This is a genomic window from Streptomyces sp. NPDC048258 (genome assembly GCF_043201995.1).
GTDB lineage: Bacteria > Actinomycetota > Actinomycetes > Streptomycetales > Streptomycetaceae > Streptomyces.
The window spans coordinates 337,219-392,377 of sequence record NZ_JBICZH010000004.1 but is presented as its reverse complement, the minus strand read 5'-3'; the positions used below and the strand labels follow the sequence as shown (position 1 = coordinate 392,377).

General features: G+C 73.4%; 50 protein-coding genes and 2 pseudogenes (2 of these 52 running past the window's edge). 17 read left to right on the top strand and 35 right to left on the bottom strand.

Going from position 1 to position 55,159, the window contains the following annotated elements:
• Both ACGFYQ_RS12440 and ACGFYQ_RS12435 read right to left on the bottom strand, forming a co-directional pair.
• Window positions 1-254, bottom strand: the 5' portion of a protein-coding gene (locus ACGFYQ_RS12440; protein WP_393742812.1) for an agmatine deiminase family protein. Its footprint begins 913 nt before the window's first position; 254 of the gene's 1,167 nt are visible here — the first part of the coding sequence; it begins with the start codon at window positions 252-254; its stop codon lies beyond the left edge, outside the window.
• A gap of 55 nt (window positions 255-309) precedes the next feature.
• Entirely contained in the window at window positions 310-1,851 is a 1,542-nt protein-coding gene (locus ACGFYQ_RS12435; protein WP_393742810.1) for an APC family permease, read from the bottom strand.
• Window positions 1,852-2,018: 167 nt separating this feature from the next.
• Here ACGFYQ_RS12435 and ACGFYQ_RS12430 point away from each other — a divergent pair, with 167 nt between their 5' ends.
• Both ACGFYQ_RS12430 and ACGFYQ_RS12425 read left to right on the top strand, forming a co-directional pair.
• The gene (locus ACGFYQ_RS12430; RefSeq protein ID WP_393742808.1) at window positions 2,019-2,675 is read left to right on the top strand and encodes a TetR/AcrR family transcriptional regulator; all 657 of its coding nucleotides are present in this window, start codon (window positions 2,019-2,021) and stop codon (window positions 2,673-2,675) included.
• 9 nt (window positions 2,676-2,684) lie between these two features.
• Entirely contained in the window at window positions 2,685-3,527 is an 843-nt protein-coding gene (locus ACGFYQ_RS12425; protein WP_393742806.1) for a DUF1206 domain-containing protein, read from the top strand.
• A 19-nt stretch (window positions 3,528-3,546) separates the two neighbouring features.
• Here ACGFYQ_RS12425 and ACGFYQ_RS12420 read toward each other — a convergent pair whose 3' ends face one another.
• Window positions 3,547-4,938 (bottom strand): M64 family metallopeptidase, encoded by a 1,392-nt coding sequence (locus tag ACGFYQ_RS12420; protein WP_393742804.1) that lies wholly within the window; start codon window positions 4,936-4,938, stop codon window positions 3,547-3,549.
• A gap of 139 nt (window positions 4,939-5,077) precedes the next feature.
• Here ACGFYQ_RS12420 and ACGFYQ_RS12415 point away from each other — a divergent pair, with 139 nt between their 5' ends.
• On the top strand, window positions 5,078-6,457 hold the full coding sequence (locus tag ACGFYQ_RS12415) for a tetratricopeptide repeat protein (RefSeq protein ID WP_393742802.1): 1,380 nt from the start codon (window positions 5,078-5,080) through the stop codon (window positions 6,455-6,457).
• Here ACGFYQ_RS12415 and ACGFYQ_RS12410 read toward each other — a convergent pair.
• Entirely contained in the window at window positions 6,420-7,943 is a 1,524-nt protein-coding gene (locus ACGFYQ_RS12410) for an MFS transporter (protein ID WP_393742800.1), read from the bottom strand. The two genes, ACGFYQ_RS12415 and ACGFYQ_RS12410, sit on opposite strands and share 38 nt — an antisense overlap.
• A gap of 10 nt (window positions 7,944-7,953) precedes the next feature.
• Window positions 7,954-8,526: a TetR/AcrR family transcriptional regulator gene (locus ACGFYQ_RS12405; protein WP_393742798.1), complete on the bottom strand. Its 573-nt coding sequence runs from the start codon at window positions 8,524-8,526 to the stop codon at window positions 7,954-7,956.
• Window positions 8,527-8,690: 164 nt separating this feature from the next.
• Between ACGFYQ_RS12405 and ACGFYQ_RS12400 the strand changes: the two genes are divergently transcribed.
• On the top strand, window positions 8,691-9,191 hold the full coding sequence (locus ACGFYQ_RS12400) for a DUF6328 family protein (RefSeq protein WP_393742796.1): 501 nt from the start codon (window positions 8,691-8,693) through the stop codon (window positions 9,189-9,191).
• A 26-nt stretch (window positions 9,192-9,217) separates the two neighbouring features.
• Here ACGFYQ_RS12400 and ACGFYQ_RS12395 read toward each other — a convergent pair whose 3' ends face one another.
• The 17 genes and pseudogenes from ACGFYQ_RS12395 to ACGFYQ_RS12315 all read right to left on the bottom strand — a co-directional run bounded on the left by ACGFYQ_RS12395 (window position 9,218) and on the right by ACGFYQ_RS12315 (window position 25,576).
• The gene (locus ACGFYQ_RS12395; RefSeq protein ID WP_393742794.1) at window positions 9,218-9,460 is read right to left on the bottom strand and encodes a DUF6158 family protein; all 243 of its coding nucleotides are present in this window, start codon (window positions 9,458-9,460) and stop codon (window positions 9,218-9,220) included.
• A gap of 129 nt (window positions 9,461-9,589) precedes the next feature.
• Complete coding sequence (gene hypE, locus ACGFYQ_RS12390; protein WP_393743275.1) at window positions 9,590-10,681, bottom strand: hydrogenase expression/formation protein HypE; 1,092 nt, start codon at window positions 10,679-10,681, stop codon at window positions 9,590-9,592.
• Window positions 10,682-10,733: 52 nt separating this feature from the next.
• Window positions 10,734-11,870 (bottom strand): hydrogenase formation protein HypD, encoded by a 1,137-nt coding sequence (gene hypD, locus ACGFYQ_RS12385; protein ID WP_393742792.1) that lies wholly within the window; start codon window positions 11,868-11,870, stop codon window positions 10,734-10,736.
• 143 nt (window positions 11,871-12,013) lie between these two features.
• Window positions 12,014-12,289 (bottom strand): annotated as a pseudogene (locus ACGFYQ_RS12380) (HypC/HybG/HupF family hydrogenase formation chaperone); the annotation flags it as partial.
• Window positions 12,290-12,303: 14 nt separating this feature from the next.
• Window positions 12,304-14,682 carry a carbamoyltransferase HypF gene (hypF, locus tag ACGFYQ_RS12375; protein ID WP_393742790.1) on the bottom strand — a complete coding sequence of 793 codons (2,379 nt, stop codon included), beginning with the start codon at window positions 14,680-14,682 and terminating at the stop codon, window positions 12,304-12,306.
• Entirely contained in the window at window positions 14,682-15,509 is an 828-nt protein-coding gene (gene hypB / locus ACGFYQ_RS12370) for a hydrogenase nickel incorporation protein HypB (protein ID WP_393742788.1), read from the bottom strand. The genes hypF and hypB overlap by 1 nt, the downstream gene beginning before the upstream one ends.
• Before the next feature lie 3 nt (window positions 15,510-15,512).
• Window positions 15,513-15,917: a hydrogenase maturation nickel metallochaperone HypA gene (locus ACGFYQ_RS12365; RefSeq protein ID WP_393742786.1), complete on the bottom strand. Its 405-nt coding sequence runs from the start codon at window positions 15,915-15,917 to the stop codon at window positions 15,513-15,515.
• 113 nt (window positions 15,918-16,030) lie between these two features.
• A complete protein-coding gene (locus ACGFYQ_RS12360) occupies window positions 16,031-16,135 on the bottom strand; it encodes a DUF6893 family small protein (protein ID WP_393742784.1) in 105 nt (34 codons plus the stop codon).
• Window positions 16,132-16,734 carry a hydrogenase maturation protease gene (locus tag ACGFYQ_RS12355; protein ID WP_393742782.1) on the bottom strand — a complete coding sequence of 201 codons (603 nt, stop codon included), beginning with the start codon at window positions 16,732-16,734 and terminating at the stop codon, window positions 16,132-16,134. The genes ACGFYQ_RS12360 and ACGFYQ_RS12355 overlap by 4 nt, the downstream gene beginning before the upstream one ends.
• Window positions 16,731-18,161: a hypothetical protein gene (locus tag ACGFYQ_RS12350; RefSeq protein WP_393742780.1), complete on the bottom strand. Its 1,431-nt coding sequence runs from the start codon at window positions 18,159-18,161 to the stop codon at window positions 16,731-16,733. The genes ACGFYQ_RS12355 and ACGFYQ_RS12350 overlap by 4 nt, the downstream gene beginning before the upstream one ends.
• A complete protein-coding gene (locus tag ACGFYQ_RS12345) occupies window positions 18,158-18,856 on the bottom strand; it encodes a DUF6084 family protein (protein ID WP_393742778.1) in 699 nt (232 codons plus the stop codon). Before ACGFYQ_RS12345 ends, ACGFYQ_RS12350 begins: the two co-directional genes overlap by 4 nt.
• A complete protein-coding gene (locus ACGFYQ_RS12340; RefSeq protein WP_393742776.1) occupies window positions 18,853-19,503 on the bottom strand; it encodes a DUF5947 family protein in 651 nt (216 codons plus the stop codon). Before ACGFYQ_RS12340 ends, ACGFYQ_RS12345 begins: the two co-directional genes overlap by 4 nt.
• Entirely contained in the window at window positions 19,500-20,027 is a 528-nt protein-coding gene (locus ACGFYQ_RS12335; protein WP_393742774.1) for a hypothetical protein, read from the bottom strand. Before ACGFYQ_RS12335 ends, ACGFYQ_RS12340 begins: the two co-directional genes overlap by 4 nt.
• Window positions 20,024-21,808 (bottom strand): nickel-dependent hydrogenase large subunit, encoded by a 1,785-nt coding sequence (locus ACGFYQ_RS12330; RefSeq protein WP_393742772.1) that lies wholly within the window; start codon window positions 21,806-21,808, stop codon window positions 20,024-20,026. The genes ACGFYQ_RS12335 and ACGFYQ_RS12330 overlap by 4 nt, the downstream gene beginning before the upstream one ends.
• A gap of 61 nt (window positions 21,809-21,869) precedes the next feature.
• Window positions 21,870-22,925, bottom strand: a complete 1,056-nt coding sequence (locus ACGFYQ_RS12325; RefSeq protein ID WP_393742770.1) for a hydrogenase expression protein HypE — start codon at window positions 22,923-22,925, stop codon at window positions 21,870-21,872.
• A gap of 73 nt (window positions 22,926-22,998) precedes the next feature.
• Window positions 22,999-24,768, bottom strand: a complete 1,770-nt coding sequence (locus tag ACGFYQ_RS12320) for an enoyl-CoA hydratase-related protein (RefSeq protein ID WP_393742769.1) — start codon at window positions 24,766-24,768, stop codon at window positions 22,999-23,001.
• 202 nt (window positions 24,769-24,970) lie between these two features.
• The gene (locus ACGFYQ_RS12315; protein ID WP_393742767.1) at window positions 24,971-25,576 is read right to left on the bottom strand and encodes a TetR/AcrR family transcriptional regulator; all 606 of its coding nucleotides are present in this window, start codon (window positions 25,574-25,576) and stop codon (window positions 24,971-24,973) included.
• Between the two features lie 109 nt (window positions 25,577-25,685).
• On the opposite strand from ACGFYQ_RS12315, the gene ACGFYQ_RS12310 reads away from it, so the two are divergent.
• The 3 genes and pseudogenes from ACGFYQ_RS12310 to ACGFYQ_RS12300 all read left to right on the top strand — a co-directional run.
• On the top strand, window positions 25,686-26,630 hold the full coding sequence (locus ACGFYQ_RS12310; RefSeq protein WP_393742765.1) for an alpha/beta fold hydrolase: 945 nt from the start codon (window positions 25,686-25,688) through the stop codon (window positions 26,628-26,630).
• 32 nt (window positions 26,631-26,662) lie between these two features.
• Window positions 26,663-27,292 (top strand): TetR/AcrR family transcriptional regulator, encoded by a 630-nt coding sequence (locus tag ACGFYQ_RS12305; RefSeq protein WP_393742763.1) that lies wholly within the window; start codon window positions 26,663-26,665, stop codon window positions 27,290-27,292.
• A pseudogene (locus ACGFYQ_RS12300) lies at window positions 27,289-28,593 on the top strand (MFS transporter); the annotation flags it as partial. The gene ACGFYQ_RS12305 and the pseudogene ACGFYQ_RS12300, both read left to right, overlap by 4 nt.
• On the opposite strand, the gene ACGFYQ_RS12295 reads toward ACGFYQ_RS12300, so the two are convergent.
• Window positions 28,561-29,472 (bottom strand): LysR substrate-binding domain-containing protein, encoded by a 912-nt coding sequence (locus ACGFYQ_RS12295; RefSeq protein ID WP_393742761.1) that lies wholly within the window; start codon window positions 29,470-29,472, stop codon window positions 28,561-28,563. The pseudogene ACGFYQ_RS12300 and the gene ACGFYQ_RS12295 sit on opposite strands and share 33 nt — an antisense overlap.
• A 184-nt stretch (window positions 29,473-29,656) precedes the next feature.
• Between ACGFYQ_RS12295 and ACGFYQ_RS12290 the strand changes: the two genes are divergently transcribed.
• Window positions 29,657-30,187 carry a DUF6817 domain-containing protein gene (locus ACGFYQ_RS12290; protein WP_393742759.1) on the top strand — a complete coding sequence of 177 codons (531 nt, stop codon included), beginning with the start codon at window positions 29,657-29,659 and terminating at the stop codon, window positions 30,185-30,187.
• A 6-nt stretch (window positions 30,188-30,193) separates the two neighbouring features.
• Here ACGFYQ_RS12290 and ACGFYQ_RS12285 read toward each other — a convergent pair whose 3' ends face one another.
• The gene (locus ACGFYQ_RS12285) at window positions 30,194-33,415 is read right to left on the bottom strand and encodes a TIM-barrel domain-containing protein (RefSeq protein WP_393742757.1); all 3,222 of its coding nucleotides are present in this window, start codon (window positions 33,413-33,415) and stop codon (window positions 30,194-30,196) included.
• A 246-nt stretch (window positions 33,416-33,661) separates the two neighbouring features.
• Here ACGFYQ_RS12285 and ligA point away from each other — a divergent pair, with 246 nt between their 5' ends.
• A complete protein-coding gene (gene ligA / locus ACGFYQ_RS12280) occupies window positions 33,662-35,722 on the top strand; it encodes an NAD-dependent DNA ligase LigA (RefSeq protein WP_393742755.1) in 2,061 nt (686 codons plus the stop codon).
• Here the strand turns inward: ligA and ACGFYQ_RS12275 are convergent.
• From ACGFYQ_RS12275 to ACGFYQ_RS12260, 4 genes are all read right to left on the bottom strand, one after another.
• The gene (locus ACGFYQ_RS12275) at window positions 35,712-35,918 is read right to left on the bottom strand and encodes a hypothetical protein (protein ID WP_393742753.1); all 207 of its coding nucleotides are present in this window, start codon (window positions 35,916-35,918) and stop codon (window positions 35,712-35,714) included. The genes ligA and ACGFYQ_RS12275 overlap by 11 nt on opposite strands.
• 159 nt (window positions 35,919-36,077) lie before the next feature.
• Window positions 36,078-37,871, bottom strand: a complete 1,794-nt coding sequence (locus tag ACGFYQ_RS12270; RefSeq protein ID WP_393742751.1) for an ABC transporter permease/substrate binding protein — start codon at window positions 37,869-37,871, stop codon at window positions 36,078-36,080.
• Window positions 37,871-38,923, bottom strand: coding sequence for a glycine betaine/L-proline ABC transporter ATP-binding protein (locus ACGFYQ_RS12265; protein WP_393742749.1), 1,053 nt, complete (start codon window positions 38,921-38,923; stop codon window positions 37,871-37,873). Before ACGFYQ_RS12265 ends, ACGFYQ_RS12270 begins: the two co-directional genes overlap by 1 nt.
• Before the next feature lie 180 nt (window positions 38,924-39,103).
• Window positions 39,104-40,045, bottom strand: a complete 942-nt coding sequence (locus tag ACGFYQ_RS12260) for a SigB/SigF/SigG family RNA polymerase sigma factor (RefSeq protein WP_393742747.1) — start codon at window positions 40,043-40,045, stop codon at window positions 39,104-39,106.
• A gap of 145 nt (window positions 40,046-40,190) precedes the next feature.
• Between ACGFYQ_RS12260 and ACGFYQ_RS12255 the strand changes: the two genes are divergently transcribed.
• Both ACGFYQ_RS12255 and ACGFYQ_RS12250 read left to right on the top strand, forming a co-directional pair.
• On the top strand, window positions 40,191-40,589 hold the full coding sequence (locus ACGFYQ_RS12255; RefSeq protein WP_393742745.1) for a MarR family transcriptional regulator: 399 nt from the start codon (window positions 40,191-40,193) through the stop codon (window positions 40,587-40,589).
• Between the two features lie 77 nt (window positions 40,590-40,666).
• Complete coding sequence (locus ACGFYQ_RS12250; RefSeq protein ID WP_393742743.1) at window positions 40,667-42,229, top strand: S8 family serine peptidase; 1,563 nt, start codon at window positions 40,667-40,669, stop codon at window positions 42,227-42,229.
• A gap of 33 nt (window positions 42,230-42,262) precedes the next feature.
• Here the strand turns inward: ACGFYQ_RS12250 and ACGFYQ_RS12245 are convergent, their stop codons facing one another.
• Window positions 42,263-43,027 (bottom strand): GntR family transcriptional regulator, encoded by a 765-nt coding sequence (locus tag ACGFYQ_RS12245; protein ID WP_393742741.1) that lies wholly within the window; start codon window positions 43,025-43,027, stop codon window positions 42,263-42,265.
• A 124-nt stretch (window positions 43,028-43,151) separates the two neighbouring features.
• Window positions 43,152-44,711: an IucA/IucC family protein gene (locus ACGFYQ_RS12240; protein ID WP_393742739.1), complete on the bottom strand. Its 1,560-nt coding sequence runs from the start codon at window positions 44,709-44,711 to the stop codon at window positions 43,152-43,154.
• Between the two features lie 106 nt (window positions 44,712-44,817).
• Here ACGFYQ_RS12240 and ACGFYQ_RS12235 point away from each other — a divergent pair, with 106 nt between their 5' ends.
• Both ACGFYQ_RS12235 and ACGFYQ_RS12230 read left to right on the top strand, forming a co-directional pair.
• Window positions 44,818-46,332, top strand: a complete 1,515-nt coding sequence (locus ACGFYQ_RS12235; protein ID WP_393742737.1) for an IucA/IucC family protein — start codon at window positions 44,818-44,820, stop codon at window positions 46,330-46,332.
• Between the two features lie 33 nt (window positions 46,333-46,365).
• Window positions 46,366-47,022, top strand: a complete 657-nt coding sequence (locus ACGFYQ_RS12230) for a class I SAM-dependent methyltransferase (protein WP_393742735.1) — start codon at window positions 46,366-46,368, stop codon at window positions 47,020-47,022.
• A gap of 7 nt (window positions 47,023-47,029) precedes the next feature.
• Here the strand turns inward: ACGFYQ_RS12230 and ACGFYQ_RS12225 are convergent, their stop codons facing one another.
• Window positions 47,030-48,223 carry a cytochrome P450 gene (locus ACGFYQ_RS12225; protein ID WP_393742733.1) on the bottom strand — a complete coding sequence of 398 codons (1,194 nt, stop codon included), beginning with the start codon at window positions 48,221-48,223 and terminating at the stop codon, window positions 47,030-47,032.
• A gap of 147 nt (window positions 48,224-48,370) precedes the next feature.
• Here ACGFYQ_RS12225 and ACGFYQ_RS12220 point away from each other — a divergent pair, with 147 nt between their 5' ends.
• The gene (locus ACGFYQ_RS12220; RefSeq protein ID WP_393742731.1) at window positions 48,371-49,882 is read left to right on the top strand and encodes an FAD-binding oxidoreductase; all 1,512 of its coding nucleotides are present in this window, start codon (window positions 48,371-48,373) and stop codon (window positions 49,880-49,882) included.
• Here the strand turns inward: ACGFYQ_RS12220 and ACGFYQ_RS12215 are convergent.
• Window positions 49,879-50,241, bottom strand: coding sequence for a hypothetical protein (locus ACGFYQ_RS12215; RefSeq protein ID WP_393742729.1), 363 nt, complete (start codon window positions 50,239-50,241; stop codon window positions 49,879-49,881). The two genes, ACGFYQ_RS12220 and ACGFYQ_RS12215, sit on opposite strands and share 4 nt — an antisense overlap.
• A gap of 115 nt (window positions 50,242-50,356) precedes the next feature.
• On the opposite strand from ACGFYQ_RS12215, the gene ACGFYQ_RS12210 reads away from it, so the two are divergent.
• Window positions 50,357-51,115, top strand: coding sequence for a trypsin-like peptidase domain-containing protein (locus ACGFYQ_RS12210; RefSeq protein ID WP_393742727.1), 759 nt, complete (start codon window positions 50,357-50,359; stop codon window positions 51,113-51,115).
• On the opposite strand, the gene ACGFYQ_RS12205 is transcribed toward ACGFYQ_RS12210, so the two are convergent.
• From ACGFYQ_RS12205 to ACGFYQ_RS12195, 3 genes are all read right to left on the bottom strand, one after another.
• Window positions 51,069-51,461 (bottom strand): hypothetical protein, encoded by a 393-nt coding sequence (locus tag ACGFYQ_RS12205; protein ID WP_393742725.1) that lies wholly within the window; start codon window positions 51,459-51,461, stop codon window positions 51,069-51,071. The genes ACGFYQ_RS12210 and ACGFYQ_RS12205 overlap by 47 nt on opposite strands.
• A gap of 216 nt (window positions 51,462-51,677) precedes the next feature.
• On the bottom strand, window positions 51,678-52,217 hold the full coding sequence (locus tag ACGFYQ_RS12200; RefSeq protein ID WP_393742723.1) for an HXXEE domain-containing protein: 540 nt from the start codon (window positions 52,215-52,217) through the stop codon (window positions 51,678-51,680).
• On the bottom strand, window positions 52,214-53,161 hold the full coding sequence (locus tag ACGFYQ_RS12195; protein WP_393742721.1) for an AEC family transporter: 948 nt from the start codon (window positions 53,159-53,161) through the stop codon (window positions 52,214-52,216). Before ACGFYQ_RS12195 ends, ACGFYQ_RS12200 begins: the two co-directional genes overlap by 4 nt.
• Window positions 53,162-53,383: 222 nt before the next feature.
• Here ACGFYQ_RS12195 and ACGFYQ_RS12190 point away from each other — a divergent pair, with 222 nt between their 5' ends.
• Together ACGFYQ_RS12190 and ACGFYQ_RS12185 are read left to right on the top strand one after the other, a co-directional pair.
• Complete coding sequence (locus ACGFYQ_RS12190) at window positions 53,384-54,643, top strand: sensor histidine kinase (protein WP_393743273.1); 1,260 nt, start codon at window positions 53,384-53,386, stop codon at window positions 54,641-54,643.
• Window positions 54,640-55,159: the 5' portion of a response regulator gene (locus tag ACGFYQ_RS12185; RefSeq protein ID WP_388553414.1), read on the top strand. 161 nt of this gene lie beyond the right edge of the window; 520 of the gene's 681 nt are visible here — the first part of the coding sequence; the start codon lies at window positions 54,640-54,642; its stop codon lies beyond the right edge, outside the window. The genes ACGFYQ_RS12190 and ACGFYQ_RS12185 overlap by 4 nt, the downstream gene beginning before the upstream one ends.

Here is a 55,159-nt window from a genome sequence, read left to right as displayed (position 1 = left end):
GCCAGCAGTCCGCCCCACCCTGCGGTTCTGTCCCAGGGCCAGGCCATCACACAGCCGGAGTGCGGCTCCCATTCGGCCGGCGCGTGGAGCGGGTCGTCGCCCGCGGCGCGGGTGGCCGAGGGGAGGTTCCGGGCGGCGGAGGCCGGGCCGCCGAGGAGGGGGACGGCGGCGGCCGCGAGGGCGGCGGCGCCGAAGCCGCGCCGCGTCATGTGGGGGAGGGGTATGCGCGGGCGGGGAATGCGTGGCAGGTGCATGTCATTACTCCTTCTGTTGGGTACGGCTGACGACGGGGCCGGACGACCCCTGGGATCAGAGGCGTTCGGCGGCGAGCGCGTCCACGCGCCCCTCGCCGTCCTCCTGGCTCTCGTGCTCCTCCGCCCGCGCGGCGCGCAGCGTGTTCTGCGGCTTCCTGACCATCAGGTAGACCAGCCCCGCGGTGATCACCGCTCCGGTGCCGAGCAGGCCCGCCCAGATCTGGTACCAGGGGGCTCCCGGCGGGGCGAGGACGGCCCGCGGCCAGCACACGTTGGCGACTTCGAACGCGGTCCACAGCACGGCCAGCACGTTCAGGAAGGTGCCCTTGCGGCCCTGCCGGATGTGGCCGGAGGGGGTCCAGCTCCCCCGCAGCCGGGCGATCAGCGCGGCCAGGGTGACCAGGAAGAACGGCAGGAAGGTGGCCGCGGTGCCGAATGCGATCAGGCTGCCGATCGCCGTGGCGTTCAGGCCGAGCAGCAGGCCCGTACAGCTGACGAGGGTCGAGGCGACGAGACCGCCGATGGGGGCCTGCCTCCGGTTGACCCGGCGCACCTGGCGGGAGAAGGGGAACACCCCGTCGCGCGCCAGCGAGTACACCCCGCGGGCGGCCCCACCCTGGGAGGCCATCGCGCAGGCGAGGAACCCGACCAGGACCACGGCCACGAAGGGCTTGTCGGACCACGAGCCGAACGCGGTGGTGACGGCGGTGGTCACCGGGTCCAGGTCCTCCCCCGCGACGACGGCCTGCGGCGAGGGATGGGCGAGGGCGACCGCCATCGCGTTGAGGATGACGACCAGGCCGACACTGAGCAGCGCCCACCACATGGCGCGCGGGACCTGGCGGCCGGCGTCCTTGGTCTCCTCCGCGGTCGAGACGCAGGCGTCGAATCCGATGAAGCCCCAGCCCGCGACGGCCAGGACGGCGAGGAAGGCCGCCGCGGTCGACCCACCGGACAGCTCTTCGGCACCGAGGGTCTCGGTGAACAGCGCGAAGCCGTGCTCGCGGAAGAACAGCAGCAGCGCGAAGCCGACCAGCACGGAGGCGATGGCCTCGGCGGCGATGCCCAGGGAGACGAACCAGCTCAGGATCCTGATCCCGTAGGCGTTGACGAGCATGCACGCCAGCAGGATCCCGGCGGCCACCGCGACCATGGCGCCCGGTGTGGGCGTGGCGCCGACGAGGGCGAAGACCCAGGGGGCCGCGAGGTAGGCGACGGTGGTGTTGCCGAACATCACGGCGAACTGCCACACCCAGCCGCTCATCCAGCCGAAGGAGGGGCCCAGCAGCCGCCGGCCCCACTGGTAGGGGCCGCCGGCCAGCGGCCACTGCGAGGCCAGCTCGGAGTAGACGTTCACCACCAGGCACTGGCCCAGCAGCACGATCGGCAGCGCCCAGACCCAGGCGGGCCCGGCGATCATCGTGCCGACCATCGAGACGGCGTAGAGGGCGACGACGGGCGAGACGACGGCGAAGCCCATCGCGATGTTGCCGAGGACGCCGAGGCTGCGGTCCAGCTCCTGGGTGTAGCCCAGGTCGGTCAGGCGGGCGGCATCGGCGTCGCCCGTTTCAGGGTGTGCGGAGGGAAGGTCTGGCATGCGCACCTCTCACGGAGGGATGACGCGCCGGGGGTGCCGACGCGTCCCGGACATTAAATCTAACGTTGTTAGGTATCGGGAATGCGGGGACCTTAACCCGGCCCGGACCCCTTGGGAAGACCCTGCGTGCGGGTAACCTGACGGCCGAGAACGAGGGGGATCACACCGTGGGCCGACCGAACCAACCGCTGCTCAGCCGCGGGATCATCGCGCGCGCGGCCCTCGAACTCCTCGACGGGGAGGGCCCGCAGGCCCTGAAGATGCGTACGCTCGCCGACCGCCTCGGCGTCCGGGGAGCGTCCCTGTACCACCACGTGGCGTCCAAGGACGACGTGCTCGACGCGGTCTCGGAACTGATCAACGAAGAGATCGATCTGAGCCCGCTCGAGGCACCCGACTGGCGCGAGGGGATCGCGGCGTACGCGCGCGGCTACCGCCGGGTGTACCTGCGCCACCCGAACGCGATCGCCCCCGCCGCCCGCCGCCGGGTCGAGGCGGACCGGGCCCTGCGCGGATACGACGCGCTGCTCGGCGCCCTGATCCGGGCCGGCTGCACTCCGGCGCGCGCGGCCGAGGCCGCCGCCGCCATCGACTACCTGGTCCTCGGCTCGGCGCTGGAGACCTTCACGGCCGGTTTCACCCGCGCCGCGGGCGACTACCGTCCCGCCTATCCGGCCCTGGCCGACTCCCTCACCGGTGCCGCGACGACCGGCGCCGGCCTGGCCGAGCTGGACGACCGCGGATTCGAGCTGGGCCTCGGCCTGCTCCTGGACGGCCTCGCGGTGCGCTCGTCCCGCGGGCATGGAGCGGTCGAGCCCGGGTAGCCGCGTGTCATGACACGCGGCGAGGAGACACGCGAGGCTGTACGGCGCGAGGGTGCGGAAACCGCGTCCCAGGGCGGCATGGGCCGGGAGGTCGTGGCCCGGTGCGGGCTGGTGGCGCGCGGCGTGCTGTACGTGCTCGTCGGCGTGCTCGCCGTCCGCGTGGCGTTCGGCGACGGCGGTCAGGAGGCGGACCGCAAGGGCGCGCTGCAGGAGCTCACGGAGCAGCCCTTCGGCGGCGTCCTCGTGTGGGCCGTCGGAATCGGCCTGGTGTGCATGATGCTGTGGCGGCTGTCGGAGGCGGTGTTCGGGGCCGCGGGCCCCGACGGCGGCAAAGCCGGGAAGCGGCTGGCGTCGGCGGCCCGGACGGTGTTCTACGGGGTGGTCGCGTTCTCGGTGCTGTCCTTCGCGGCCGGGTCCGGCGGGCAACGGTCCAGCGACGAGCAGTCGCGCGACGTGACGGCCAAGGTGATGGAGCTGCCGGGCGGCCCGTGGTGGGTCGGCGCGGCCGGTGCGGCGATCGCCGTCGGGGGCGTCGTGATCGCCGTACGGGCGGCTCTGCGCAAGTTCCGCAAGCACCTGGCGACGGACCGGATGTCCGACGGGGTCCGCAAGGCGGTCGAGTTCCTCGGGGTCACCGGCGGCGTGGCCCGCGGCGCCGTCTTCGCTGCGGCCGGCGCCTTCCTCGCGTACGCCGCGGTGCGTTACGACCCGGCGGAGGCGAAGGGTGTCGACGACACCCTCCGCGCCTTCACCCAGACCCCGGCGGGACCGTGGCTCCTCGTGGTGGTCGCCGCCGGGCTCATGCTGTTCGGGCTGTTCTCCTGGGCGATGGCCATCTGGCGCCGGGTCTGACGGCGCCCGACGGCACGGGCTAGAGCCGGACCTTCCACTCCGCCGTGGAGCGCAGGCTGCGGGCGATCTTCGGGTCGCGCACCGAGGGCGTGCGGTCCTCCGCGGTGACCGACAGCCGGTGCGTGCGGAAGTCGAACAGCCACAGGTCGGACACCGCCACCTGCGTCCGGCCCTCGAACCTCTTCAGCTCCCTGCCGTCCAGGTACCACCGGACCACGAGCTGACGCCCGTCCGCACCCGCCAGCTTCGGCACGGCCGCCTTCGCCGTGTGGCGCGCCCGCAGGGTGCGGTCGGTCGGGGTGAGGGGCGTGACGGTCCTGGCGTGCTGGTAGAACCCGCCGATCATCGCCTCGACACCGGGGAGGTTGAAGGGCTTGCCGAGGACCCGCATGATCGAGTTGTCCGTGGGCCGGTACAGGCCGGAGACGAAGTAGCCGCCGCCCTCGTACGTGCCGACCGTGCCGCCGTCCGGGGACGGCTCGCCGAGCCACCGGTACCACTTGGCCCGCTGCCCGGCCATCGGATCGGCGGCCAGGGTGGAGCTGTTGGAGTCGCCGGGCTCGGGGCCGGTGTACTTCTCGTAGCCCGGGACACCCGTGTAGAAGTACTCGTCGGCGAGCTTGCCGAGCGAGTGGCCGGTCTCGTGGATGGCGACCTGGCCGGACTTCGCGTGGCCCGCCGAGGCGGTCGAGATCCCCTCGTAGCCGAGGGTGGCGCTGCGTTCGTTGTAGCCCGCTCCGCCGTACTTGGCGCTGTTGGCCAGCACGATGACCAGGTCGGCGGCCGGCGCCTTGGCCACGTACGCGTCGACCTTGGGCTGGTCGATGCAGAGCAGCCGCTCGATGTCGTCGCACCAGAAGTACGAGCCGAGGGCGGTGTCGCGGACGGTGGCCGCGTCCGGGTCGCCGGAGACGCCGGACTCGCGGGAAACGGCGTCGACGGTCCACACGTTGAAGAGGTTCCGGTAGGTGGTGTACGGCTCGACGGCCGTCACCTCGTCCCATTTCTGCCGGGCGTCGGCGTGGAAGCGCTCCAGTTCGGCGGCGGTGTAGCCGTCGCCGATGACGACGACGTCGAGGCGGTCGGCGGTGGAACCGTTGTCGATCATCTTGGCGACCTCGCCGTCGGCCGCCCGCTCGGCCGGGGAGAGCCCGCCCGCGGTCTTCGCCGGGGCGCCGGCGGCCGGGACGCGGGTGTGGCCGGACCCGGCGTCGCCGCCGTGCTCCGGCCCCGGTATCTCGACCTCCACTCCCGCCCCCACCCCGGCCTTCGCCGGAGCGTCGGCCCCGCGCGCGGGGCCGGCGGCCACGAGCACGGCGGTCGCGCAGGCCGCCGCGACGGCTCCGCGCAGAGCCGCGCGGACGGCTGGACGTCTGGCTGAACGCCCGGCTGGACGCATCACTGGACGCATGAAGTCCTCCCCCTGGAAAGGAAGTTAAGCATCGGAATAAGACAGTTGAATCGGTTGCTTAAATTAGGTGGCGCGCGGGGCGTGCGCAATGGCCTGTTCCCCCTGAATACTGGGGAGTTCGAGCAACCAGGGGGATTCCATGGACGAACCGGCCCGTATCGGCCTCAGGGTTCAGCGCATGCGCGGCGAACTGGGCCTGACCCAGAGACAGTTGGCGGAACCCAACTACACCCCCGCCTACATCTCCACGCTGGAGTCGGGCAAGGTCCGCCCCTCCGAGACCGCGCTGCGCTACCTCGCCGGACGCCTGGGCACCACGTACGAGGAGCTGGCCACCGGTCGCCCCGCCCACCTGGCCACCGAGGTGCGGCTGGGGCTCGCCGAGGCCCAGCAGACGCTCGCGACCGGCGCCGCCGACGAGGCCGCCGTCCGCTACCGCCGGCTGCTCGCCGAAGCGGAAGAGCTCGCCCTGGTCCCCGAGCAGGCGGAGGCGCTGACCGGACTGGGCGACTGCGCCCTGGAATCCGGCGAACTCCCCGATGCGATCCGCCACTTCGAGGCGGCCGAGCGGCTGCTCGCCGATGAGCCGCTGCCCCGCCGCGCCCGCCCCATCCGCGGCCGCGCCGTCGCCCACCTGCTCGCCGGAGAGCTGCGCTACGCCTGCTACCTGCTGGAATCCACCATCGACGAGCTGAGCACGAGCGGGCTGGCCGATCCCGAGGCGCTGGTCCTGCTCTACGCCGCGGTGATCGGGCCGTACATCGACATGGGCGCCCACGCCCGCGCCGCCCACGCGGCCGAGCTCGCCCTCGCGCTGGCTCCGCAGGTCAGCGATCCGGCCCTGGTGGCGGGGATGCACCGGCAGGTGGCGCGGACCTTCCTCGCCGAGGGGCGGGTGGCCGACGCCGACGCCTCCCTCGCCAAGGCCCAGGCGATCTACGGGCAGTTGCGACTGCGGACCGACCTGGCGCACTGCCACTGGATGCGCGGCTACGTACAGGCGCAGAACGGCGAACTCGACTCGGCCGAGCGGGAGTTGCGTACGGCCCGGGAGATGCTCTCCGCCCGGCGCGCGGCCCTGTACACGGCCCAGGTGGAGGTGGAGCTGGCCGACGTACTGCGCCGGCTCGGCCGGTACGAGGAAGCCGCGGAACTGCTGTCGGCGCTGCTGGAGCTGGGGGACAGCCATGGCGCCGTGCACGCGGGCGGCGCGCACCGGCTCCTCGGCCTGATGGCCGAGGAGCGCGGCGAGCCCGAATCCGCCGAGGAGCACTACGTGCAGGCGCTGGCCCTGCTGGAGCGCAGCGGGGCCACCGGAGATCTCGCCGATCTGTGCCGGATGCTGGGCGACCTGCTGCGCCGGACCGGCCGGACCGAGGCGGCCCTCGACGCGTACCGCACGGGCCTCGGCCACCGGGCGGCGCCGGGCACCACCACGTTGGGCCCGGCGCCCGTCGCACCCGCGTTCCGGTCGGCCCGGGTCAGTGGTTCTCGGTCGGCTGGAGATCGCGCGGAATGAGCGCCCAGGTCGTCGCCGCAGCGGCGACCGCGAGCCCGCCGGCCATGAGGAACGCCGGGGTGATCGCGAGGGTGTAGGCGTGCGAGGCGGTGTCGATCAGCGCCTGGCCGACGGCGCCGCCCAGCCGTTCGGCGGTGTGCGCGGCCTCGCCGACGGAGTCCCGCACCGCGGCGGCGCTCGGACCGTCCAGGTCGAGGACGGGCAGGTTGCCCCGGTAGAGCGCGGCCGCGGTGGAGCCGAGGATGGCGACGCCCATGGCCGAGCCGAGTTCGTAGCAGGTCTCCTCGATGGCGGCGGCGCTGGACACCTCGTCCGCGGGCGCCGCGGAGATCAGCGTGACCGAGGCGACCGTGGTCGCCATGCCGGCGCCGAGGCCCATGACGGTCAGGGCCGCCGCGAAGGCGGGGTAGCCGAGTTCGGTGAACTGCTGGAGGGTCCAGGGCAGGGCCATGCCCGCGGCCAGGACGACCAGACCGGCGCCGAGCACGTGCCGGATCGCGAAGCGCTGCATCAGGGCGGGGGCCACCATCGAGGCGCAGATCAGGGCGAGCGGTGCGGGCAGCAGCCGCAGGCCGGCCTCCAGCGGGGTGTAGCCCTGGCCGTACTGGAACCACTGGGTGACCAGGAACAGGATCGCGCCCATGCCCACCATGGGCAGGAAGATCGCGGTGGCCGCGACGCTGAAGGCGGGCCTGGCGAAGAGCCGCACCTGGAGCAGCGGATTGTCCACGCGCAGCTGGCGGCGCACGAAGACGGTCAGCGCGACGGCGCCGAGCAGGAGCAGCGCCCAGGGAAGCGGGTCGCCGACGCCGCTCTTGCCGAGCTGCTTGATGCCTCCGGCGAGGGCGAGCATGCCGACGACGGACTGGCCGACGCCCCACCAGTCCCACGCGCCGTTGCTGCGCGGGGCGCGCGATTCGGGGAGGTAGCGCAGCCCGGCCGCGATGATCAGGGCGGCGACGGGGAGGTTGAGGAGGAAGGCGGAGTGCCAGCCGTAGTCCTGGACCAGCAGTCCGCCGACGACCGGGCCGAAGGCCATGCCGCCGCCGAAGACGGCCGCCCAGACCGCGAGGGCGAAGGCGCGTTCCTTGGCATCGGTGAAGACGCTGCGCAGGATCGACAGGGTGGCGGGCATGATGGCCGCGCCGCCGACGCCGAGGAGGGCGCGGGCCGCGATGACGTGCCGGGCCTCGGTGGAGAAGACGGCTATGAGCGAGGCGAGCGCGAAGATGCCGAAGCCCGCCATGAGCAGCCGCTTGCGGCCCCAGCGGTCACCGAGCGCGCCGGCGGTGACCAGCAGGCCGGACAGGGCCAGCGCGTAGACGTCGATGATCCACAGCTGCTGCACGGCGGACGGCTGGAGGTCGCCGACGAGCGAGGGGAAGGCCACGTTGAGGATCGTGGTGTCCATGGAGATGAGCAGGAGGCTGCCGGAGAGGATCGCCAGGACGATCCACCGGCGGGGGTCCTGCGAGGGGGTGTGCATGGGGTTCCGATCAGGGTTGCGCGGGGTGCGGGGGCGCGGTGAACCGCGTCCCGCTCAGGAAGGACGTCAGGACCAGGTGGCCGATCTGCCGGGGGGCGAGGTGCCCGTCGCGGACGCCCTCGGCGGCCGCGTCGAGCAGACCCCAGAGCGAGTACCAGATCCAGTACGGCGGCAGGTCGGTGCGCAGCCGTCCGAGCCGCTGGCCGAGCGCGAGGAAGGCCAGTGCCCGCCGGTCCTGCCGGTCGACACCGGCCCGGAACTCGGGGTCGGCGAGCACGGTGGCGTCCCGCGAGGTGAAGCCGTACAGGTGCGCGGCCGGCATCAGGGCGAGGACCAGTTCCTCCAGCGCGGCGTCGAAGGCGGCCCCGTCGGCGGTCTCCGGCAGGTCGACCGGGGTCAGACACTCGTCGACCACCTGGATCGCCCGTACCGCGACGGCTTTCAGCAGGGTCTCGCGGGTCGCGTAGCGGCGGCTGAGCGTGGCGCGGCTGGTCCCGATCCCGGCGGCGATCTGCACCATGGAGGCGCTGTGGTCTCCGGCGAGGACGCGCGCAGCGCTGTCCAGCAGTTCGTTCTCGTGCACGATGATGAGCCTCCTTCGCCTCGAACGATACAAAATTGTCTCACCCGAGGCAAACTTGACCCACCCATGGCCCGGTAGCAATCGCGGAGCGGGCCGGACCCGCACGGCATGTGTGCGCCCCACCCGGGTAGGCACCCAGGCGGGCACACCCATCGGGAGACCGCATGCGCGACGACGGCAAGGGCGCCGAACGGGGCGACGGCAGGAACGAGACCGAAGAGGAACGCGCGGACCGGCGGTGGCAGGAGCTGGTGCAGGAGATCCGGGTCGCCCAGACCGGTGTGCAGATCCTCTTCGGCTTCCTCCTGACGGTGGTCTTCACCCCGCACTTCCAGGGCCTGGCCCAGAGCGACAAGACGGTCTACATCGTCACCGTCGTCCTCGGGTCCCTGGCGACCGGCGCGCTCATCGGGCCGGTCGCCTTCCACCGCATCGTCTCGGGCCGCCGCATGAAGCCCCAGGCCGTCGTCTGGGCCTCACGCCTCACCTTCACGGGCATCGTCCTGCTGCTGGCCACCCTGACCGCCGCGCTCTATCTGGTCCTGACGGTGGCCACGGACAACACCGTCGTTCCGTGGCTGGTGGCCGGTGTGCTGGCCTGGTACCTGCTGTGCTGGTTCGTCCTGCCGTTGTGGGCACGCAGCCGCTACACCAGCAAGGACTGACGCCCGGCCCGCGTTTCCGCCCGGCCCTACTCGCCGGCGGTGCGGGCCCGGGCGCCCGAGCGGGTGCGGCCGGCGGTCTGGGCCCGCTGCGGGTGGCGGCGTACGTACTCGCGCTCCAGCTCGTTCATCCGCTGCGTGTGGGTGACCAGGGCATCGTCCGACCCGTGCAGCAGGGTCTCGTGACGCGTGCGGTGGATGGCCTCCAGCTCCTTGAGCAGCCGGCCTTCCTCCAGATTCCGCGCCGACGGACCGCCGTCGTGCTCCGTCATGGCACGCACACCTCCTCCGCGCTCGGGTCGGCCCTCGCCGAAGCGGCTCTCGGCTTCCATCATCTCCCGCGGCGCGCCCCGCGTCCCGGCCGACCGGTTTCCGGTATTTCCCGCTTGTGCCGGACCGCCTCAGCAGATGCGCGGCAGTTGCTCCCCGATCGGCAGGTCCACCACCCGGGTGCCGCCGAGGCCCGTGCGGGCCACGACCATGCCGGGGTGGGCGCCGACCACCTCGCCGATCACCGCCGCGCGCCGGCCCAGCGGGTGCGCGCGCATGGCGTCGAGGACCGCGTCGGCGTGTTCGCGCGGGACGAAGGCCACCAGCTTGCCCTCGTTGGCCACGTAGAGCGGGTCGAGGCCGAGGATCGCGCAGGCGTTGCCCACGGCGGCGGGGACCGGGACGCGGCCCTCGTGGATGACGACGCCGGTGCCGGACGCGGCCGCGATCTCGTTGAGGGAGGCCGCCAGACCGCCGCGGGTGGGGTCGCGCAGGACGTGCAGGTCCGGGGTGACGGCGAGCATGGTCCGTACGAGACCACCCAGGGCCGCGCAGTCGCTCTCGATGTCGACGCCGAACTCCAGGCCCTCCCGGACGCTCATGATCGCCACCCCGTGGAGGCCGATCTCGCCGCTGACGATCACGACGTCGCCGGGGACGACGCGCTGCGGCCGCAGGTCCACGCCCTCGGGGATCAGCCCGATGCCCGCCGTGTTGATGTACACCCCGTCGCCGTGGCCCGCCTCGACGACCTTGGTGTCGCCGGTCGCCACCTCCACCCCGGCGGCGCGCGCGGCGGCGCCGAGGGCTTCGGCCACCCGCGCGACGACGGAGACCTCGACGCCCTCTTCGAGGATGAACCCGCAGGACAGGTAGGCGGCTTGGGCCCCGCTCATGGCCAGGTCGTTGACCGTGCCGTTGACCGCCAGATCGCCGATGCTGCCGCCGGGGAAGAACAGCGGCCGCACGACGTAGGAGTCGGTGGAGAAGGCCAGCCGGACTCCGCCCAGCGAGAGGGCGGCGGAGTCCCCGAGCTGGGCCAGTACCTCGCCGCCGAAGGCGGGGGCGAAGAGGTGCTCGACGAGTTCGGCCGAGAGCGCGCCGCCGCCGCCGTGGCCCATCACCACGCGGGGCCGGTCGCGCAGGGGGGCCGGGCAGGTCCAGCCGGTGATGTCGAGTGCGGTCCCGGCCTGTGTGGTCGCAGGCTGTGTGGTCTCAGGCAGCACGGTTCCAGGCAGCACGGTCTCAGGCAGCACGGTCTCAGGCAGCACGGTTTCAGGCAACGGGGCTCGCCTCCGGCGATACGGCGGTCGGGGCGGGAGTGAGCTCCAGCCGGCGGTACAGGTAGTACGCGGCGCACGCGCCCTCGCTGGAGACCATCGTGGCGCCGAGCGGGCTGCGCGGGGTGCACACCGTGCCGAAGGCCTCGCACTCGTGCGGCTTGAGCAGCCCCTGGAGCACTTCGCCGCTGCGGCACTCGGCCGGCTCCAGGGTGTTGATCCCGGTCACCGAGAAGCGGTGCTCGGCGTCGTACTCCCGGTAGCGGGCCGACAGCCGCCACCCGCTGTCCGGGATGACGCCGATGCCGCGCCAGGCACGGTCGGTGACCTCGAAGACGTCCTCCAGCATGGCGAGGGCGGCGGGGTTCCCCTCCGGACGCACGGCGCGCGCGTAGGCGTTGTCGACGGTGTGCTCGCCGCGCTCCAGCTGCCGTACGGCCCGGCGTACGCCTTCGAGGATGTCCAGCGGCTCGAAGCCGGTCACGACGATCGGGACGCGGTGGCGGGCCGCCAGCTCGGGGTACTCCCCCATGCCCATCACGCTGCACACGTGGCCGGCCGCGAGGAAGCCCTGGACCCGGCAGCTCGGCGACCGCATGATCGCCTCGATGGCCGGGGGGACGCGAACGTGCGAGACCAGCAGGCTGAAGTTGCGGATGCCCAGCTTCTTCGCCTGGTGAACCGTCATGGCGTTGGGCGGCGCGGTGGTCTCGAAGCCGATGCCGAAGAACACCACCTCGCGCCCCGGATTGTCCCGCGCGATCTTGAGCGCGTCGAGCGGGGAGTAGACGACCCGTACGTCGCCTCCCTCGCTCCGCACCTGGAAGAGGTCGCGGCCGGTGCCGGGGACGCGCAGCATGTCGCCGAAGGAGCAGAAGATCACGTCCGGCCGGGAGGCGATCTCCAGGGCCTTGTCGATGACCTCCAGCGGCGTGACGCACACCGGGCAGCCCGGGCCGTGGATCAACTCCACCTGATCCGGGAGCAGCTGGTCGATGCCGTGCCGGATGATGGTGTGCGTCTGGCCGCCGCAGACCTCCATCAGGGCCCAGGGGCGGGTCACGGTGGCGTGGATGTCGTCGAGCAGCCGGCGGGCGAGCTCGGGGTCCTGGAACTCGTCGATGTACTTCACTTCCGGATCTCCTCCTGCCGGACTTCCTCGTGCGGTGCCGCTCCGACCGCTCCGTCCGCTCCGTCCGCTCCGGCCGGACCGTCCGGGTCGTCCGGGTCGTCCGGGTCGTCCGGGTCGTCCGGGTCGTCGGCGAAGGGCCAGGGCGCGCCTCCGGCCGCTGCGGCCGCCTCCCAGGGGTCTCCGAACTCCTCCTGGAGCATGCCGAGTTGGGCGAAGAGTTCGAGGGTCTGCTTGGCCGACTCCTCGTCGAGGCGCTGGAGGGCGAACCCCACGTGGACGATGGCGTACTCGCCGACCTGGAGGTCCGGCAGGTACTCCAGGCAGACCTCCTTCTGCACGCCGCCGAAATCGACGGTCGCCATGCGGGTGCCGTCCCTCTCCCCGATGTCGAGCACTCTGCCGGGTACCGCCAGGCACATGGGCTTCTCCTTCGCTAGGGGTGGTGTTCCGTGGCGTGGACCGCTGCCGCCACCATGAGCTGGCCGAGGGACAGTCCGCCGTCGTTCGGCGGGACGCGGGTGTGCCGCAGGACGGTGAAACCCCGCTCGCGCAGGGTGCGGGCGCACGCCGAGGAGAGCAGGGTGTTGGCGAAGACGCCGCCGCTGAGGGCGACGGTGTCCAGGCCGTGCCGTTCGCGGGCGAGTCCGCAGAGCGCGCCGACCAGGGCGGCCACGGAGGCGTGGAAGCGGTGGGCGATGAGCGCGGCGGGCGCGCCCGCCCGTACGTCGGCCACGACCGCGGCGAGCACGGGGGCCGGGTCGGCGGTGACCGGGTGCGCGGCGCCGTCCGCGGGCTCGCGCAGGCCGAAGGCGTACGCGGATCCGGCTGGGGCGACGTGGGCGGCGGAGGCGGTGAGCGCCGCGGACTCCAGCTCGATCGCGGCCTGCGCCTCGTAGCCGGAGCGGTGGCACACACCCGCCAGGGAGGAGACGGCGTCGAAGAGGCGGCCCATGCTGGAGGTGGGCGCGCAGTTCAGGTCGCGCTCCAACTGGGCGCGCAGGACGTTCAGTTCGTCGGGCGGGCAGGCGGCGACGCAGGGCAGGCCCGGTGTCCAGTCGATGCCCGCGGCGCGCAGATGGGACAGGGCCATGCGGTACGGGCGGTGCACGGCGGCGTCGCCGCCCGGCAGGGGGACGTAGGCGAGGTGGGCGAAACGCGTGTACCCGGCGTAGTCGGCCAGCAGGAACTCGCCGCCCCAGACCGCGCCGTCGTCGCCGTAGCCGGTGCCGTCGAAGGCCACGCCGATGACCTTCCGGCCGCCGTCCAGGCCGTGTTCGGCCATCGCGGAGGCGATGTGCGCGTGGTGGTGCTGGACGCGGACGAGCGGCCGCCCGGCGGCGGCGTGCCGGGCCCACCGGCCGGAGCGGTAGCCGGGGTGCCGGTCGGCGGCGAGCAGGGCGGGCGTGACGCCGGTGATGGACTCCAGCTGCCGCTCGGCCCGTTCGAAGGCGTACTGGGTGGCGAGGTCGTCCATGTCGCCGATGTGCGCGGACAGCCAGGCCCGGCGTCCTTCGCCGAGGCAGAAGGTGTTCTTCAGGTCTCCCCCGGCGGCGAGGACGGCCGGGACCGGCAGCGGGAGCGGCACGGGCAGCGGGGCGTGGCCACGGGAGCGTCGTACGGTCAGGGGCTCGCCGTCACAGACGCGCACGACCGAGTCGTCGCACGGCACATGGATCGGGCGGTCGTGCGTGAGCCAGGCGTCGGCCAGCCGGGCGAGCCGGTCCAGGGCCTCGTCGTCGTCGGTGACGATGGGCTCTCCGGAGAGGTTTCCGCTGGTCATGACGAGCAGGCGGGGGCCCGGCGGATCGCCGGGCAGGCCGAGCAGCAGGTGGTGCACGGGGGTGTACGGGAGCATCGCGCCGAGGTCGGGGCAGCGCGGGGCCACCCCGTCGGCCACCCCGTCGGCCGGCACGTCCGGCGAGCGCAGGCCGGCGGCTTCGGCGCGCCGGCGCAGCAGCACGATCGGCCGGACCGCGCCGGTGAGCAGGGCCCGTTCCTCGGGACCGATGTGGACGAGCGGCTCGATGTCGGCGAGCTCCCGGGCCATGAGCGCGAACGGCTTGTCCCCGCGGTCCTTGCGGCGGCGCAGTTCCGCCACGGCGCGGGGGTGGGTGGCGTCGCAAGCCAGGTGGTAGCCGCCGAGTCCCTTCACCGCGAGGATCGCCCCGTCGGCCAGCAGCCGGCGGGCCCCGGCGACCGGGTCGGCCCCGGTCACCTCGCGGGGCGGGTGTCCGGCCAGGAGTCGCAGCCGGGGCCCGCAGGCCGGGCAGGCGACCGGCTGGGCGTGGAAGCGGCGGTCGGCGGGGTCGGCGTACTCGCGGGCGCAGTCGGGGCACATCGGGAAGCCGGCCATGGTGGTGTGGGCGCGGTCGTAGGGCAGCCCGGTGACGATGGTGAAGCGCGGCCCGCAGTGCGTGCAGGTGATGAAGGGGTGGCGGTGGCGGCGGTCGGCCGGATCGGCGAGCTCGGCGAGGCAGTCCGCGCAGGTGGCCACGTCCGGGGAGACCAGCGTGCGGGCGGGGCCGCCGCTCCGGGAGGCGACGATGGTGAACCCGGCGCCGCCGGCGACGGGCACCTCGCAGTGCTCGACGGCGTCCACCACGGCCAGCGGGGGCGCGTCCGCCGCGAGCCGCTCGCAGAACGCCGAGACCGCCGCCGTCGCGCCCTCGACCTCCGCGACGACGCCGTCCGGGGTGTTGGTGACGTGCCCGGCGAGGCCGAGTCCGGTGGCGCGGGTGTACACGTACGGGCGGAAGCCGACGCCCTGGACCACGCCCCGCACGGTGACCCGGCGGCGCTGGACGGCTTCCATCAGCGGGTCTGCACCACGGGCTGTGGTGTCCCGTGCTGGTGCGCGTGACCGTCGCCGTGATCGTGACCGTCGCCGTGATCGTGATCGTGACCGTGTCCGTGCCCGTGCCCGTGCCCGTGCTCGTGCGGGTGTACGTGCCGAGCGCGCGCCATGACCGGCGTGTGCGCCGCGGCTCCCGCGCCGACCGCCAGCGCCCGGTCGAGCAGCACGCCCAAGCCCTCGCCCGCGCGGGCGGACGTCAGCGCCACCTCCACACCGGGGTTGACGCGCTGGACGTTCGCGCGGAAGGCCGCCTCGTCGAACTCGACGGCCTCCGCGATGTCGGTCTTGGTCACCACCACCAGCTGGGCCAGCCCGAAGGCGGTCGGATACTTCAGCGGCTTGTCCTCGCCCTCGGTGACCGAGGCGAGGACCACGCGCAGGGACTCGCCGAGGTCGTAGGAGGCCGGGCAGACGAGGTTGCCCACGTTCTCCACGAAGAGGATCCGGGTGTCCTCGGGCAGCCACCCGTCCAGGTGCCGGCCGAGCATCCCCGCCTCCAGGTGGCACAGCCCGTCGGTCAGCACCTGCTTGACCGGTACGCCGGAACGGGCCAGCCGCACCGCGTCGTTCTCGGTGGCGAGGTCGGCGGTCAGTGCGGCGACCGGCACACCCCGCTCCCGGGCGAGCAGCAGTTCGCGCTCCAGCAGCGCGGTCTTCCCGCTGCCCGGGCTGGAGAGCAGGTTGACGACCGCGGTTCCGCGTGCGGTGAGTCCGACGCGCAGGGTGTGGGCCGCCTCGTCGTTCTTGGCGAGCACCGCCTGCCGTAGATCGACCACTCGGCACATGGGTCAGGCCTCCTCGGAGATCGGTTCGCGGGTACGGGCGCGGGCGGGGCCGGGCGGGCCGTCCTCCCAGTCCACGCTCACGATCTGCAGCTCACGGCCGGAGAGCAGTTCCACGTCCGTGGCCCGCGCGCAGCCGGGGCAGCACAGTTCGGGCGGCATGCCGGTCGGCCATTCGTGTGCGCACGCGCCGCAGCGGGCGCGGGCCGCGACGGTCTCGGTGACGAGTCCGGCGCCTTCGAGTACCGTTCCGGCGCAGGCCAGTTCGAAGCAGAAGGCCAGCGCGTCGGGAACCACTCCGGCCAACTCACCGACCTGGAGCCGGACCGTGGTGACGGCGCTCGCGCCACCGGCCCGGGCCGCCTCTTCCACCTGGCCGATGACGGCCGCGGCGATCGACATCTCGTGCATAGGACTCCGTCCTGCCGGGGCTCATTACACCGGCAGGACGGGGACGGTGCGGTCGGGCACGCCGACGCGCGCCACGCCCCGTACGCCATTCGGGCGCCGGGGCGGGCGTGACCTCACATCCGGACCATGCGCAGGTAGCGCCTGATGTCGGGGAGGATCTGCGTCAGTACGACGACCAGGACGGCGGCGGTCGCCCCGCCGATGACGGCCTTCTTCACGGGGTTCTCCTCAGTTCTCGGGAAGGCATGGCGGCTTCGGATCCGTTCGGGGCTCCGGTCGGGGCCACGGTCTCGGTCCGGGTCTCGGTCCCGCTCCGGATCTCGGTCCCGGCCCCGGCCCCGGCCCCGAACAGCTCCAGGACCATCCGGACGGCCCGCGGCACCGCGGCGGCCACGGGTGGGCTCAGGCCGATGCCCTCCTCGATCGAGGCGGGTTCGCAGCCGATGACGAGCGTCCGCCGGGGCGGGGTGCTTCCGGTGCCGGCGCACAGGGTGTCCAGCAGCGCGAGGACCGCGTCCGGGGTCATGTGGTGGCCGTCGAGGACGGCGCCGCCCGGCGGGGCCGGGCCCTCGGCGTCGGCCTCGATGAGGTAGAGCGTGCCGGGATCGCCGCCGCGGGCGGTGGCGTCGACCAGGACGAGCGTGTCGTAGCCGTCGAGGAGCTGGTAGGCGAGATGGACCCCGCGTACGCCGAAGTCGACCACCTCGACGTGGTCCGGGAGCGGATGCGCGGACAGGCCGCGCACGGCCTCGACGCCGAAGCCGTCGTCGCCGAGGAAGACGTTGCCGATGCCGGCGACCAGCGTCCTGCCGCTCACGCGTCCTCCAGGGGGGTCAGCTCGTCGGGCTGGAAGTAGAGGAACCTGCCCTGCTCCCGGCGGATGTCCGCGCCCGGGTCGTCCTCGACGGTGACGGCGAGGTGCACTCCCCCGTCGACGTCGTGCAGGACCGCCTCGACCCGTGCGGCCATGCCCTGGAGGAACAGGTCCTGGGCGTCGGTGCGGCGCAGGCCCGGGCGGAGCAGGACACGGCTGCCCACACCCACCGAGGTGCCGTCGATCGCGATCCGGTCGCGGGCCGGGTCGGCGGTGTCGTCCCGGGCCGGATCCCACCAGGGCGTGTCGGGTCTGAACACCGCGTCATCGTCCGGGAGTTCCGTGATGAGTTCGGGGACGTCGGGGGGCGCCGCGCCCGGGTCGGTGATCTCCCGCAGGGCCCGGACCGCCCCGTGCAGCCGCTCCAGCACCTCGGGCGGCATGGAGTCGGCCAGGTCGATCACGGCGGCGGCGCGGGCGTCCGTACCGCGCGCCTCGCGCTTCTCCTCGTCGGTCAGGGCGGCCGTGCGCAGGGCGAGGATCTCGTCGATCTCGGTGGCGTCGTACATCGCGCCGGCGCTCTCCGGGGCGATGGCCGGGTGGTCCTCCAGGATGATCGGGGAGGACAGGACCACGTCGGCGCGGCCCGGTTCGCCGGCCAGTACGGGCCAGGTGTGGCGGTTGACGCAAGAGGCGACCGCCCCCTTGGCCCACTCGGGCGGATCGGTCATGGACAGGAAGGACCCGGAGTCGAGGCCGAGCAGCAGGTGGGCGGCGACCAGGGAGCGGGGCAGGGCCGCGTCGCGGTCGTCCGACCCGGGTTCGGGCGTCCAGGGGCTGGCGTTCTCCACGACCGCGGTGAGCTTGAACACCCGGTAGGGGCCGGGCACTTCGGCGGCCCGCAGCCGCACGACGCCGACGATCTCCTCGGTGCGCCGCACCAGGCGGCCGACGGCGCGGCCCCGGTCGTCGAGGACGGTCTCGGTGTCCTCGCGGGCGGGGCGGCGGAAGGGGAGGGTGAGGCCCTCGCCCGCCAGTTCGGCCGTGGCCGCGGAGAGTTCGACGCGCTCCTCGGTGCCCTCGTCCCAGGGGACGAGGACCCGGTCGTCCAGGTGGAGTTCGGCGACCTCCGTGAAGGTGCCGTCGTCCCGGGCCTGCTGGACGGTGCGCCGCCGGGCGTGCAGGAAGCGCAGCTCGACGGCGAGGTTGGCCTCGCCCCTGGGTTCCATCAGGATCTCGGTCTGCTGGTGCGCGTGCTCGTCGTGGGCCGGTCCCCACGCGGGCGGCACCAGTACGCCGAACTGCCAGCGCAGCCGGTTCTTGGCGGCCGAGGCCCGGTACGGGTAGAGCACGTACCCCTCGAAGAGGACGGCGTCGGCCACCTGCCGGGCGGTGGCGAAGCGGGAGTCCGCCGCGGCCGTCGTGGTCATGTCGCGGTCCTCTCGGTGACGCGGGGCGGTACGGACCCGATCCGGACGGGCGGCGGCGCGGGCCGCGCGGGGGCAGCGGCGTCGAGCAGGGCCCGTACGGTCGACTCCCAGGAGGCGAGGGCGTGCCGCGAGCGGAAGGCCAGCAGTTCGGCCATGGTGTCGCGGGGCAGCCGCAGCCAGCCGCAGCCCGGAAAGTGCTGCTCGACCATGTCGCGCCAGACGGTCACGGGCATCCGGTACGAGGCTTCGCGGTCCCAGGGCACGGGTTCGACGCGGAAGCCGCCGGCGCCGGTGAAGGCGGTGCCCGAGAACAGCATCAGCAGCGGCGCCTCCCCGTCCTCCAGGGCGTTGAAGTACCGGGTCGCCGCGATGTCCATGTCGTAGGTGCAGGGCACGACCAGGTCCGTCTCGGTCTCCCCGGTGAAGCCGGGCACCATGAGGGCGACCTGCGCGAACTGCACGGGCTGGAGGGTGGTGCCCCACCGGCCGCGCTCGCCGAACAGGTCGGCGAGGCCTTCGGCCTCCTCGGGGCCGTAGCTCCGGCGGGCCGGTTCGATGCGGATCTGGCAGCGCAGCGCGAGGGCGTGCACCCGGGTGTCACCGGCGGCGGTGATCCGCAGCCGGAAGACGAGGGTGGGAGCGGCCGCGTAGGCGTCGGCGCGCACGCCGGTGCAGGTGAAGGTGAAGTCCGTCATCGGACCCCTTCCTCCGCCACGACCCGGGCCCGCCGCTCCACCTGCTCGAAGAAGGTGTCCAGCGCCGCCCGGGCCTCGGCGCCGCCGTCGAAGCCCTGCCACAGCAGCCGCATCCGCCCCACCAGTTCGTAGCAGATGTCGATCGGCACCAGATGGCACGTGGTGCGTCCCGCCGAGCGGCGCAGCAGCAACGCCTCCACGTCGGGTTCGAGCAGCGCGGACAGCCTGCTCGCGCCCAGTACGGATTCCCAGGTCGCGGGGTCGAGTTCGCTCTCGGTGGCTCCGGCCGGGCTCGGGTAGAGGGCGACCAGCCGGTCGAGGGCGGCGTTGCGGAAGAAGAACGCCACGGAGACCGGGATCTGGAGCCGTTCCCAGGCGCCCTCGTCGAGCCGGTGGCCGGGGTCGGCGAGGTAGCGGTCCGGGACGGCCCGGTACCGCCCGGTGGCCGCGCCCGGCCGGTCGAACAGCAGGGCGCAGGCCGTGCACGCGCAGACCAGCGTGCGCTGCTCGGTCTCCACCAGGTGGCGGTGGCCGTCCTCGGGCACCGCCACCGCGCACAGTCCGCAGCGCTCCTGCCGGGGCGGACGGGGGCCGGTGAACCGGTGCAGGCCGCGCCGCAGGTCCGTCGCGGCGCCGGGCCCCGTCACGGCACCCGGACCGGGGTGTGCGGCCGGACGCCGATCTGGAGCAGGGGCGGCCCGGGGGCCGCGGCGGGCTCCATCTCCACCTCGGTCACCTCCGGGGCGAAGCAGACGAGGGCGTCCTCCAGCGTCCGCCGGACGGTGTCCGGGCCGCTGCCGCCGCAGCCGCAGCCGGTGGCGGCGGCCCGGGGACGCAGCTTCAGCACGCCGGAGGTCTCGTCGAAGCCGAGCAGTTCCACGGGGTCGTCCGCGGCGTCCAGGGCGCGGGCGATCCGCGTGTGGACGTCTTCGGGGTGCAGATCGTGCAGCGAGAGCAGGCTCGCCACCAGCTCGTCGTCCAGCACCTCGGTGAGCGGGCCGCCGCCGAGCCGCTCGACGATCCGGGCGAGGCCGGCGCCGTAGAAGTCCATGAGTACGCGGACCAGTTCCTCGGCGGCCGCGCGGGCCGCCGGGTCGCCGGTGGCGTCCAGCCGGTCGAGCACCTCCTCGACCCGCTGCCCGGCCCGGCGGGCATCGACGGCCGCGCTCATCCGCCCAGTCCGCTCAGGCCGGTGGGCACGTGCATCGACTTCACCGTCTTGCCGCCGCCCACGTACATGTGGACTCCGCACGGCAGGCAGGGGTCGAAGCTGCGCACGGCGCGCATGATGTCGATCCCCTTGAAGTTCTCCGGGGTGTTCTCCTCGAAGATCGGGGTGTTCTGGACGGCGTCCTCGTACGGCCCGGGCGTGCCGAAGGTGTCGCGGGTGCTGGCGTTCCACGGGGTCGGCGGGTAGGGGTGGTAGTTGGCGATCTTGCCGTCGCGGATCACCATGTGGTGCGAGAGCACGCCCCGTACGGCCTCCGTGAAGCCGACGCCGATGGACTCGTCGGGCACCTCGAACTTCTCCCAGGTCTGGGTGCGTCCGGCGCGGACCTCGGCCAGCCCCTTCTCGGCGCAGTGCAGGGCGATGGCGGCGGCGTAGGCCTGGAAGTACGTGCGGGCGCGGTTGCGCTCCAGCGCGTTGCTCCACTTAGGGATCTTCCACTCGAAGCGCGTCTCGGGCTTGGTCATCGTCTTCGGCAGGTTGATGACGACGCTGTGCCCGGTGGCCTGGACGTAGCCGACGTCGACGAGCCCGGACAGGGCCGTGGACCACAGGCGGGCGATGGGGCCGCCGCCGGTGTCGAGGGCGAGGTGGTCCTTGCCGTCGAACCAGCGGGGCGACATCACCCAGCTGTACTTGTCGTCGAAGTTCCGCTTCTGCGGGGCGGGAATGGTGTGCTGGTTCCACGGGTGGCGGGGGTCCACCGGGTTCCCGAGCGGGTCGTGCGTGACGAACTGTTCCTGGCCCGCCCAGTCGTCGTAGTACGAGCTGCCGAGCAGGATGCGGATGCCGAGGTTGATCTCGGTGAGGTCGTTGGTGACCAGCTTGCCGTCGACGATCACACCCGGGGTGACGAACATCTTCCGGCCCCAGTCGGACATGTTGGCGTACGTGAAGTCGCAGTACTCGGGGTCGTTGAGCGCGCCCCAGCAGCCGAGCAGCACGCGACGCCGGCCGACCTCCTCGTACCCGGGCAGGGCCTCGTAGAAGAAGTCGAAGAGGTCGTCGTGGAGCGGGACGACCCGCTTCATGAACTCCACGTACCGCATGAGGCGGCTCATGTAGTCGGTGAAGAGCTGAACGGAGGCGATGGTGCCGACGCCGCCCGGGTAGAGGGTGGAGGGGTGCACGTGGCGGCCCTCCATCAGGCAGAACATCTCCCGGGTGTAGCGGCTGACCTGGAGGGCCTCGCGGTAGAACTCGCCCTCGATGGGGTTGAGGGAGCGCATGATGTCGGCGATGGTCTTGTAGCCGTGGTCGCCGGCGTGCGGGGCCTCGGTGCGCTCGGCCAGCTCCAGGACTCCGGGGTTGGTCTCGCGGACCATCTTCTCGCAGTAGTCGACCCCGACCAGGTTCTCCTGGAAGATGTTGTGGTCGAACATGTACTCCGCCGACTCGCCGAGGTTGATGATCCACTCGGCGAGGTGCGGCGGCTTCACCCCGTAGGCCATGTTCTGCGTGTACACGGAGCAGGTGGCGTGGTTGTCGCCGCAGATCCCGCAGATGCGGCTGGTGATGAAGTGCGCGTCGCGGGGGTCCTTGCCGCGCATGAAGACGCTGTAGCCGCGGAAGACGGACGAGGTGCTGTAGCACTCCGCGACCCGCTTCTGCTTGAAGTCGATCTTCGTGTGGATGCCTAGGCTGCCCACGATCCGGGTGATCGGATCCCAGGCCATCTCCACCAGGCCGCTGCCGTCACCGGCCGCCTTCGTCTTCGGTGCCATCGTGTCTGCCGTGACCCTTCTTCTGTGCGGAGTTCGTCAGCGGGGGGGAGGACCTGGGCGGTCACCAGGGCGGGCGGTAGCCCGTCGTCAGCTTCTCGCCGGTGCGGCGCCACTTCGGCTCCTGGTCCACGGTGTGCGCGGTGATCGAGCGGAGCCTGCGGACGACGGCCCCGTACGCACCGCTCGCCTTGCTCGACACCTTGGCGCCGGGGGGTTCGTCCATGAACGGCATGAACTTGTCGGGGAAGCCCGGCATGGTGCAGGCGATGCAGATGCCGCCGACGTTGGGGCAGCCGCCGATGCCGTTCATCCAGCCGCGCTTGGGGACGTTGCACTTGACGACGGGACCCCAGCAGCCGAGTTTGACCAGGCACGTGGGTGAGTCGTAGGTCTCGGCGAACTGGCCCTGCTCGTAGTAGCCGGCGCGGTCGCAGCCCTCGTGGACGGTGGCGCCGAACAGCCAGGTCGGGCGCAGCTTGTCGTCGAGCGGGATCATCGGGGCCGAGCCCGCGGCCTGGTAGAGCAGGTAGGTCAGGGTCTCGGAGAAGTTGTCCGGCTGGATCGGGCAGCCCGGCACGCACACGATCGGGATGCCGGCCTTGGAGGTCCAGTTCCAGCCCAGGTAGTCGGGCACGCCCATGGCGCCGGTGGGGTTGCCCTCCATGGCGTGGATGCCGCCGTACGTGGCGCAGGTGCCGATGGCGACGACGGCGAGGGCCTTGGGGGCGAGCCGGTCGATCCACTCGCTGGTGGTGATGGGCTGGCCGGTCTCCGGGTCGTCGCCGAAGCCGCACCAGTAACCCTCGGCCTTGATCTTCTCGTTGGGGATCGAGCCCTCGACGACCAGCACGAACGGGTCGATCTCGCCTCGCTCCCCCTTGAAGAACCACTCGATGAAGGTGTCCGCGCCGCCGACGGGGCCGCATTCGAAGTCGATCAGGGGCCAGTGCACGGCGATCTTGGGCAGCCCGGGCAGTGTGCCCGTCACGATCTCTTCGATGCTGGGCTGCATGGCCGCTGTCAGGGAGACGGAGTCGCCGTCGCAGCTGAGTCCCGCGTTGATCCAGAGGATGTGGATCGGAGGGTCTTCCACCGGGGCCGACGTCGCTGGATCCATGGGGATGCCTCCTTGGGGAGGGGCTCGGGGCGGTGTACGAGGAGAGGCGGCGTATTCGGCCTCGCCTTTCTTGCTAACAGCCGTCGGCTCCGGGTGCCGTGTCTTGTACGGCCAGTCCAGTGACCGGGCGTCGGCGGGAGGGCAGCGGGGCGGTGTGCCGGCCCGCCGCGGGGCGGGCCAGATGGGGCGGTGTCGCGGTCGCCGGCTCCTTGCGTACGAAGGCGCGGCGCAGGGCGTGGTAGGGGGCGTCCGGGGCGAAGAAGGTCTGCCGCATCAGGGCCAGCTCGGCCTCCCGGTAGGCGGCCAGGGGCTTCTCGGCCTCGTCGCGGTCGCGGCGCGCCTTCTTCCCGGCGATCCGGGAGGCGGTCGCGGGCAGCGCGGCCAGGTGGGCCGCGAGCCGCGCCGTCTCGGCGGTGAAGGCCTGGGGCGCGCAGGGGACCGTACGGTCGACCAGCCCGAGCCGGTGTGCGGCCTCGGCGCTCAGCGGCAGGGCCTCGGTGGTGAGGCGCTCCGCGACGCCGGTGCCGACCCGGCGCGGCAGGGTGTACGTCCAGAACTCGGAGCCGTACAGCCCCATCAGGCGGTAGTGCGGGTTGAGCAGCACGCCGGAGCGGCACCAGACCTCGTCGGCGGCGAGGGCCAGCATGGCCCCTCCGGCGGCGGCGTTGCCGCCGAGGGCGGAGACGACGAGCCGGTCGGTGGTGGTGAGCACGGCCTCGACCAGGTCGTCCATGGCGTTGATGTTGGCCCAGGACTCCTCGGCCGGGTCGCCGGCCGCCTCGATGACGCCCAGGTGGATGCCGTTGGAGAAGAAGTCCCGGCCGCCGCCCAGGACGAGGACGGTGGTGGGGCGGCTGCAGGCGATCCGGTAGGCGTTCAGCAGGCGCCGGCAGTGGGCGGTGCTCATGGCGCCGCCGGGGAAGGAGAAGGACAGGAATCCGGTCTGGCCCTCCTCCCGGTAGCCGATGTCGGACCAGGTGCGCCGGCGCGGGTCGGTGTGGAGCGGGGCGGGGTGCTCCCGCAGCCCCGGCAGCCGGTCGGCGAGCGCCACCGTGGCGGGCAGTTTGGGGGCGGCGGGGCCGCCCGGCACGCGCCGGGCCCGGAGTTCGGGGATCCACACGGCGCCGTCGGCGGTGGCCCGGCAGATCGCGCCCGCCCGGGTGGCCAGCAGTTCTCCGGGGCGGCCGCGCAGGCGGTCCTCCGGGTGGCCGCCGTGCAGGAACCACTCGCCGCCGAGCAGTTCGTCCCGTACACCGGGCTGTGAGTCGGCGGCGCGCAGGACGCGCAGGACGCGCTCGGTGGAGTCCGCCTCCCAGTCGATCCGGCGGTGCTCCTGGCGCAGGGCGGGGCGCGGGTGTCCGGTGGTCTGCGGCCGCGGGGTGTACGTACCGGACGCGAAGCGGTCGACGGCGAGGAGCACGGCCTCCAGCGCCGCGTCGGCGATCTCACCGCGGTAGAGGTCGCTCTTGCCCACCGGCGGCACGGGGCATTCGACGTGGGCCCAGACGGCGCCGGCGTCCATCTCGGCCTCGGCCTGCAGGACGGTGACGCCCCATCGGGTCGCCTGCTCGTGGATGGCCCAGTCGAGTGAGGAGGGGCCGCGGTCGCCGACCGGTCCGGGGTGGACGATCAGGCAGGTGTGCGCGGACCAGACCTCCTCCGGGACGGCGGTCCGCAGCATCGGTGCGAGGACGAGGTCGGGCCGGTGGCGGCGGACGGCCTCGGCGAGCGGGACGTGGGGCAGGGCGAGTTCGACCGCCACGCTGTGGCCGTGGTCCCGCAGTTCGGCGTGGACCCGCTGGGTGAGGCTGTTGAACGCGCTCGCGACGAGCAGGACGTGCACGTGAACTCCCAGCGGCGGCCCGGAGCCGGGACGCCTGGGCGCCCGGGCTGATCGTGACCGGGCGGGGACTCGAAAGCGACATGACCGGCCGCCTGAGATGGTCGGATACCCCGGAGGGGGCGCGCCCGGCGCCGAGCGGTGGTGTCACTCGAAAGCGGACCTGTCGGGGGCCACTCGGCCGCAGTGCGGCACCCCTGGCGGGTCAGGCCGGCGGAAGGAGCCGGTCCAGGTGGTGACGCAGGACCGCGGCGGCGGACTCCTGGGTCCGCTGGCCCACGAGGACACTGGTCCCGAGCCCCGCCGACATCGCGAGGAGGCTGATCGCCTCGGTCCGCGGATCCGTGCCGGGGGCGGCCCGCTTCGCGTCGACGGCCTGTTGGAGGAGGCCGGTCAGGGCGTCCTCGGCGGCGTTGGGGTTGTCGATGAACGGCTGGGCGGCGAGGGCCGGGTCCGTCAGAGCCAGGGCCGCGTACGAGGTGTAGACGATGTGGAAGGTCCGGCTGGCCTCGTCCGTGGGCAGCGCCTCCATCAGCAGCGCCTCGATCGTCGCGCGCGGGCCGGGGTTCTCGCCCGCGGCCCGGATCCGCCCCGCCACGCGGGGCCCGAGGCCCTCGGCCAGGTGCCGGAGCCCGTAGAGGAGGAGGTTCTCCTTCGTCTGGAAGTAGTACTGGACGAGGCGCAGGGACACCCCCGCCTCGGCGGCCACGTCGCGCATGCCGACCGCGTGCAGTCCGCGCCGCGCGGCGACGCGGACGAGGGCCTCCGCGATCTGGGTGCGCCGTTCCTCGTGGTCCACGCGTTTCGGCATCCGGTGTGTCTCCGCCCGTCGGTCGGTCTCGCGGGAGCTGTCCTGGCCCCCTCGGATTTTCATGGTACTGCTGTATCAGCATTATGGTACGGTCGTATCACGAAAGACGATGATCCTGGAGGTGCCCGCCGTGCCCGAGACCAAGACCCGTGAACGCGTCCAGCCCGATGTCGGCCGCTACGTGAGCGAGGAACTGCGCGAGCGGTACTTCGCCGCCTGTGACGCCCTCTACGCGCTCGCACCGGCCGCGGACTCCGAGACGGACGTCGAGACGAGCTTCGGCACCACGCACGTCTACAGGTGGGAGCCCGCGGACCCCGCGCACGCGTCCCGGACCCCGGTGGTGCTCGTGCACGGCTCCGGCTCCAACTCCTCCATGTGGTACCCGAACCTCGCCGCCCTGCGCGCCGAGCGGCCGGTGTGCGCGGTCGACACCCTCGGCGACCCGGGGCGCAGCGTCCAGCACACGCCGATCCACCAGCCCGAGCGCTCCGCGCAGTGGCTGAACGAGGTGCTCGCCGGACTCGGTCTCGACCGGGTCCACCTCATCGGCTCCTCCTACGGCGGCTGGCTCTCGCTGAACCAGGCTCATCTCGGCCCCGAGCGGCTGGCGTCGGTGACCCTGCTCGACCCCGGCGGCCTGGAGAAGACCGGAGCCCGCTTCTTCGCCTGGATCTTCCTCAGCCTGCTGGCGACCATCGCCCCGAAGCCGGTGCGGCGTCGGGTGGCGGTCTGGCTGGACCAGCCCGTCCTGATCGTCCCGGAGCTGCGCGCCATGATCATGCTGAGCGTGCGCGCCTACCGCATCCGCAGGCCCTCGCCGCTGCCGCTCACCGAGGCCGAACTGCGCACCGTCCGCACCCCGTTGTACGTACTGCTCGGGGAGCACAGCCTGCTGGTGCACCCCGAGCGTCAGCGGGAGCGGGTACCGCGGCTGGTCCCCGGCGCTGTCGTCGAGATCATCGACAACACCGGGCACGGGCCCCAGTTGGACCACGCCGGGGAGGTCAACGCCCGGATGCTGCGCTTCCTGGACTCGGTCGACGGGCAGTAGACACTGTCTACCCTTCCTGGTAGACAGTGTCTATGAACCAGGGGAACCAGGAGAACGAGGAGAGTCTTGACGGTCAGGAGCGCCCGCTCCGCGAGCGGTTGATCGACGTGGGCGTGGAACTCGTGCTGACCGAGGGGGGCTCCGCGCTGGGGCTGCGCGAGATCGCCCGCCGGGCGGGGGTCTCCCACGGGGCGCCGCGCCGGTACTTCCCCACCCACCAGGCGCTGCTGTCGGCCATCGCCCGGCGCGGGTTCGCCGACCTCGCCGGCCGGTTCGCGGCCGCGAGCGCGGGGGCCGCGTCGCCGCGGGAGCGGGTGCGGGCGCTGGGGGGCGCGTACGTCGGCTACGCACTGGAGCACCGCGGCATGTTCGAGCTGATGTTCCGGCACGACCTGCTGGACAGCACGGGCCAGGAGCCCGCGGGCGGACCGCGGCTGCGGGAGTCGACACTGCCGCTGTTCGAACTCCTCGTCACCCTGGTCTCCCGCTGCGGGGCGGACGACCCGGAGATGACCGCCGCGGTGCTGTGGGCCAACCTGCACGGCGTGGCGCAGCTGTGGGGGTACGGCAGTCTGCCGCTCGTCCTGCCCGCCGGGACGGTGGACCGGCTCGTCGACGCCACCCTCGACGCCCACCTCGGTCCGGCGCGGGAGTCCTCGTGAGGCCGCGTCTCGCGCTGGCCGTCAGCGTCTCGGGCGCCGCGATCGTCGCTCTGGACGGCACCGTGCTGACCGTGGCGCAGCCGAGCCTGCGGCGCGGCCTCGGGGCGAGCGTGGCCGAGGTCCAGTGGACCAGCACGGCCTATCTGCTGGCCGTGGCCGCCTTCCTGGTCGTCGCCGGGCGGCTCGGCGACCGGTACGGGCACCAGAGGCTGCTGCTCACCGGCGTCCTCGGCTTCGCCGCGGCCTCGGCGGGCATCGCCTTCGCGCCCGGCGTGGGCTGGGTGATCGTACTGCGCGCCGTGCAGGGGGTGTTCGGGGCGCTGCTCCAGCCCGCGACGCTGGCGCTGCTGCGGCTCGCCTACCCGCCGGACCGGCTGGCCACGCCGATCGCGGTGCGGACCGGCGCGATCGGGCTGGCCGCGGCGGCCGGGCCGCTGCTCGGGGGTCTGCTGGTCGACCACTGGGGGTGGCGGGCGGTGTTCGCCGTCAATGTGCCGCTCGCCCTGGTGATCGCCGTACTGACGCTCGCCGTACGGGCGCCCGCGCCGCCGCGTGCGGAGCCCGGGCGGCTCGAACTCACCGGCGCGGCCCTGCTGGCGGCGGCTCTCGCCGTCTTCGTACACGCGTTGGTCGGCGTACCGGCGCACGGCTGGGCCGGTACGCCGACGCTGCTCGGATTCGCCGGCGCCGCCGCGCTCGGGGCCCTGTTCCTGCGCCGCGAACGGCGCGCCGCGCTGCCGCTCGTACCGCCCGCCGTGGCCCGGTCGCGGCCGGTCGCGGCCTCGATGGCATTGCTGCTGGCCGTCTCGGCCGGGCTGTTCGGCGCGCTGTTCACGGCGACCTTCCGGCTCCAGGACGTACAGGGGCTGAACCCGCTCGCCACCGGGCTGCGGGTGCTGCCGTTGACCGCGCTGATGGTCGCGGGGGCGCCGGTGGCGGGCCTGGCGTCGCGCCGGTACGGGCCGCGGCCGACCGCGCTGACCGGTACGGCGCTGGTCGTCCTCGGCATCGTCGGGCTGGACGCCGCGCCCGCCTCGGCGCTCGGATTCGCGCTGCTCGGCGCCGGGTTCACCACCGTGATGGTCACCGCCACCGGGACCGTGGTCGGGGAGGCCCCGGCCGGGTACGCCGGGGTGGTCGGCGGGCTCAAGCAGACGGCCGTGAACATCGGCCCGGCCCTCGGGATCGCGGTCGCCGCGGGCGCGGGGGTGACGGGCTCCTCGTCGGCGGCCCTGGCCGTACTGGCCGCCGCGGGGCTGCTGCCGGCGTCACTGCTGCCCGGCGGCGGCGCGGGCCGTGCAGCTGCGGGCGACCTCGTCGGCGAAGACGCGGGCGAGCGGGGCGAGGGCCGCCCAGCGGCGGACCGCCCAGCCGACCTTGAGGGGCGGCAGACCGGGGACGGGGACCAGGCGCAGCGGCCCGTCGGTGCCGGGGACCCGCCAGCCGGGCAGCGCGGGTACGACGGCGTGGCCCAGGCCTAGTTCGGCGAGCAGCAGGGCGGTGTCCCAGTCGGCGACGCTGGTGTCCGAGCGCACCCGGATGCCGGATTCCGCGAAGGCGGCGTCCAGGTGCGCACGGGAAGCCGAGTTCTCCGGCAGCCGGATGTGGCGGATGCCGGCGAGGTCGGCGGGGTCGATCCGGGGGCGGGCGGCGAGGGGGTCGTCGGCGCCGACCGCGAGCACCCAGGGCAGTTCCATGACGGGGCGCTGCTCGATGCCCCGGACCGGGGCGCCGATGGTGATCCAGGCGAGGTCCAGGTCGTCGGCGGCGAGGGCGTCGAAGCAGCTGCGGCTGGAGTTCTCCGTCTGGAACTCCAGGCTCACTTCGGGGTGCCGGCGGCGGAAGGTGACGACGGCCTCGGACATGAAGTGCCGCACGGTGGTCGCGCCGGTGGTGACACGTACCGAGCCGCCTCCTCCCCGTACGAGGTCGTCCAGGCGGCGTAGCGCGCCGTCGAGGCCCGCGATGCCGTCGGCGGCGGCCGCCTGGAGGACGCGGCCGGCCTCGGTGGGCACCACCCCGCGGGCGTGCCGCTCCAGGAGGCTCGCGCCGGTCTGCTTCTCCAGGCGGCGGACGTGCTGGCTGACGGCCGACTGGGTACAGCCGAGGTCGCGGGCGACGGCGCTGAGGCTCCCGGCGCGGCAGACGGCCACGAACACGCGGAGATCGTCGAGGGTCATGAGGTCCAAGGTATCGCTTGGATGAGGGGAGCAAATCGGAGGATTGACTTGGGTTTTGGGCTGGATCAAGATCAGTGCAGGGCCCGGGCGGCAACCCGTCCCCGCCTTCGCCATCGTGGTCCGGACCACCGGCTCGGGGCGGGGACGGGTGCCGACCCACCACCACCTCCGAAGGGACACGACCGTGCCGGACGAAGCCGTCGCGTGGCTGCGGGAGCTCGGCGCCGAGCGCATCGCGCATCCCGGCGGGACCCTCTTCGCCCACCTGGGGCGCGTACGGGAGCTGCTCGTCGCTTGGGGAGCGCGGCCCGTGCTCCAACGGGCCGGCCTGTGTCACGCGTTCTACGGAACGGACGGCTTCGCGACCGCCCTGCTTCCCGTCACGCGGCGGGCCGAGCTGGCCGCGGTCATCGGGGCCGAGGCCGAGGCGATCGTGTACTTCTACGCCGCTTTCGACCGGACGGCGTCCTATCCGCTGTTCGGCGACGGGGAGGCGGCCGTACGGGACCGGTTCACCGGCCTCGTCCACTCCCCCGCCCCGGAGTTGCGCCGGGACTTCGCCGAGCTGTCGGCCGCCAACGAACTCGACCTCGCGCGGACCGACCCCGCCTTCCGGGAGGCGTACGGCGCCGAACTGCTCTCCCTCTTCGGCCGGTTCCGGGGTCTGCTGAGCGAGCCGGCCTGGCGGGAGTGCCAGGCCGGGCTCGGCGGGTGAGCGGGGTCAGGGGGTGAAGGTCCAGCGTTGAGCCGGGGTGTTGTCGCAGGCGGTCCGGGTGAGGACGGTGCCGTTGGCGGTGGCGGAACCGGCCGGGGTGAGGCATTGGCCGGCGTTGCGCAGGGTGCTCTGGGGGCCTGCCTGCCAGGTCTGGCCGGCGCTGCCGTTACAGGTCCGGATGCTCACCCGTGAGGCGTTCGCGGCGTCCAGGCAGACGCCGCCGAGGCCGGTGAGGCGGCCGTCGGGCTGGAGGGTCCAGCGTTGGTTGGGGCCGCCGTGGCAGGTGTAGAGGGTGGGTTCGGTGCCGGGGGTGGTGGCGCTGTGCGGCAGGTCCACGCAGCTCGCCGAGGCGGCGTTGACCAGGGTGGCGTCGGCCGGGTACGGGGCCGGGCGCCCGGTGAGGGTGATCTCGGCGGCGCTGGTCCAGGGGCCGCGGGCACCGGCCTCGGTCAGTGCCTTGAGGCGCAGGTAGCGGCCGCTCTTCACGGACAGGGCGGTGGTCTTGGCCGCGGCGGTGTCGGCGAAGGTCCCGCTCGCCACGGGTGGGCCCCAGTCGGCGGTGGTGTCGGAGACGTAGACCTCGTACCCGCCGATGCGGCCGTTGACGCCGCCGTCCTGGCGGGGGAGGTAGCCGAGGCCGTCCACCGCGTAGCGGGCGCCGAGGTCGATCTGGATCTCGTGCGGGAGCGGGGCGGGCTTCGAGGAGGACCAGGCGGTGTGCCACATCGTGGCCGGGTTCCCGTCGAAGGCGTTGGCGGCGGCCCCGTTCTCGGCGCCGGTCTCCTGGCTGTCGGCCGAGACCAGGGACCAGCCCGACTGGGCGATGGGGGCGGAGGTGGGCAGGGCGCCGGCCGGCGGGATGCCGGTGCCGGTGGCCGAGACGCTGAACGCGCCCGTCTTCGTACCCGTCTTGACCCACAGGACGCCGGAACGGTCGGAGGCGTCGAAGAACCAGCCGGACGCGGCCGCGTCATAGGCGGACTTGGAGGCCAGGCGCGTCAGGGCGGCGCCGTCCGCGGTGAGGGCGGTGGGCGCGGAGGCGACGTGGAGGGTGAACTCGTAGCCACGGGAGGCCGGTTTGCCGGCATAGCTGCCGGTGGAGGCTCCGACGGAGACGGTGACGGTGCCGGAGCCCGCCGTCGGGGCGGTGACGTCCACCTGCTGGCGGGCGTAGGCCCCGGACTGGTAGGCGCGGGTGCGGCCGTCGTCCTCGTAGAGGCTGAAGGAGGAGTTGCCGCGCGGGTGGATGTCGTAGGTGAGGGTGGAGACGGGCTTCTCCCCCGTGTGGTTCATCTGCGGCCACATCGGCACGATCGCGCCGCCCTTGACGAAGAGCGGCAGGGTGTCGAGCGGGGCCTGGTAGCCGTTCAGCCAGCCCGGGCCCGCGTACGTGCGGCCCGTCCAGTAGTCCGTCCAGCTGCCGGCCGGGAGGTAGATGCCGTCCCGGACGGTGGTGTCGGAGACGACGGGCGCGACCAGGAGGGAGTCTCCGGCCATGAACTGGCCGCTGGTGAGGTTCCCGCGGGCCACCGGGTCGTCGGGGTACTCGAGGACCATCGCACGGGTGCTGGGCACGCCGGTCTCGTTCGCGGTCCTGCTCATCGTGTAGAGGTACGGCATCAGCCGCATCTTGAGCTGGAGGTACTTGCGGTTGATGGAGAGGTACGGCTCGGCGAAGCGCCAGGGCTGCTTGTCCTGGTATCCGGCGGACGGGTTGACCGCGCCCCAGCCGGACATCGTCATGAAGGCGGGGGTGAACGCCTTCCACTGGAGGTCGCGGGTGTACGTCTTGGGGCTGCCGCCGAAGATGCCGTCGACGTCGCCGGCGGCGTAGTTGATGCCGGACAGGCCCGCGCCGGTGATGGCGGGGACGTGCCAGCGCATGTCGTCCCAGGTGCCGTAGGTGTCGCCGGTCCACACGACGGCGTTGCGCTGGGTGCCGGCCCAGCCGTCGACCGTCCAGACGTAGCGCCGGGCGTCGGAGTTCTTCTCTATGCCGTCGACGGCCTGCTGCACGCCGTTGAAGGCGTACTTGTAGCCGCTGCCGATCCAGGCCACGTCCGTCTTCACGCCCCGGCTGCCGGCCGTGCCCACCTCGTCGGCGATGGAGCCGAGGCCGGTGGAGGTCCACAGACCGGTCTGGAAGCCCTTGGCCTTCAGCGCGTCCACCGTCGACTTCAGCGGCGCGGTGTAGCCGCAGCCGTAGCCGTCGTTGGGCAGGAACCAGCCCGAGGGCATGTCGGCGGCGCGGGCGTCGGTCGCGTACCCGACGACGTCGGGGGTGGTCTGGTGGCGCGCGCGGTTGTGGTCGCCCTGGTAGTCGGGGTTGGAGGCGTTGAAGCAGTCGGCGTTGCCCAGCTCGAAGCCCCACATCGGCGCCATGAACGGTTTGCCGCTGACGTCGGTGTACCCGTCGAGCACCGATTTGAGGGAGTCGCCGGTGAAGTACCAGGCGTCGAAGCGCTTCTCGTCGTGGGTGAGGGCGGTGGGGGCGTTGAAGGCGTAGGAGCCCGGGGCCCAGGTGTTGCGCATGACGCCGTAGCCGTTGGTGGACATGTAGAAGGGGGCGGGGCTGGCGTTGTTGTTCTCGCGCCACTTGTTGTCGACGGCCACGGGGACGGTCTTGCCCCGCAGTGCCCATTCGCCCAGGCGCAGGCCGGTGCCGTAGAACTGCTCGTCCGCGCCCCGGGCCAGGTACTGGGTGGTCTGGCTGCCGGTCCAGCTGGTGGGCTGGGTCTCCTGCCAGACGGGGGTGGTGTTGTCGGCCCGGTAGACGGAGAACTGGAGGGGGGATTTGTTGACCCGGATGGACAGGGCTCCGGTGGTGATCCGGTAGTACGTGCCCGCGTCGGTCCAGTTCGTCGTGACGGGACCGAAGTCGGTGGTGGGGGCGAGATCGGTGCCGGCGGGGTCGTTGGTGAAGGCGCCGTCGGGCGAGAGCCAGAGCCGGAAGATGTCGGCGCGGGCGACGACCACGCGGGCCTTGGCTCCGCTGGAGGCCGTGACGGTGAAGGTGTTCCCCGCCTGGCTGAAGCCGGTGACATTGCCTGCCGTGGCCGTGGCCCCGGCGGGCGACGCGGCGGCGGGTGAGGCGGCCGGTCCGGCGGCGGCCAGGCCCGCGACGGCGAGGGCGGCGGCGAACAGGGCGGCCGGGGTGCGCCGCCGCCGGGGTGTGCGGGCCGGCCGGCCCTGGCGGCCTGGGGTCCTGCGGATGCCTGGCAGTCTCATGGGGCAGCTCCTCGTGCGGTCCGGATCGCGGACACACCGCTTTGGCATGCACCTGGCAAGATAGCGCTCCGCCGGAACTTCCTGAAGGAAGATGCTCGAAGTCGCATCCCATCAAGCATCTTTGCGCAGATCTCCGCAGCGCGTCACCCCTCACAGGTCCGTCCGTTCCAGCAGAACCGGGGGCCGCGGCGATGCGCCGGACCGTCGTCGGAGGCCGTTGTCAGACCCCTGCGCGAGGATCAAGGCATGACGACGACCACCGCTCCCGCCCTGGCCGACCGCGACGAGTACGCCGACGCGATCGGCGCCGCCCTGAGGGCCTCGGCCGCCTACTACGGCACCGGGGAATCCGCCCTGGACGACGCCTCGTTCGACCTCCTCCTCGGCCTGATACACGCCTACGAGGAGCAGTATCCGGAGCACATCGACCCCGCCTCGCCGACGGGGAAGGTGGCGGGCGGGGCCGTACCGGCCGGGGACGTCGCGCACACGACGGCGATGCTCTCGCTGGGCAACGTGTTCGGCCCGCAGGACCTGCTCGACTGGGAGGCCTCGCTGCTGCGGCGGCTCGGGACGCCGGTCGCGGGCGGGTACGCGGTCGAACCGAAGCTGGACGGGGCCTCGTTGGCCGCGCGGTACCGCCGGGGCCGGCTGGTCCAGCTCGTCACCCGGGGCAACGGGACCGGCGGCGAGGACGTCTCGCACGCGATCGGCACGATCGCCGGGCTTCCCCGTGAGCTGGCCACGGACGTCTCCTTCGAGGTGCGCGGCGAAGTCCTGCTGACGGCGGAGCAGTTCGAGCGGGCGAACGCGATACGCGCCGAGCACGGGGCCGGCCCGTTCTCCAATCCCCGCAACGGCGCGGCCGGCACACTGCGGGCCAAGGGGCGCCCGTACACGGTGGAGATGACCTTCTGGGCCTTCGGGGCGGTCGAGCTCGACGGCGGTACCGCCCTTCCCGGAACCAGCCACTCCGAGGTCATGGCCCATGTCGCCAGGGCGGGCGTCCGGACCGCGGCGGCCACCCCTGCCGGTCTGACCGTGGTGGCCACGGTCGCCGAGGTGCAGGAGCAGGTCGACCGCATCGCCGCGCTCCGCGCCGGGCTGCCCTTCGGCATAGACGGGGTGGTGGTCAAACTGGACTCCCTGGCCGAACAGGCCGCCGCCGGCACCGGATCGCGCCACCCGCACTGGGCGACCGCGTACAAGCTGCCTGCCGTGGAACGGCGGACCCGGCTGCTCGACGTGACCTGGTCGGTGGGGCGTACGGGGGTGCTCGCACCCACCGCGGTCCTCGAACCGGTGGAGATCGACGGCTCGGTGGTCCGGCACGCCACACTCCACAACCCCGCCGACATCGAGCGCCGCGGGCTGCGCCTCGGCGACATCGTGACCGTGTACAAGGCGGGGGACGTCATCCCGCGCGTCGAGGCCCCGGTGTTCGAGCTGCGCACGGGTGCGGAGCGTCCGATCGAGCCGCCGGCCGTGTGCCCGGGCTGCGGCGGGGAGATCGACCGGTCCCAGGAGCGGTGGCGCTGCGCGCAGCCCGCCGACTGCGGGCGGATCGCCGCGATCCTTTACGCCGCCGGGCGGGACCAGCTCGACATCGACGGCCTGGGTGAGAGGTACGTACGGGCGCTGGTCGAGGCCGGTCACGTCCGGGACGTGGCGGACCTGTTCACGCTGGACGAGGCGCGGCTCGCCCGAGCCGCCGGGAGCGAGAAGCGGGCGGCGAAGCTGGTGGAACAGATAGAGGCCGCGAAGGGCAGGCCCCTGTCCCGGGTGTTCTGCGCGCTCGGCATCGTCGGCACGGGGCGGGGCATGTCCCGGCGGATCGCCCGGCACTTCGGGACGATGGAGGCCGTCCGGGCCGCCGACGCGGCTGCGATGACGGAGGTGGAGCTGGTCGGCGACACGAAGGCGGCCGCCATCGTCGCCCAGGTCGCGGAGCTCGGGCCGGTCATCGACAAGCTCGCGGCCGCCGGGGTCAACCTCACGGAGCCGCAGGCCGCACCCTCGGCCGGCGGGGACGGGACCGGGGACGGTGCCGGACCGCTGGCCGGTCAGACCGTGGTGGTCACGGGCAAGATGGTGGGCGCGCTGGCCGCGTACGACACCCGAGACAAGGTGCGCGAGCTGATCGAGCGGGCGGGCGGGAAGTCGGCGAGCGGCATATCCGGGCGGACGACCCTCCTGGTCGCGGGCGAGAAGGCGGGCGGCAAGGTGGCCAAGGCCGAGGAGGCCGGGATCGAGATCGTCGGCGAGGAGTCCTTCGCCGGGCGCGTCGCCGCCTTCCTCACAGTGTGACGGCCAGCACCGGCGGGGCCGGTGAGGTCCAGCGGTGACCACAGGGGTCGAAGACCAGCACCACCGGCTCTCCCGGCCGCTGGCGCCACGCGATGCGTTCCGGCGTGCCCGCGCACACGGGACAGCGAGGCAGCGGGCCGGGCTCCGCAGGGCACTCGGGTGCGGCCGCGAGCGGCGTGGAGTGCGGATCGCGCATGGACGCTCCCTGGTCGTGCGGTTGGCCTGATCGCACTGTGCCATGCCGCCAGGGGCCGCCACCAGGCCCGATGCCGTCCGGCCGAAGGCACCGGCGGGCGCCGGACCTCGTAGGGTCCCGCGCCCGCCGGTCCCGCGAGAGCGCCGGTGTGCCTCGGGGTCAGGCCAGTTCGCCGACCTCGGGGTGCTCGGCCAGCCAGGCGCGGACCGCCTGCTGCTCCTTGCCCTTGCCGGTGTCCTGGATCTTCGCTTCCAGGCCGGTCAGCTGCTCCTCGGTGAGCTTGAAGGAGCTCAGCCAGCGCGCCACGTCCGGCTCGTCGGCGGCGAAGCCCTTGCGGGCCAGGGTGTGGATGCCGTCGCCCTTGCCCCAGACGCCCTTGGGGTCCTCCAGCTTGGTCAGCTCGTACGAGGAGTACGCCCAGTGCGGGGACCACAGCACGGTCACGACGGGCTCCTTCTTGTCATGGGCCCGTTTGAGCTCGGCGAGCATGCCGGGGGTGGAGCCGTCGACGACCTGGTACTCGCCTTCCAGGCCGTACTCCTTCAGGACCTTGTCCTTCAGGATGGACATGGCGCCGGCGCTCGGCTCGATGCCGATGATCCGGCCCTTGAACTCCCCGGACTTGCCCTTGAGGTCGGCGAGCGAGCGCACGTCCTTCACGTACGAGGGCACGGACAGCTCCAGCGAGGTGGAGCCGTACCAGGAGCCGAGGTCCTCCAGCTTGTTCCCGTACTTCTCCCAGTACTGGGCGTGCGTGACGGGCAGCCAGGCGTCGGTCTGGAAGTCGAGCTGGCCGCCGGCCAGGCCGGTGTAGAGGGCGCCGGCCTCCAGCTGGCGGGCGTCGACCTTGAATCCGCGGCGCTCCAGCAGCTCCTTCCACAGGAAGGTGGAGGCGATGCCCTCGTCCCACGGGATGTAGCCGATGGAGACGGTGCGGCCCTTGCCGATGTTCGCGGCGCCGGCCGGTCCGTCCTCGGTGGCCTGGCCGCGGAAGGTGCTGAGCCCGCCCGCGACGAGGGCGAGGACGACGGCCCCGGTGATCGCGTAGGCGGGCTGGGGGCGGTGGTTCCACAGCTTGGCCGCGCCGGTGGCGGCGGACCGCGCCTTGGCCAGGGCGCGCCGGCCGAGCGGGGAGACCTGGCGGCCGAGCGCCCCCGTCATCCGGTCGAGGTACATGGCCAGGATGACGATGGAGACGCCCGCCTCGAAACCGAGGCCGATGTCGACGTTGCCGATGGCGCGGTAGACGGCGCCGCCGAGCCCGCCGCCGCCGACCATGCCGGCGATGACGACCATGGACAGGCCGAGCATGATGACCTGGTTGACGCCCGCCATGATGGTCGGCAGGGCCAGCGGCAGCTGGACGCGGACCAGGGTGTCGCGCGGGGTGGTGCCGAAGGCGTCGGCGGCCTCCACCAGCTCCGCGTCGACCTGGCGGATGCCGAGTTCGGTCATCCGTACGCCCGGCGGCAGCGAGAAGATGATCGTCGCGATGATGCCGGGCACCACGCCCACCCCGAAGAAGATGATGCCGGGAATGAGGTAGACCATGGCGGGCATGGTCTGCATGAAGTCCAGGACGGGCCGCAGGACGGCGCTGACCCGGTCGGAGCGCGAAGCCCAGATGCCGAGCGGGATCGCGAAGAACAGCGTGACGAGGGTGGCGACCAGGACCAGTGACAGCGTCGACATGGCCTCGGGCCACAGCCCGACGGAGTCGACGAGCGCGAAGCCGGCGAAGGCCAGCAGCCCCGCGAGGAGACCGCGCAGCCACCAGGCGGCCAGCGCGAGGATGCCCGCGAAGAGCAGCGGGGCGGGGGCGGAGAGCACGGCGTCGATGCCGTCGTAGAGGCCGGTCACGACCGCGCTGACGGCGTCGAACAGCCAGGACAGATGGCGCTGGAGGAAGTCGACACCGCTGTCGACCCAGGCGCCGAGGTGCAGGCGGGGCATCAGGCTGCCACCTCCACGCAGGCCATCGGGGGCCTGTGTTCGTCGCCGAGGAAGGCGACGAGGCGGTCCTGCGGTACGGAGCCGATGACGGCGCCGTCCTCGTCGGTGACGGCGACCGGGTGCGGAACGCGTGCGCTGACCGCGCACAGGTCGGCGAGCGCTGTGCCGGCGCTGACGGTGGGGCAGCCGCAGGCGTCCGCCTCGGCGGGCGCCTCGTCCATGACGGCGTCGGCCGTGAGCACGCGCGAGCGGTCCACGTCCTGGATGAAGGAGGCGACGTAGTCGTCGGCGGGGCGCATGAGGATGTCCTCGGCGGTGCCCTGCTGGACGATGCGGCCGTCGCGCATGACGGCGATGCCGTCGCCCAGGCGCATGGCCTCGTTGAGGTCGTGGGTGATGAAGACGATGGTCTTCTTCAGGCGCCGCTGGAGTTCGAGGAGCTGGTCCTGCATGTCGCGGCGGATCAGCGGGTCGAGGGCGCTGAAGGACTCGTCCATCAGCAGCAGGTCGGCGTCGGTCGCGAGGGCGCGGGCCAGACCCACGCGCTGCTGCATGCCGCCGGAGAGCTCGTCGGGCCAGGACTTCTCCCAGCCGCCGAGCCCGCACAGCGCCAGGGCCTCGGCGGCCCGCCGCTCGCGCTCGGCCCGGGGGACGCCCTGGACCTCCAGTCCGTAGCCGGCGTTCTCCAGGACGTCGCGGTGCGGGAACAGCGCGAAGTGCTGGAACACCATGCTGATCTTGGTGGAGCGCACGCGGCGCAGCTCGCGCGGGCTGAGCGCGGTGAGGTCCTCACCGTCGAAGAGGATGCGTCCCGAGGTGGGCTCCAGCAGTCCGTTGAGCATGCGCAGCAGCGTGGACTTCCCGGATCCCGACAGCCCCATGACGACGAATATCTGGCCCGGCTCGACGCGGAAGGAGGCGTCGATGACCGCGGCCGTCGTTCCGCCGGCACGCAGCTCGTCGCGGCCGGTGCCGCCTTCGAGCGCACGCACGGCTTCGCCGGGGCGTCTTCCGAACACCTTGTAGACGTGTTCGGCCTGGAGTGTGGACACATGTACCTCGCGGGTCGTACGGGTACGGCGCGCACCGGGCGGGGCCGGCGCGGGCCGTGGAGCGGGACGGGATCCGCCCGCGTGCGCCCCGCCTCCGGCACCATGTGCCGGAGAGCAGGGTTCCGCTCCAGCCGCGCTTGTGCCCCGCATTCACCTGAGCAAACGCAAAGGTGATCTACCTCACGCGCGCTCGGCGCCCGTGGCCTCCGGCCGGTCCTCCAGCATCGACGCGCGCAGGTGTCCGAGGAGCCGGGTCAGCAGCCGCGAGACCTGCATCTGCGAGATGCCGAGGGCGGTGCCGATCTGGGCCTGGGTCAGCTCCTCGCCGAAGCGCATCCGCAGCATCCGGCGCTCGCGGTCGGTGAGCTGTTCCAGCAGCGGGGCCAGGGTCTGGATGTCCTCGACCAGTTCCAGGGCCGGCTCCTCCTCGCCCATGACGTCGGCGAGGGTGTGCCCCTCGGTCTGGCCGCCGCCGTACTCGGAGTGCGCGGCCTGCGGGGCGTCCAGGGAGCCGCTGGTGTGGCCGTTGGCGGCGAAGAGACCCTCTATGACCTCCTCCTCCGTGAGGCCGAGGTGGCCGGCGAGGTCCGCGACGGTGGGCGAGCGGTCGAGCTCGATGGTCAGCGACTCCTTCGCCTTCGCGATGTCGATGCGCAGCTCCTGGAGCCGGCGCGGGACGCGGACGGCCCAGGAGGTGTCACGGAAGTGCCGCTTGATCTCGCCTGTGATGTACGGCATGGCGAGCGTGGAGAACTCGTTCTCGCGGGCCGGGTCGAACCGGTCGATGGCCTTGATCAGGCCGATGGTGCCGACCTGGACGATGTCGTCTATGTCACCACCGTCGCCGCGGTTGCGGAAGCGGCGCACGGCGTACTGGACGAGTGAGGCATTCATCTCAATGAGGGTGTTGCGGACGTACTGGTACTCCGGGGTGCCCTCGGTCAGTTCGCGCAGCCGCCGGAAGAAGACCTTCGACAGCTCCCTCGCGTCCGCCGGGGCCACCTCGCGAGGCTCGTCGATCCGGGGCAGGCCCGCGAGGCGAGCCGCTTCGGCGCTCCGGCGGGGGGAGGGAACTGCGGCGGATACGGCGGCGGTATGGGGGGACGGGGCAGGGACCGGCATGGGGTTCGCTCCTTGGGCTGGTCGGCTTGCGGCGCGGGACCTTGACTGCCGTAGATGGTGGACCCCTTCTGGTCGTACGTCAAGAATTACCGGAAATGCATTTCACGTCTTGCAACTCATGAATCGTGTATCGCATCATGACCGCATGGGGAGCATGTCTCAGCGACAAAAATGGACATTCCTGACTAATCACGCCCGCGTTCTGGTGACCATCGCCCGGGACCCGGCCGTGCGGCTCAGGGATGTCGCCGCCGTGTGCGGACTGACCGAACGCACCGTGCAGACGATCGTCACCGATCTGGAGACGGACGGATATCTGCGGCGCGTCCGCGACGGCCGGCGCAACCGGTACGACATCTCCCCCGGCGCGGTCTTCCGCCACCCGGCCGAGGCGGGTGTCCAGGTGGCGGGCCTGCTCGCCCTGCTGACGGGCGCCTCCGCGGACCCCGACGCTCCGCCGCCGACCCCTGACATGACCGACGAGGAAGCCACCGAGCTCCTGGGCATCGCCCCGGTCCCGGACCTCGCGGCGGAGACCTCCTAGACCCCTCTTCCCTCTCGGACCCCAGCGGCCCCCGGCCCCCTTGTGCCGTGCTCGGCGGCGGCCCCAGCCTTGGCCGCATGACCACGAGACCGTACTTATGGCGGCGCTGCGGCGCCGCTCTCGCGCTGGCCGCCGCGCTCGCGCTCGGGGTGGACACCGGGGCTTCGGCGGCGAGTCCGCCGGAGGGGGCCGTCCGCTACGCGGGCGCGCCCGGAGCCGTCGCCGGAAGCTACCTCGTCCTCCTCGACCCCGCCCGCGCGAAGTCCCGTACCGCGCGGGGCCGGACCGTCGTCGAACGCTCCGGCGGGACGATCGGCCGCACATACGACGCCGCGCTGAACGGGTACTCCGCCCAGCTGACGGAGCGGCAGGCCCGGCGGCTCGCCGCGGACCCCGCCGTCGCCGAGGTGGTGCAGAACCGCAGGCTGAGGCTCGACGCCACCCAGCCGGACCCGCCCTCCTGGGGTCTGTCCCGGATCGACCAGCGGCGCCTGCCGCTGGACACGGCCTACACCTACCCGGACTCGGCCGGTCAGGGCGTCACGGCGTACATCGTCGACACCGGCGTCCACATCACCCATGAGGACTTCGGCGGTCGGGCCTCGTACGGCTACGACGCCATCGACGACGACACGACCGCCGAGGACGACCACGGCCACGGCACCCATGTCGCCGGTACGGTCGCGGGCTCCACGCACGGGGTGGCCAAGCAGGCGAAGATCGTCGCGGTCCGGGTGCTCGACTACACGGGCCAGGGCACCACGGAGCAGGTGGTGGCGGGCATCGACTGGGTGACCCGCAACGCGGTGAAGCCGGCCGTGGTGAACATGAGCCTGGGCGGGGACCCCGACGACGTGCTGGACGCCGCCGTCCGCAACTCCATCGCCTCGGGGCTCACCTACGCGGTGGCCGCCGGCAACCAGGACATCGACGCCTCGGGCCACTCCCCCGCCCGGGTCGGGACGGCACTGACGGTGGGGGCGGTCGGCGACTACGACCACCGCGCCTCCTACTCCAACTACGGGCCGCTGGTGGACCTGTTCGCCCCCGGGGACGACATCAGCTCGGCCGCGTACTTCTCCGACGACTGGTACATGACCATGTCGGGCACCTCGATGGCCACCCCGCACGTCACCGGCGCTGCGGCGCTCTACCTCGCCACCCACCGGACGGCGACCCCGGCCCAGGTCGGCGCGGCCCTCACCACCTACGCCAGCACCGGATCGGTCATCGACCCCGGCCCCGGCTCCGCCAACCGGCTGGTCCACACGGGCGGTTCACCCCAGCGGCCGCCTGGCAAGCGGTTCGCGAACACCACGGACCTCCCGGTGGCCGATCTGGCGACCGTCGACTCCCCCGTGACCGTGAGCGGGGTGTCCGGCCGGGCCCCGGCGGACCTCGACGTCGAGATCGCCATCAAGCATCCGGACGTCGGGGACCTGCGGATCGACGTGATCGCCCCGGACGGCACGGCCTACCCCGTCAAGGACGAGTGGGAGGCATGGATCGAGACGGACTACACCGTGGTCCACGCGATCGACGCGTCCTCGGAGACCGCGAACGGGGTCTGGCGGCTGCGCGTGTTCGACACGCGCAGCGACCACACCGGCTACATCGACTCATGGGCCCTGCGCTTCTGAGCCCTCCACGCCGTACGAGTCAGGCAGCACGCGTCACGGAGTACGCGTCACGGAGTACGAGCGCTCCGGGTCGCGGTGGAAGGTCAGCCGGTCCCAGGTGGGGAAGGCCAGATCGGTGACGGCCAGCAGCCGGCCGGAGGCGTCGTGCAGGGTGCGGCGCACGGTCAGGCCGCAGGCCTGGGACACGGCGGCCGGCGGATGGGTGGTGCGGGTCATGGTGAGGGTCTCGGCGATCCGGCCGTCCGCCGCGGCCCGGTCGAGCCAGTGGTGCAGGGGTGCCAGGTCCTCGTCGCGGACCACCGCCGGCCGGTCGCGGTAGCGGGCCAGTTCGGGACTCCGCGCGACGGCACCCGGGCTGAGGTACGTGACCGCGTGCCGCAGCGCCTCGCCCGCCGGGCCGCGTTCGCGCCGGTGGTGGACGAGGGTGCGCTCCCCGCCGCTCATGCCGAGCAGCGCGGCGAGCGAGGGCGGCACGGTGACCAGCGTGAGCCAGCTCTGCGCGGGAGCGGGAGCGGGGGCGGCGGCCGGGGCGCGGCCCGGCGCGGCGGCCGAGGCGGCCGCGGCCACGGACCGGGTGCCGCGGCGGCCGGTGACGACGAGGCCGTCCTCGCGCAGGTGCTGGAGCGCGGCCCTGATGGTCTGCCGGTTGACCTGGTAGCGGGCGGCCAGGCTGCGTTCGGACGGCAGTCTGCCGTCGGGGGTATGCGCGATGCGGTCGAGTTCGTGGCGCAACGCCGCGGCGATCCGCAGGTACTTGGGCATGGCGGCCGGGCCGCCGCCCCGCGAAGGGGAGGACATGGCTTCTCCTCTGACGGGTGGTCAAGGACTGCGCGGTCTGCCCGACCAACGTAGCATTGGTCTATACCTGTGAGTGAAGGGGATGTGCGGAACCGGCACCACCTTGGCCGGATTCCGACAGGGCCTACCCCCGCAGCGGGTTCGGCAGCGGCAGGTAGCGGGCGTCCGCGCCGTCGGCCCGGGTCCAGCGCAGCAGCAGGTTGGTCTTGGCCGGCAGGGAGGGCGCGGCGAGCAGCTCCGCGATCTCGGGGAGCCCGCGCGTGGTGTCGTAGCGCACGAACTCCTCCCGTACGGCGGGCCACACGAGCGCGGAGAGGTCCGGATGCCGCTCGCACAGCGCTCTCGCGATCTCCGCCAGGTGGTTGACCACCAGGCAGTAGACCAGCCGCTGCCAGGCCGCCGCGCGCTCCATGTCGGGCAGCAGCTTGACCCCCTCCGCGTCGCGGAAGAGGGCCTGCACCGGCATGCCCGCCGCGTCGACGGCGACCAGCGTGTTCTGGAGGTGCGCCTCCAGCACGACCCCGTGGCGGGCGAACAGCTCCAGCACCGGCGGAACGACGTGGCGCAGGTACGCCCGCCACCAGGCCGCCGGGTCGGCGGTGCCCGCCAGCGGGCTCCCGGCGTAGCCCTCGGCGAGCGCGGCGGCCAGCAGCGGGGTGGCCCCGGGCGCGGCGTGCGCGTGCCCGTCGTGAAAGCCGTCCCGGACCAGCACGGCGAGTTCCTCGAAGGCGAAGGCGGCGGTGCGGTAGCCCCGGTCGGCGAGCCAGGCCGCTTCCGAACCGGTCCGGCGCAGCGCGGCGAAGCCGGCCTCGACCGCCGCGTCGGTGCGGCGCAGTTTCAGCAGGTCGTGCCGCCACAGCCGGCGCACGTCGTTGGTGATCCGGACGTCCAGGCTGAACTTCACGAAGAGGTCGGCGGACCGGTCCGGCACGTACAGGGTCCGGATCGAGGCGGTCGGCCAGGCCGGCCGGCGGCTCTCCCCGAGCCGCAGCAGCCGCCCGTCGGCGAAGGCCTCGCGCACCGGCGGTCGGGAGCCGATCAAGTCGAGCTGCCAGGGATGGGCGGGCAGGAGCCGGTAACCGGCGGGCGGGCGCGGGCCGTCGAGGGCGTCCGCGAGCGAGTCGATCGCCAAGGCTGCGGCCGGTCCGCCCTCCTCGGCCACCAGGTCCTCGCGCAGCCCGAGGAAGGCCACCGGGAAACGGGCGTGGGCCTCCGGCGCGTACGGCAGCCAGCTCCCGGCCGGCGCCCCGCCCCGGGCCTTGGGGGCGGGGTGGTTCGGGTGGCCCATGACCAGGGACTGCTCGGAGAGGAGGTACGGGTCCGCCGGGGGCTCGGCGGCGGCGCGGGCGGCCAGCAGCGTGGCGATCGTGTCCCGGCTGTCGGTGATCTCGACCGGGAGTTCGTCGTTCGGTACCCCGGTGTACCGGCCCAGCTCGTCGGAGGTGAGTTTGACCAGCTCGGTGTGGCTGAGCGGATGCCAGCCGTCCGCCCTGCGCAGTTCGGAGCGCACCGGCCTGCGGCCGCCCCGCACCCGGAGCAGCCGCCCGCTGCCGCGCAGCCGGTGGACTCCCGCACCATGCTCCTCGGCGGGTTCGGCGGCCTCCCGGAGCAGGCAGTTGAGGAGCGGGGTGGCGGCGTAGGCGTCGGCGGCGGCGTTGAGGTCCACTGGTTCCATTCGGTCCATCCGGTGCGCCGGGGTCGCGGGACGCGACCTCCGGCCGTGATCTTCAGTATCCGCGATGATGAGGTGATCATCCGGTCGAGCGACATCCCGAGCTGCGGAGCCTCCGATGTACTTTCCCGCCTCCCCCGCCGAAGAGGCATGCGCCGCGGAACTGGCCGCCGTGCGTCCCGCGCTCGGACCCGCCTACCGCGCCGCGCTCGACGGCGCCCGGGCGGCCGTCCTGACCCGGCTGTGGCGGGCGCTGGCCTTCGAACCGCTGCCGTGGGTGGCCGGCCGCGAGCCGGGTTCCGCCAGTCTGGCGCTGCTGCTGGCGGGCGGCGGGCGGCTGGAGGGCCCGCCGCCGGACGCCTACGCCACCGACGCGTACGTGGCGGAGCTGCTGCTCGACGGCAAGCCCTACCGGCAGGCCGCGCGGCTGGTGGCGGCGCTGGGGGTGCCGCACGGGGAGGAGTTCGCCGCCGAGCTGGACGGCAGCACGGCCTCCCTCGCGCTCTCCCGGGCCGGACAGCCGCCCGCCGGCGAAGACGTCGCCGCGCGGACCACCTGGCAGTGGGAGCAGCGCGTGGTCGACGGGCATCCTTACCACCCGAACTGCCGTTCCCGTCCCGGTTTCTCGGTGGCCGAGCAGCTGGCGTACGCCCCCGAGCACCGCCCGGTGGTGGAGCTCGGCCTGGTCCCCGTACGGGCCGAGGAGTGCCTGGTCACCGGCGACTGGCCGGCGGAGCTGCGGGACGCGGCGCGGATCCTGGTCCCGGTGCATCCCTGGCAGGCGGCGCACACGCTCAAGCACGAGCGGGTGCGGGAGGGTTTCGCGGCGCATCCGCTGATGGCCCTGCGCACGCTGGCGCCGGTCGATGGCGGGGCACACGTCAAGACGGCGCTGAGCACCCGGCTGACCTCCTCCGTACGGGACATCTCCGGCTACTCGGTCGAGACGGCGGCTGCCGTCTCCGACTTCGCCCAGGCGCTGTCCGAGCGGCTCGACGGCCGGCTGCACTTCACCCGCACCCTGGGCGCGGCCACCGCGCACAGCCCGGACCTGGCGGCCGTGCTGCGGGAGCCGCCGGAGGTGTACGCGGACGCCGCCGCCGGTGAGCGGGTGCTCCCGGTGGCGGCCCTGGCCTGGTTCCCGCAGGCGCGCTCGGCGGCCTGGCGGGCCGAGTTCGCCCGGCTCGCGCTCTCGGTGTGCCTGCGCGTGCTGGAGCTCGGGGTGGCACTGGAGGCCCACGGCCAGAACCTGCTGGTCGTCCTCTCCGCCACCGGCGCCCCGCTGCGGCTGGTCTACCGCGACCTCGCCGACATCCGGATCAGCCCGGCCCGGCTCGTCCGGCACGCGCTCCCGGTGCCGCCCCTGTCCGGCAGGCTGATCACCGACGACGTGACCGTGCTGCGGCGCAAGCTGTTCGGTTCGCTGCTGACCGGGGCGCTCGGTGCCACGGCGGGCTCGGCCGGGGCCTTCGCCGACGCCTTCGCCGAGGCGGCCGGTCTGCCGGCCACCTCCGACACCGAGGCGCTGCTGGCGGGCGGGCTGCCCACCAAGGCGCTCACGCTGATGCGGCTGAGCCCCGGCGTCCCGGGTGACCAGTGGGCGGAGCTGCCCAATCCGCTGAGCGGGGGATGAGCCGGAGCGCCGGGAAGGCTACTGTTCAGGGGCATGACAGAGAAGACCCCTGACCTGAGCTCCGTACGGGCGTCCTACGACACCGTCGCCGTCGACTATGCCCGGCTGCTCGGCACGGAACTGTTCGGCAAGCCGCTGGACCGGGCCATGCTGGCCGCGTTCGCCGAGTACGTCCGCGGCGACCAGGCCGGCGGGGGCCGCGCCGTCGCGGACCTCGGCTGCGGTCCGGGCCGGGTGACGGCGCATCTGGACTCCCTCGGTGTACGGGCCTTCGGCGTCGACCTGTCCCCCGCGATGGTCGCGGTGGCCCGGCGGACGTATCCGGGGCTGCGCTTCGAAGTGGGCTCGATGGCCGCGCTGGACGTGGCGGACGGGGTACTCGGCGGGGTGCTGGCCTGGTACTCCACGGTGCACACCCCGCCGGGGGAACTGCCCGCGGTGTTCGCCGAGTTCGCGCGGGTGCTGGCCCCGGGCGGCTGCGTACTGATCGCCTTCAAGGCGGGCGACCGGAGGGTCCGGCTGGAGCACGCGTACGGGCATCCGGTCGACCTCGACGTGTACTGGACGCCGCCGGACCTGATCGCCGGGCTGCTGGGCGGAGCCGGCCTCGCCGAGGTGGGCCGCCTGGTGCGGGCACCCGACGCCCACGAGAAGGGTCCGCAGGGTTTCCTGCTCGCGCGCAAGGGCTGAACCCCGGTCACCAGCGCAGCGGAAGCCTGGTCACGCCCCGCATCAGGGTGCCCGGGAGCCAGTCGCGCGGGCCGGCGTCCGGGTCCTCGGCCAGGTCGGGGAAACGTTCCAGCAGGGCGCGGATCGCGATGCGCCCCTCCATGCGGGCCAGCGGCGCGCCGAGGCAGAAGTGGATGCCGTGGCCGAAGGCGAGATGGCTCGGCCCGGTGCGGCGGATGTCGAAGACGTCCGGGCCGGGCTCGTCGAAGCGGGCCGGGTCGCGGCCGGCCGCGGCGAGGCCGATCAGGACGGAGGAACCGGCCTCGATGACGGTGCCGCCGATCTCCAGGTCGGCGCGGGCGAAGCGGTACGTGGCGTGCTGCACCGGTCCGTCGTAGCGGAGCATCTCCTCCACCGCGCCGTCGATCAGCCCGTCCGGGTCGGCGCGCAGGGCCGCCAGCTGGTCGGGGTGCGCGAGCAGGGCCCGTACGCCGTTGCCGATCAGGTTCACGGTGGTCTCGTGCCCGGCGACCAGCAGCAGGAACGCCATCCCGATGAGCTCCTCCGGGGACAGCTGGTCGCCCTCCTCGTCCCGGGTCCGGATCAGCGCGCTGAGCAGGTCCTCGCCGGGGTCCGCGGCCTTGGCCTCGACGAGCTCGTACAGGTACGCGGTCATCTCCTCCATCACCCTGGGGTCCGGGTTGGCCGGGTCCAGCGGCGCCACGACCTCGCCGGACCAGTAGCGGAACCGCTCCTGGTCCAGGTCCGGTACGCCGAGGAGTTCACAGATGACGGTCATCGGCAGCGGGGCGGCGAAGGACCGGATCAGATCGGCCCGGCGGTCCGGTGCCGCGGCCATCGCGTCCAGCAGCTCGTCGGTGACCTGCTGGACGCGCGGGCGCAGGGCCTCGACCCGGCGCGAGGTGAACTCGCCGGCCACCAGACGGCGCAGCCGGGTGTGGTGGGGCGGATCCGAGTCCAGCATGTTGGTGGCGGCGGCGGTCACCGGCGTGTTCGCGAACAGCTCGGAGCCGAGCCAGTTCTTCGACAGGGCCGGGTGGGCCAGGGCCTGGCGGGCCTCGTCGTGGCCGACGATCAGCCAGGTGCGGTCGCCGCCGATGACGAGCCGGTGGACGGGCCCGACGGAGCGCAGCGCGGCGTAGAAGGGATAGGGGTCGGCGTTGAACGCTTCGGCGTGTGCGGTGATGTCCGTGAGAGGCATGGGGCGCAGCCTAAGGTGATCGCCGCCGGGACCGAACGGGATATATGAGAAGCCGGATCGTTTCGGCTGTGGGCCGTTCGGGGGTCAACCCGGCCTCTGTGGGCCCGCCTTCACGGAGATCGGCGCGGGCGGTGGGAGGAAGGAGGCATGAGCCTCCACCGGCGCCAGGTCCTGGGCAGCGCGGCCGCGGCCGTCCTCACCTCCCTCGGGGCGACCGTCCGCGCACCGGATTACGGCGCGCTCGCCCGCGGGATCGACGGGCGGGTGGTGCTCCCCGGCGACCGGGAGTACGCCGAGGCCCGGCAGTTGTTCCAACCCCGGTACGACGCCGTGGCTCCGGGGGCGGTGGCCTATCCCGCGCACGCCGACGACGTGGCCGCGTGCCTGGACTTCGCCCGGCGCTCCGCCGTGCCGGTGGTCGCGCGGGGCGGCGGGCACGGCTACGCCGGGTGGTCGACCCGCGCCGCCGGGCTGGTGGTGGACGCCGGGGCCATGGCCACGGTGGCGGTCGACGGGGACGGCGTACGGATCGGCGCGGGAGCCCGGCTCGGGGACGTGAACTCCGCCCTCGCCGGGCACGGGCGCGCCGTCCCGACCGGGCTGTGCCCTTCCGTCGGCATCGCCGGGCTCACCCTCGGCGGCGGGCTGGGACTGGCCGCCCGGGCTTACGGCACGACCGCCGACCGGCTCACCGGCGCCCGCGTGGTCACCCCCGACGGCGTCGTCCGCGAGGTCTCCGCCGACCGGGACGCCGAGCTGTTCTGGGCCCTGCGGGGCGGCGGGGGCGGCAACTTCGGGGTGGTCACCGAATTCCGCTTCCGCACCCACCCGGTGGGCGACTGCGCCTTCGCCGAACTCCACTGGCCCGACGCCGACTCGGCGGCCGTACTGCGCGGCTGGCAGCGCTGGCTGGCCGGGCTTCCGGACCCGTTCTGGAGCCAGGTGGAGTTCACGGTCGAAGCCGGAGCCACCGCGCCGCCCCCGGCGGTCCGGGTGGTGTGCCTCGACGGGCGCCGCGAGCTGGACCGGCAGTTGACCCGGCTGTCGGACCTGGTCGGCCGGCCGGTGAGGGACAGCTGGACGGTCGTACGGAGTCACGGGGACACCGTACGGGCCATGTCGGGCTGCCTGGAGCGGACCGCGGAGCAGTGCCGGCTGCCGGGCACCCTGCCCGGCCGGGACCCGCGGGGCCTGCTGAGCCGGGAGTCGTACGCGGCGCGCTCCGACTTCTGGACGGGCGCCGGGCTGCCGGACGCGGCGGTCGGCGCCGTACTGGCCGCCGTCCGGCGCTACGGCTCCGCAGTCCCGCGCGGCGGCCTCGGGGTGGTGCAGTTCGACGGGGTCTGCGGTGGCGCCGTGAACCGGATCGCGGCCGCCGACACCGCCTTCGTCCACCGCGACAGCGCTTTCCTCGCCCAGTACCTCGCCTACTGGCCCGGGTCCGCGACGGCTGCCGAGGTCGCCCGGCACCAGGGCTGGCTCGACGGGCTCTGGCAGGACCTGCGCCCCTGGGCGAGCGGCCGCGCGTACCAGAACTACACCGACCCGAAGCTCGACGGCTGGCGCGAGGCCTACTACGGCCCGAACCTCGCCCGCCTGGAACAGGTCCGCCGCACCTACGACCCCGACCGCCTCTTCCGCTTCCCCCAGGCCCTCTAGGAGTCCCCCATGCGACGTACGTTGACCATCGCCGCCGCGGCGGCCGCGCTGCTGCTGGCTGCCGGGCCGCTGCCCGTCGCCGAGGCGGGCGGCACCGTGCGGGCGGCCGTGGGCCGCTGGTCCGCCCGGGACGCGCAGTCCTTCTGGACCGCCGAGCGGATGGCCTCGGCCGTCCCGATGCCCCCGGCGGAGCCCGCGCCGCCGGCACCGGCGGCGACCCCGTCCCCGGTGGCGGGGGAAGCGCAGGCCCCGGCCGCGGTCCCGGCCGCCGTCGCGTCCGGGACCCCCGCCGGGACCCCGTCGGCCCCGGCAGCGGTCCCGAGTCCCACACCGACGCCCACGCCGACGCCCGTGCTCACGCCCACTCCCACTCCCACTCCCACTCCCACTCCCACTCCCACTCCCACTCCCACTCCCACTCCCACTCCCACTCCCACTCCCACTCCGGCCCCGGTCCCGATCCCCACCCCGATCGTGAGACCGGTACCCGCGCGCCCCGCCGCCGTGGGTCCCGGCGTCGGACAGGACTTCGGCGGCGTCCCGGTCGTCGGCCGGATGTTCGCGGTCAAGGGCGGCGGGGCCTACTTCTGCACCGCGAGCGTGGTCGCCTCCCCCGGGCGCAACCTGGTGCTCAGCGCGGCGCACTGCCTGCTCGGCTCCGACACCCAGCAGGTGGCCTTCGTACCGCTGTACACGCGCGCGAACCCGCAGCCGTACGGGATGTTCCCGGTCCTGCGGGACAGGGCCGGACGCTCCAAGATCTGGATCGACCGGCGCTACCGGTCCCAGGGCCCCGACCGCGCGGCCACCCTCGACGTGGCCTTCGCCCAGGTGGGGCCGGACGCCCACGGGTTCCCGGTGCAGGACGTGGTCGGCGGGAACCGCCTGGTCACCGGCTCCGGTTACGCCCACGCGCTGGTCACGCTGATCGGGTACCCGGCCTCCGCCGCCCGCCCGCGCCTGTGCGTCAACCGGACGACGAAGTTCACCAGCGCCGACACCCGGATCCCCGGATCGTTCCTGCGGATCGCCTGCACGGGCTATCCCGGCGGGACCAGCGGCGGCCCCTTCCTGACCCGCGTCGACGCGCGGACCGGGACCGGTGACGTGGTCGGGGTCATCGGCGGCTGGAAGACGGGCGGGGACACCGCCGACACCTCCTACAGCTCCTACTTCGGCACGGCCGTCAGGAAGTTGTACGAGAAGGCGGTTGCCGGGGCGAAGGCGGGGTGAGCACCCGGACCCAGCGGGTCCGGCGCGGGTTGCCGACCGTGCGCGGGGTCGCCGGGAGCCCGGCAGCGGTCAGCGGGTCGGCGGGCGCGAGGCCGAGTGTGCGGCGCAGTTCGGCGAGGGCGGTGTGGACGGGCGCGAGCACGACCTCGGCGCCGGGGTCGAGGTACGCGAGGGCGTGCGCGGTGGTCTCGATCGCCTCGGCGGCGTCCTCGGCGGCGGCCCGGCTCCACCCTCCGGGCACCCCGGTCCCCCAGGGCGCGACGCTGTCGTAGAGGTGGCAGGCGGCATCGGCCACGGCGTCGGCCCGTTCCCCGACGCCCGGCGCCGCGATGGTCGGCAGTTCCATACCGGGTCAACGAGCCGATCCCGCCGGGGGGTACGAGCGGAAGCGTCCGACGGGTTCCTAGCAGTGCTTTGTCGGGTCTGGGCTTCGGCCCCCGGCGCCCTCACTCGGCGGCGCCGGGCTATGCCCGCGACCTGCGGCTGAGGGCGTCGGCCCGCCGCTGCCAAAGCGCCAGCCCCGTCGCATCGCCCCTGGTCAGCGGAACCCGACAAAGCACTACTAGGGGGTGTCTTGCCGGCGGATCCGCCGGGCCACCGCGTGCGAGACGGCGGTGGCCGCGCCGGCGAGCGCCAGGCCGCGGGCCATGTCCCGCGGCCGCGTGGTCCGCAGGACCCCGCCGCGGCGCAGCCGGCCGCGCGCCCACAGGGTGAACGGGACCACGAGCAGCGGCGAGGTGACCACCCCGGGCGTGTAGCCGCGGGTGGCGGCGGCCTGCGCGAGGTGGACGAGCCCGTGCAGGCCGAAGCCGTTCAGGGAGGCCTGGTAGAAGGCCGAGCGCCCGCCGGTGCGGTACCCGTCGGCGGAGGCGGCCGCGACGACGAGCCCCATGACGCCGACGGCGGTGGCGAACTCGCGCCCGTCCACGGCTTCGAGGCGCCGCCACACCCGGTCGGGTACCCGGGGGTGGCGCTCGCGCAGGGCGGGGACCCGCGTACGGGTCCAGCGCTCCATGGTGGCCATTTCTTCGAGGTCGTGCACGGCCCACGCGGCCAGCAGGCCGAACGTGACGGCGCCGCGCGATATCGGCGATGCGTTCATGAGGCAACAGTCTGCAGCCACACCGGCAGCAGCAGGAGGGAAACGACCGAACTCTTGATCACGACGGACGCGGAGAGCGCGACGCCCACGTCGTAGCGCTGGGCGAAGATGAACAGGTTCTGCGGGGTCGGCATCGCGGCGATCAGGACGAGGTACGCGAGCCACTCGCCCCGGACCCCGAACACCGCCCCGCACACCGCCCAGGTCAACAGGGGGAAGGCCAGGCACTTGAAGCCGATGAGGGCCAGCTCCTCGCGCGTGGTGCCCCGCAGGTCCAGGCCGACACCGCCCAGGTGGAGGCCGAGGGCGAACAGGGCCACCGGGGAGGCGCTGTCCCCGACGAAGGCGGCTCCGTCCAAGACCACCGCCGGGACATGCACCGACAGCAGGTTGAGCACGATGCCCGCGTTGCAGGCGAGGACCAGCGGCGTGGCGAGCGAGGCGCCGACCGCGCGGGCCAGGCGCCGGCCCGGGCCGCCCGTGTCGGGGCCGGCCCGGCCCAGTTCCATCAGGGAGATGACGACCAGGGACAGGACGCACACCTGGAAGAGCAGGATCGGGAAGATCGGGGCCGCCGTCCCGAACACGGTGATGAAGACGGGGACGGCGAAGTAGGCGGTGTTCACCTGGACCCCGGCCATCACGCGCAGCGCGACGGCGCGGGGCTCCCGTGTCCCGTGGGCCACGGCCGCCACGGCGACGACGGCCACCGCGAGCGCCGCCGCACCGGCGTAGCCGCCGATCGCCTGCCAGTCGAAGAGGGCCGCGAGATCGCCGGCGTAGATGTTGCCGAACAGGTAGCAGGGAACGGCGAAGAGGAAGGCGTAGTCGGAAAAGGCCTTCGAGGCCTCGGCCGGGACGATCTTGCGGCGGGCGAGCAGCACCCCGCCGCCGAAGGCCAGGATCACCGGCACGAGCTTCTCCAGCGCGGCTGCCCCACCCATGTGTACCGGCTCCCCGAGATCGACCGGGCAGCAGCCTACCTCCAGGCCGTGTCCGGGCTCGGTGGCGCATAGGCTGGACCGATCATGAGCGACAGAGCCCGCACCCGACTGCTCGGCCGGACCCGCGAACTCCTCCGTGTCCGCCGGACCCGCGAACGCGCCCCCGAAGGGCCTTCCGCCGGTGCCCGGGTGCCCAGCGCGCTGGCGCAGCTCGCCGTGGTGATGCGCACGCCCGCCCGGGCGGCGCAGCCCTTGTTCGCGCAGGCGCCCAAGGCCTGGCAGCGGATGCTGCCGTTCGCGGTCGTCGGCGTCTTCGTGGTGACCCTGCTCCCGGTGACGATCGCGGTGCTGGCCAACGACTACGCCCTGGGCGGCGGCTGGGCGGGCGCGCTGGGGGTGGCGCAGACCGTGCCGCTGCTGCTCGCCGTGACCCGCCCGCTGCACGCGTGGGGCGTGGTCCTGGTCGCGGACACGATCGGCGGGTTGCTGCTGATCCACGCCGACAGGGTGGCCGGGCACGCCTGGCCCTGGACGCCGATGGCCATCGTCGGGTACCTGGTGCTGATGGCCTGCCTGGGGCTGCGCGAGTCCATCCGGACCCTGGTCGGGGTGTGGCTGGTGACCGGCGGGGTCGGGGCCGTGCTGGGCTTCTTCCAGCCGGCGGACACCATGAACACCGCCGCGCTGCTCTTCGTGCTCGGCGGGGTGATGCTGGCGCTGACGGGCGCGCTGCGCGGGCTGGGCGACGCGCAGCAGCGCATCGCCGAGCAGGAGAGCATCAGCGAGGCTGAGCGGGCCCGGCGGACGCTGCTGGAGGAACGGGCCCGGATCGCCCGGGAGTTGCACGATGTGGTGGCCCACCACATGTCGGTCATCACCGTCCAGGCCGACTCCGCGCCGTACCGGCTGCCGGGCATGGCGGAGCCGGTGCGGGAGGAGTTCGCCGCGATCGCGGCCAGTGCGCGCGAGTCGCTGGGAGAGATGCGGCGGCTGCTGACCGTCCTGCGCGGGGACGGCGCCAACGGCGGCGCGGACGGCGAGCGGGCCCCGCAGCCGGGGATCGACCGGCTGCAGCAGCTGGTGGAGGCGACCGTACGGGCCGGACAGCCGGTGGAGTTGTCCCTGGCGGCGGGGGCGGCCGGGGCGGCGCCGCCAGCCGTGGACCTGTCGGCGTACCGGATCGTGCAGGAGGCCCTCGCCAACGTGGTGCGGCACGCGCCCGGGGCGCGGACCAGGGTGTCGGTGACCGTGGACGAGGACGAGGTCCTCGTGCTCGTGGTCAACGGTCCGGCCCGGGACGCCGTGGTGGCGCTGGAGAGTTCGGGCACGGGGCACGGCCTGGTGGGGATGCGGGAGCGCGTACGGTTGACCGGCGGGACGCTGGACACGGGTCCGCTGCCCGACGGCGGCTTCCGGGTCGCGGCCCGCCTGCCCCTGAACGCCCCGGGCGAGACGACCCATTCGAACGAGGAGGGCAGTTGACCATCCGCGTGATCATCGTCGACGACCAGGCCATGGTGCGGGCGGGGTTCGCCGCACTGCTGTCGGCGCAGGCCGACATCGATGTGGTGGGCGAGGCTCCCGACGGGCGCCAGGGGGTGCAGGTGTCCCGCACCACGCACCCCGACGTGGTGCTGATGGACGTGCGGATGCCGGAGATGGACGGGCTCACGGCGGCCCGGGAGATCCTCGACCCGCCGCCCGGGGTGGTGCACCGGCCGAAGGTGCTGATGCTGACCACCTTCGACATCGACGACTACGTGTACGAGGCGCTGCGCGCGGGCGCCTCCGGGTTCCTGCTGAAGGACGCCCCGCCGGCCGATCTGATCGCGGCGGTACGGGTCGTCGCGTCGGGCGAGGCGCTGCTGGCGCCGTCGGTGACCCGGCGGCTGATCGCGGACTTCGTCCAGCAGCGGCCGGCGCCGCGCAAGGACCCGGCGCTGCGGCTGAACGGGCTCACCCCGCGTGAGACCGAGGTACTGGAGCTCATCGCGCGCG

Coding starts and splice junctions, on each gene's coding strand:
- ACGFYQ_RS12435 (WP_393742810.1), bottom strand. CDS start 1,851: ATGCCAGACCTTCCCTCCGCACACCCTGAAACGGGCGACGCCGATGCC.
- ACGFYQ_RS12425 (WP_393742806.1), top strand. CDS start 2,685: ATGACACGCGGCGAGGAGACACGCGAGGCTGTACGGCGCGAGGGTGCG.
- ACGFYQ_RS12420 (WP_393742804.1), bottom strand. CDS start 4,938: ATGCGTCCAGTGATGCGTCCAGCCGGGCGTTCAGCCAGACGTCCAGCC.
- ACGFYQ_RS12415 (WP_393742802.1), top strand. CDS start 5,078: ATGGACGAACCGGCCCGTATCGGCCTCAGGGTTCAGCGCATGCGCGGC.
- ACGFYQ_RS12410 (WP_393742800.1), bottom strand. CDS start 7,943: ATGCACACCCCCTCGCAGGACCCCCGCCGGTGGATCGTCCTGGCGATC.
- ACGFYQ_RS12400 (WP_393742796.1), top strand. CDS start 8,691: ATGCGCGACGACGGCAAGGGCGCCGAACGGGGCGACGGCAGGAACGAG.
- ACGFYQ_RS12395 (WP_393742794.1), bottom strand. CDS start 9,460: ATGACGGAGCACGACGGCGGTCCGTCGGCGCGGAATCTGGAGGAAGGC.
- hypF (WP_393742790.1), bottom strand. CDS start 14,682: ATGGAAGCCGTCCAGCGCCGCCGGGTCACCGTGCGGGGCGTGGTCCAG.
- hypB (WP_393742788.1), bottom strand. CDS start 15,509: ATGTGCCGAGTGGTCGATCTACGGCAGGCGGTGCTCGCCAAGAACGAC.
- ACGFYQ_RS12365 (WP_393742786.1), bottom strand. CDS start 15,917: ATGCACGAGATGTCGATCGCCGCGGCCGTCATCGGCCAGGTGGAAGAG.
- ACGFYQ_RS12350 (WP_393742780.1), bottom strand. CDS start 18,161: ATGACCACGACGGCCGCGGCGGACTCCCGCTTCGCCACCGCCCGGCAG.
- ACGFYQ_RS12345 (WP_393742778.1), bottom strand. CDS start 18,856: ATGACGGACTTCACCTTCACCTGCACCGGCGTGCGCGCCGACGCCTAC.
- ACGFYQ_RS12335 (WP_393742774.1), bottom strand. CDS start 20,027: ATGAGCGCGGCCGTCGATGCCCGCCGGGCCGGGCAGCGGGTCGAGGAG.
- ACGFYQ_RS12330 (WP_393742772.1), bottom strand. CDS start 21,808: ATGGCACCGAAGACGAAGGCGGCCGGTGACGGCAGCGGCCTGGTGGAG.
- ACGFYQ_RS12325 (WP_393742770.1), bottom strand. CDS start 22,925: ATGGATCCAGCGACGTCGGCCCCGGTGGAAGACCCTCCGATCCACATC.
- ACGFYQ_RS12315 (WP_393742767.1), bottom strand. CDS start 25,576: ATGCCGAAACGCGTGGACCACGAGGAACGGCGCACCCAGATCGCGGAG.
- ACGFYQ_RS12310 (WP_393742765.1), top strand. CDS start 25,686: ATGATCCTGGAGGTGCCCGCCGTGCCCGAGACCAAGACCCGTGAACGC.
- ACGFYQ_RS12305 (WP_393742763.1), top strand. CDS start 26,663: ATGAACCAGGGGAACCAGGAGAACGAGGAGAGTCTTGACGGTCAGGAG.
- ACGFYQ_RS12295 (WP_393742761.1), bottom strand. CDS start 29,472: ATGACCCTCGACGATCTCCGCGTGTTCGTGGCCGTCTGCCGCGCCGGG.
- ACGFYQ_RS12285 (WP_393742757.1), bottom strand. CDS start 33,415: ATGAGACTGCCAGGCATCCGCAGGACCCCAGGCCGCCAGGGCCGGCCG.
- ligA (WP_393742755.1), top strand. CDS start 33,662: ATGACGACGACCACCGCTCCCGCCCTGGCCGACCGCGACGAGTACGCC.
- ACGFYQ_RS12275 (WP_393742753.1), bottom strand. CDS start 35,918: ATGCGCGATCCGCACTCCACGCCGCTCGCGGCCGCACCCGAGTGCCCT.
- ACGFYQ_RS12270 (WP_393742751.1), bottom strand. CDS start 37,871: ATGCCCCGCCTGCACCTCGGCGCCTGGGTCGACAGCGGTGTCGACTTC.
- ACGFYQ_RS12260 (WP_393742747.1), bottom strand. CDS start 40,045: ATGCCGGTCCCTGCCCCGTCCCCCCATACCGCCGCCGTATCCGCCGCA.
- ACGFYQ_RS12255 (WP_393742745.1), top strand. CDS start 40,191: ATGGGGAGCATGTCTCAGCGACAAAAATGGACATTCCTGACTAATCAC.
- ACGFYQ_RS12250 (WP_393742743.1), top strand. CDS start 40,667: ATGACCACGAGACCGTACTTATGGCGGCGCTGCGGCGCCGCTCTCGCG.
- ACGFYQ_RS12245 (WP_393742741.1), bottom strand. CDS start 43,027: ATGTCCTCCCCTTCGCGGGGCGGCGGCCCGGCCGCCATGCCCAAGTAC.
- ACGFYQ_RS12240 (WP_393742739.1), bottom strand. CDS start 44,711: ATGGACCGAATGGAACCAGTGGACCTCAACGCCGCCGCCGACGCCTAC.
- ACGFYQ_RS12235 (WP_393742737.1), top strand. CDS start 44,818: ATGTACTTTCCCGCCTCCCCCGCCGAAGAGGCATGCGCCGCGGAACTG.
- ACGFYQ_RS12230 (WP_393742735.1), top strand. CDS start 46,366: ATGACAGAGAAGACCCCTGACCTGAGCTCCGTACGGGCGTCCTACGAC.
- ACGFYQ_RS12225 (WP_393742733.1), bottom strand. CDS start 48,223: ATGCCTCTCACGGACATCACCGCACACGCCGAAGCGTTCAACGCCGAC.
- ACGFYQ_RS12220 (WP_393742731.1), top strand. CDS start 48,371: ATGAGCCTCCACCGGCGCCAGGTCCTGGGCAGCGCGGCCGCGGCCGTC.
- ACGFYQ_RS12205 (WP_393742725.1), bottom strand. CDS start 51,461: ATGGAACTGCCGACCATCGCGGCGCCGGGCGTCGGGGAACGGGCCGAC.
- ACGFYQ_RS12200 (WP_393742723.1), bottom strand. CDS start 52,217: ATGAACGCATCGCCGATATCGCGCGGCGCCGTCACGTTCGGCCTGCTG.
- ACGFYQ_RS12195 (WP_393742721.1), bottom strand. CDS start 53,161: ATGGGTGGGGCAGCCGCGCTGGAGAAGCTCGTGCCGGTGATCCTGGCC.
- ACGFYQ_RS12190 (WP_393743273.1), top strand. CDS start 53,384: ATGCGCACGCCCGCCCGGGCGGCGCAGCCCTTGTTCGCGCAGGCGCCC.